Annotated in this window: 60 protein-coding genes and 2 pseudogenes (1 of these 62 running past the window's edge); 4 read left to right on the top strand and 58 right to left on the bottom strand. The window is 69.5% G+C overall.

What is annotated here, in order from left to right; all coding sequences use genetic code 11:
• A pseudogene (locus tag Aru02nite_RS36585) lies at positions 1-326 on the bottom strand (DMT family transporter); its annotated part reaches 472 nt to the left of the window's first position; the annotation flags it as partial.
• 101 nt (positions 327-427) lie between these two features.
• Here Aru02nite_RS36585 and Aru02nite_RS12475 point away from each other — a divergent pair.
• Entirely contained in the window at positions 428-1,345 is a 918-nt protein-coding gene (locus Aru02nite_RS12475; RefSeq protein ID WP_203657633.1) for a LysR family transcriptional regulator, read from the top strand.
• A gap of 112 nt (positions 1,346-1,457) precedes the next feature.
• Here the strand turns inward: Aru02nite_RS12475 and glmM are convergent, their stop codons facing one another.
• The 3 genes from glmM to rplM form a co-directional block, all read right to left on the bottom strand.
• On the bottom strand, positions 1,458-2,804 hold the full coding sequence (gene glmM, locus Aru02nite_RS12470) for a phosphoglucosamine mutase (protein ID WP_203657632.1): 1,347 nt from the start codon (positions 2,802-2,804) through the stop codon (positions 1,458-1,460).
• Positions 2,805-2,936: 132 nt separating this feature from the next.
• The gene (gene rpsI / locus Aru02nite_RS12465; RefSeq protein WP_203657631.1) at positions 2,937-3,389 is read right to left on the bottom strand and encodes a 30S ribosomal protein S9; all 453 of its coding nucleotides are present in this window, start codon (positions 3,387-3,389) and stop codon (positions 2,937-2,939) included.
• A 13-nt stretch (positions 3,390-3,402) separates the two neighbouring features.
• Positions 3,403-3,846 carry a 50S ribosomal protein L13 gene (rplM, locus tag Aru02nite_RS12460; protein WP_203657630.1) on the bottom strand — a complete coding sequence of 148 codons (444 nt, stop codon included), beginning with the start codon at positions 3,844-3,846 and terminating at the stop codon, positions 3,403-3,405.
• Between the two features lie 432 nt (positions 3,847-4,278).
• Between rplM and Aru02nite_RS12455 the strand changes: the two genes are divergently transcribed.
• Positions 4,279-5,565, top strand: a complete 1,287-nt coding sequence (locus Aru02nite_RS12455; RefSeq protein ID WP_203657629.1) for an MFS transporter — start codon at positions 4,279-4,281, stop codon at positions 5,563-5,565.
• 326 nt (positions 5,566-5,891) lie between these two features.
• Here Aru02nite_RS12455 and Aru02nite_RS12450 read toward each other — a convergent pair whose 3' ends face one another.
• The 4 genes and pseudogenes from Aru02nite_RS12450 to Aru02nite_RS12435 form a co-directional block, all read right to left on the bottom strand.
• Positions 5,892-7,022, bottom strand: coding sequence for a DUF5925 domain-containing protein (locus tag Aru02nite_RS12450; RefSeq protein ID WP_239076635.1), 1,131 nt, complete (start codon positions 7,020-7,022; stop codon positions 5,892-5,894).
• 28 nt (positions 7,023-7,050) lie between these two features.
• Entirely contained in the window at positions 7,051-8,340 is a 1,290-nt protein-coding gene (locus Aru02nite_RS12445) for a DUF5925 domain-containing protein (RefSeq protein ID WP_239076634.1), read from the bottom strand.
• A gap of 42 nt (positions 8,341-8,382) precedes the next feature.
• Complete coding sequence (locus Aru02nite_RS12440) at positions 8,383-10,098, bottom strand: ABC-F family ATP-binding cassette domain-containing protein (RefSeq protein ID WP_203657628.1); 1,716 nt, start codon at positions 10,096-10,098, stop codon at positions 8,383-8,385.
• A 42-nt stretch (positions 10,099-10,140) separates the two neighbouring features.
• A pseudogene (locus Aru02nite_RS12435) lies at positions 10,141-10,740 on the bottom strand (class I SAM-dependent methyltransferase); the annotation flags it as partial.
• 380 nt (positions 10,741-11,120) lie between these two features.
• Here Aru02nite_RS12435 and Aru02nite_RS12430 point away from each other — a divergent pair.
• Positions 11,121-12,239, top strand: coding sequence for a hypothetical protein (locus Aru02nite_RS12430; protein WP_203657627.1), 1,119 nt, complete (start codon positions 11,121-11,123; stop codon positions 12,237-12,239).
• Between the two features lie 311 nt (positions 12,240-12,550).
• On the opposite strand, the gene Aru02nite_RS12425 is transcribed toward Aru02nite_RS12430, so the two are convergent.
• Positions 12,551-13,306 (bottom strand): hypothetical protein, encoded by a 756-nt coding sequence (locus tag Aru02nite_RS12425; protein ID WP_203657626.1) that lies wholly within the window; start codon positions 13,304-13,306, stop codon positions 12,551-12,553.
• A gap of 296 nt (positions 13,307-13,602) precedes the next feature.
• Here Aru02nite_RS12425 and Aru02nite_RS12420 point away from each other — a divergent pair, with 296 nt between their 5' ends.
• Positions 13,603-14,334 carry a DUF7873 family protein gene (locus Aru02nite_RS12420; protein ID WP_203657625.1) on the top strand — a complete coding sequence of 244 codons (732 nt, stop codon included), beginning with the start codon at positions 13,603-13,605 and terminating at the stop codon, positions 14,332-14,334.
• Between the two features lie 892 nt (positions 14,335-15,226).
• Here Aru02nite_RS12420 and truA read toward each other — a convergent pair.
• The 49 genes from truA to Aru02nite_RS12175 form a co-directional block, all read right to left on the bottom strand.
• Positions 15,227-16,045, bottom strand: coding sequence for a tRNA pseudouridine(38-40) synthase TruA (gene truA, locus Aru02nite_RS12415; protein WP_203657685.1), 819 nt, complete (start codon positions 16,043-16,045; stop codon positions 15,227-15,229).
• A gap of 91 nt (positions 16,046-16,136) precedes the next feature.
• Positions 16,137-16,631 (bottom strand): 50S ribosomal protein L17, encoded by a 495-nt coding sequence (gene rplQ / locus Aru02nite_RS12410; RefSeq protein WP_203657624.1) that lies wholly within the window; start codon positions 16,629-16,631, stop codon positions 16,137-16,139.
• Between the two features lie 61 nt (positions 16,632-16,692).
• Positions 16,693-17,715 carry a DNA-directed RNA polymerase subunit alpha gene (locus Aru02nite_RS12405; RefSeq protein WP_203657623.1) on the bottom strand — a complete coding sequence of 341 codons (1,023 nt, stop codon included), beginning with the start codon at positions 17,713-17,715 and terminating at the stop codon, positions 16,693-16,695.
• A 90-nt stretch (positions 17,716-17,805) separates the two neighbouring features.
• Entirely contained in the window at positions 17,806-18,432 is a 627-nt protein-coding gene (gene rpsD / locus Aru02nite_RS12400; protein ID WP_203657622.1) for a 30S ribosomal protein S4, read from the bottom strand.
• 17 nt (positions 18,433-18,449) lie between these two features.
• Entirely contained in the window at positions 18,450-18,851 is a 402-nt protein-coding gene (gene rpsK, locus Aru02nite_RS12395) for a 30S ribosomal protein S11 (protein ID WP_203657621.1), read from the bottom strand.
• A 37-nt stretch (positions 18,852-18,888) separates the two neighbouring features.
• A complete protein-coding gene (gene rpsM, locus Aru02nite_RS12390) occupies positions 18,889-19,269 on the bottom strand; it encodes a 30S ribosomal protein S13 (RefSeq protein WP_203657620.1) in 381 nt (126 codons plus the stop codon).
• A gap of 152 nt (positions 19,270-19,421) precedes the next feature.
• Positions 19,422-19,535, bottom strand: a complete 114-nt coding sequence (gene rpmJ, locus Aru02nite_RS12385) for a 50S ribosomal protein L36 (protein ID WP_203657619.1) — start codon at positions 19,533-19,535, stop codon at positions 19,422-19,424.
• 156 nt (positions 19,536-19,691) lie between these two features.
• A complete protein-coding gene (gene infA, locus Aru02nite_RS12380; protein WP_203657618.1) occupies positions 19,692-19,913 on the bottom strand; it encodes a translation initiation factor IF-1 in 222 nt (73 codons plus the stop codon).
• Between the two features lie 199 nt (positions 19,914-20,112).
• Positions 20,113-20,514, bottom strand: coding sequence for a DUF1707 SHOCT-like domain-containing protein (locus Aru02nite_RS12375; protein WP_239076633.1), 402 nt, complete (start codon positions 20,512-20,514; stop codon positions 20,113-20,115).
• 84 nt (positions 20,515-20,598) lie between these two features.
• Complete coding sequence (map, locus tag Aru02nite_RS12370; RefSeq protein WP_275408621.1) at positions 20,599-21,423, bottom strand: type I methionyl aminopeptidase; 825 nt, start codon at positions 21,421-21,423, stop codon at positions 20,599-20,601.
• 7 nt (positions 21,424-21,430) lie between these two features.
• Positions 21,431-22,084, bottom strand: coding sequence for an adenylate kinase (locus Aru02nite_RS12365; protein WP_203657617.1), 654 nt, complete (start codon positions 22,082-22,084; stop codon positions 21,431-21,433).
• A gap of 136 nt (positions 22,085-22,220) precedes the next feature.
• The gene (secY, locus tag Aru02nite_RS12360) at positions 22,221-23,546 is read right to left on the bottom strand and encodes a preprotein translocase subunit SecY (RefSeq protein ID WP_203657616.1); all 1,326 of its coding nucleotides are present in this window, start codon (positions 23,544-23,546) and stop codon (positions 22,221-22,223) included.
• 201 nt (positions 23,547-23,747) lie between these two features.
• The gene (gene rplO, locus Aru02nite_RS12355; RefSeq protein WP_203657615.1) at positions 23,748-24,191 is read right to left on the bottom strand and encodes a 50S ribosomal protein L15; all 444 of its coding nucleotides are present in this window, start codon (positions 24,189-24,191) and stop codon (positions 23,748-23,750) included.
• 2 nt (positions 24,192-24,193) lie between these two features.
• Positions 24,194-24,376, bottom strand: a complete 183-nt coding sequence (gene rpmD, locus Aru02nite_RS12350; protein WP_203657614.1) for a 50S ribosomal protein L30 — start codon at positions 24,374-24,376, stop codon at positions 24,194-24,196.
• A 14-nt stretch (positions 24,377-24,390) separates the two neighbouring features.
• Complete coding sequence (rpsE, locus tag Aru02nite_RS12345) at positions 24,391-24,990, bottom strand: 30S ribosomal protein S5 (RefSeq protein WP_203657613.1); 600 nt, start codon at positions 24,988-24,990, stop codon at positions 24,391-24,393.
• Between the two features lie 16 nt (positions 24,991-25,006).
• Complete coding sequence (gene rplR / locus Aru02nite_RS12340) at positions 25,007-25,402, bottom strand: 50S ribosomal protein L18 (protein WP_203657612.1); 396 nt, start codon at positions 25,400-25,402, stop codon at positions 25,007-25,009.
• Positions 25,402-25,938, bottom strand: coding sequence for a 50S ribosomal protein L6 (gene rplF / locus Aru02nite_RS12335; protein WP_203657611.1), 537 nt, complete (start codon positions 25,936-25,938; stop codon positions 25,402-25,404). The genes rplR and rplF overlap by 1 nt, the downstream gene beginning before the upstream one ends.
• Before the next feature lie 15 nt (positions 25,939-25,953).
• Complete coding sequence (gene rpsH, locus Aru02nite_RS12330) at positions 25,954-26,361, bottom strand: 30S ribosomal protein S8 (protein ID WP_203657610.1); 408 nt, start codon at positions 26,359-26,361, stop codon at positions 25,954-25,956.
• A gap of 68 nt (positions 26,362-26,429) precedes the next feature.
• Positions 26,430-26,615, bottom strand: coding sequence for a type Z 30S ribosomal protein S14 (locus Aru02nite_RS12325; protein WP_203657609.1), 186 nt, complete (start codon positions 26,613-26,615; stop codon positions 26,430-26,432).
• Between the two features lie 4 nt (positions 26,616-26,619).
• On the bottom strand, positions 26,620-27,186 hold the full coding sequence (rplE, locus tag Aru02nite_RS12320; RefSeq protein WP_203657608.1) for a 50S ribosomal protein L5: 567 nt from the start codon (positions 27,184-27,186) through the stop codon (positions 26,620-26,622).
• The gene (rplX, locus tag Aru02nite_RS12315) at positions 27,186-27,506 is read right to left on the bottom strand and encodes a 50S ribosomal protein L24 (RefSeq protein ID WP_203657607.1); all 321 of its coding nucleotides are present in this window, start codon (positions 27,504-27,506) and stop codon (positions 27,186-27,188) included. Before rplX ends, rplE begins: the two co-directional genes overlap by 1 nt.
• Entirely contained in the window at positions 27,503-27,871 is a 369-nt protein-coding gene (gene rplN, locus Aru02nite_RS12310) for a 50S ribosomal protein L14 (protein WP_030446770.1), read from the bottom strand. Before rplN ends, rplX begins: the two co-directional genes overlap by 4 nt.
• An 87-nt stretch (positions 27,872-27,958) precedes the next feature.
• Positions 27,959-28,237, bottom strand: a complete 279-nt coding sequence (rpsQ, locus tag Aru02nite_RS12305; RefSeq protein WP_203657606.1) for a 30S ribosomal protein S17 — start codon at positions 28,235-28,237, stop codon at positions 27,959-27,961.
• Positions 28,237-28,467 carry a 50S ribosomal protein L29 gene (gene rpmC / locus Aru02nite_RS12300; protein WP_203657605.1) on the bottom strand — a complete coding sequence of 77 codons (231 nt, stop codon included), beginning with the start codon at positions 28,465-28,467 and terminating at the stop codon, positions 28,237-28,239. The genes rpsQ and rpmC overlap by 1 nt, the downstream gene beginning before the upstream one ends.
• Positions 28,467-28,892 carry a 50S ribosomal protein L16 gene (gene rplP, locus Aru02nite_RS12295; protein ID WP_203657604.1) on the bottom strand — a complete coding sequence of 142 codons (426 nt, stop codon included), beginning with the start codon at positions 28,890-28,892 and terminating at the stop codon, positions 28,467-28,469. The genes rpmC and rplP overlap by 1 nt, the downstream gene beginning before the upstream one ends.
• Before the next feature lie 3 nt (positions 28,893-28,895).
• Positions 28,896-29,732 carry a 30S ribosomal protein S3 gene (gene rpsC, locus Aru02nite_RS12290; protein WP_203657603.1) on the bottom strand — a complete coding sequence of 279 codons (837 nt, stop codon included), beginning with the start codon at positions 29,730-29,732 and terminating at the stop codon, positions 28,896-28,898.
• Positions 29,732-30,205 (bottom strand): 50S ribosomal protein L22, encoded by a 474-nt coding sequence (rplV, locus tag Aru02nite_RS12285; RefSeq protein WP_203657602.1) that lies wholly within the window; start codon positions 30,203-30,205, stop codon positions 29,732-29,734. The genes rpsC and rplV overlap by 1 nt, the downstream gene beginning before the upstream one ends.
• A gap of 58 nt (positions 30,206-30,263) precedes the next feature.
• Positions 30,264-30,545, bottom strand: coding sequence for a 30S ribosomal protein S19 (gene rpsS / locus Aru02nite_RS12280; RefSeq protein WP_203657601.1), 282 nt, complete (start codon positions 30,543-30,545; stop codon positions 30,264-30,266).
• Between the two features lie 9 nt (positions 30,546-30,554).
• Entirely contained in the window at positions 30,555-31,391 is an 837-nt protein-coding gene (rplB, locus tag Aru02nite_RS12275) for a 50S ribosomal protein L2 (RefSeq protein ID WP_203657600.1), read from the bottom strand.
• 60 nt (positions 31,392-31,451) lie between these two features.
• Positions 31,452-31,760, bottom strand: a complete 309-nt coding sequence (gene rplW, locus Aru02nite_RS12270) for a 50S ribosomal protein L23 (RefSeq protein WP_203657599.1) — start codon at positions 31,758-31,760, stop codon at positions 31,452-31,454.
• Entirely contained in the window at positions 31,757-32,401 is a 645-nt protein-coding gene (gene rplD, locus Aru02nite_RS12265; protein WP_203657598.1) for a 50S ribosomal protein L4, read from the bottom strand. Before rplD ends, rplW begins: the two co-directional genes overlap by 4 nt.
• Entirely contained in the window at positions 32,398-33,063 is a 666-nt protein-coding gene (gene rplC / locus Aru02nite_RS12260) for a 50S ribosomal protein L3 (protein WP_203657597.1), read from the bottom strand. The genes rplD and rplC overlap by 4 nt, the downstream gene beginning before the upstream one ends.
• Positions 33,064-33,075: 12 nt before the next feature.
• A complete protein-coding gene (gene rpsJ / locus Aru02nite_RS12255) occupies positions 33,076-33,384 on the bottom strand; it encodes a 30S ribosomal protein S10 (protein WP_007073037.1) in 309 nt (102 codons plus the stop codon).
• Positions 33,385-33,866: 482 nt separating this feature from the next.
• On the bottom strand, positions 33,867-35,060 hold the full coding sequence (tuf, locus tag Aru02nite_RS12250) for an elongation factor Tu (protein WP_203657596.1): 1,194 nt from the start codon (positions 35,058-35,060) through the stop codon (positions 33,867-33,869).
• A gap of 149 nt (positions 35,061-35,209) precedes the next feature.
• Positions 35,210-37,309 carry an elongation factor G gene (fusA, locus tag Aru02nite_RS12245; protein ID WP_203657595.1) on the bottom strand — a complete coding sequence of 700 codons (2,100 nt, stop codon included), beginning with the start codon at positions 37,307-37,309 and terminating at the stop codon, positions 35,210-35,212.
• A 72-nt stretch (positions 37,310-37,381) separates the two neighbouring features.
• Positions 37,382-37,852 carry a 30S ribosomal protein S7 gene (gene rpsG, locus Aru02nite_RS12240; RefSeq protein WP_203657594.1) on the bottom strand — a complete coding sequence of 157 codons (471 nt, stop codon included), beginning with the start codon at positions 37,850-37,852 and terminating at the stop codon, positions 37,382-37,384.
• 1 nt (position 37,853) lies between these two features.
• Positions 37,854-38,228, bottom strand: coding sequence for a 30S ribosomal protein S12 (gene rpsL / locus Aru02nite_RS12235; protein ID WP_203657593.1), 375 nt, complete (start codon positions 38,226-38,228; stop codon positions 37,854-37,856).
• A gap of 527 nt (positions 38,229-38,755) precedes the next feature.
• Positions 38,756-39,682 carry a hypothetical protein gene (locus tag Aru02nite_RS12230; RefSeq protein ID WP_203657592.1) on the bottom strand — a complete coding sequence of 309 codons (927 nt, stop codon included), beginning with the start codon at positions 39,680-39,682 and terminating at the stop codon, positions 38,756-38,758.
• 46 nt (positions 39,683-39,728) lie between these two features.
• A complete protein-coding gene (locus Aru02nite_RS12225; RefSeq protein WP_239076631.1) occupies positions 39,729-40,031 on the bottom strand; it encodes a hypothetical protein in 303 nt (100 codons plus the stop codon).
• A gap of 230 nt (positions 40,032-40,261) precedes the next feature.
• On the bottom strand, positions 40,262-44,149 hold the full coding sequence (locus Aru02nite_RS12220) for a DNA-directed RNA polymerase subunit beta' (protein WP_203657590.1): 3,888 nt from the start codon (positions 44,147-44,149) through the stop codon (positions 40,262-40,264).
• A 114-nt stretch (positions 44,150-44,263) separates the two neighbouring features.
• Positions 44,264-47,692, bottom strand: coding sequence for a DNA-directed RNA polymerase subunit beta (rpoB, locus tag Aru02nite_RS12215; protein ID WP_203657589.1), 3,429 nt, complete (start codon positions 47,690-47,692; stop codon positions 44,264-44,266).
• A gap of 409 nt (positions 47,693-48,101) precedes the next feature.
• On the bottom strand, positions 48,102-49,289 hold the full coding sequence (locus tag Aru02nite_RS12210) for a hypothetical protein (RefSeq protein WP_203657588.1): 1,188 nt from the start codon (positions 49,287-49,289) through the stop codon (positions 48,102-48,104).
• A 33-nt stretch (positions 49,290-49,322) separates the two neighbouring features.
• Positions 49,323-49,946 carry an Rv1363c family protein gene (locus Aru02nite_RS12205; RefSeq protein WP_203657587.1) on the bottom strand — a complete coding sequence of 208 codons (624 nt, stop codon included), beginning with the start codon at positions 49,944-49,946 and terminating at the stop codon, positions 49,323-49,325.
• A 34-nt stretch (positions 49,947-49,980) separates the two neighbouring features.
• Entirely contained in the window at positions 49,981-51,282 is a 1,302-nt protein-coding gene (locus Aru02nite_RS12200) for an MCE family protein (protein WP_203657586.1), read from the bottom strand.
• Complete coding sequence (locus Aru02nite_RS12195) at positions 51,279-52,469, bottom strand: MCE family protein (RefSeq protein WP_203657585.1); 1,191 nt, start codon at positions 52,467-52,469, stop codon at positions 51,279-51,281. The genes Aru02nite_RS12200 and Aru02nite_RS12195 overlap by 4 nt, the downstream gene beginning before the upstream one ends.
• Entirely contained in the window at positions 52,466-53,773 is a 1,308-nt protein-coding gene (locus tag Aru02nite_RS12190; RefSeq protein WP_203657584.1) for an MCE family protein, read from the bottom strand. The genes Aru02nite_RS12195 and Aru02nite_RS12190 overlap by 4 nt, the downstream gene beginning before the upstream one ends.
• Before the next feature lie 5 nt (positions 53,774-53,778).
• A complete protein-coding gene (locus Aru02nite_RS12185) occupies positions 53,779-54,930 on the bottom strand; it encodes an MCE family protein (RefSeq protein WP_203657583.1) in 1,152 nt (383 codons plus the stop codon).
• A complete protein-coding gene (locus Aru02nite_RS12180; protein ID WP_203657582.1) occupies positions 54,927-56,027 on the bottom strand; it encodes an MCE family protein in 1,101 nt (366 codons plus the stop codon). The genes Aru02nite_RS12185 and Aru02nite_RS12180 overlap by 4 nt, the downstream gene beginning before the upstream one ends.
• Positions 56,024-56,453, bottom strand: a 430-nt coding sequence (locus tag Aru02nite_RS12175; protein ID WP_203657581.1) for a hypothetical protein, incomplete at its 5' end; no start/stop codon positions are given. The genes Aru02nite_RS12175 and Aru02nite_RS12180, both read right to left, overlap by 4 nt.

The raw sequence follows: 56,453 nt of genomic DNA, 5'->3' as shown, positions 1-56,453 counted from the left end.
GGGCGTACCCGGGAGCCCGGGGCGAGCAGCGGCGTCAGCAGCACCACCCACGTCATCTGCGTCGACACCAGCATCGACGCCAGCCCCGACGGCACCCGGCCCTCCCCGTACGCGATCAGCAGGTACGGCAGGACCATCTCGAACAGCGCGAACACCGCCAGCCGCAGCCACCGCCCGCGCAGCGCCCGGAACGTACCGGGGCGGGCCACCACCGCCAGCGTCGCCGCACCGACCAGCAGCCGCCCGAACACCACCACCGGCGCGCCCAACCCGTCCAACGACCAGTCGATGAACAGGAACGAGGCGCCCCACGTGGCGGACAACACCAGCAGCAGAAACCAGGAACGTCGAGTCACGGCAGCAACTCTCCGTCGAATCCGTCGCCAGGAGTAGAGCCGAATCCGGTGAGGGGTGTTAAGCAGGACTGATGATCGACGTACCCCGGCTCATGGTGCTGCGCGCCGCCGCCGCACGCGGCAGCATGGCCGCCGCCGCCCGCCAGCTCCGAATCACCCCGTCCGCGGTGTCACAGCAGGTCGCGGCGCTCGAACGGCAGGTCGGAGCGCCCCTCGTCGAGCGCCGTACGACGGGGATCACACTCACCGCGCCCGGCCGCCGGCTCGTCGCCGCTGCCGACACCATCGCCGCCGAACTCGCCAAAGCGGAGCGTCACGTCGCCGACATCGCCGCCGGCGACCGCGGCAGCCTCGCCGTCGCCACGTTCGCCTCCGCCGGCCAACGGCTCCTCCCCGAAGCCGTCAGCGGACTCGCCACCGACCGCCCGAACGCCGAGGTCAAGGTGATGGAAGCCGAACCGCACGCCGCCGTACCGATGGTCCGGCGCGGCGAAGCCGACCTCGCCGTCGTCTACCACTTCTCCACGCCCCGGCCGCCCGACGACTGGGGCATCGGCGACACCCTCCGGTACGTGCCGCTCCGCCGCGACCCCGTCCGCGTCGTACTCCCCGCCGACCACCGGCTCGCGCACCACGGCACCGTACGGCTCGCCGACCTCGCCACCGAGCCCTGGGTACAAGGCTGGGCGGACGTCGGCGAGATGCTCGACCACTACGCCGCCGTCGCCGGCTTCCGCCCCCGCGTCGCCTGCTACGCCAGTGACTACCTGTTCATGCAGTCCGTCGTCGCCGCCGGCATGGGCGTCGCCCTCGTCCCCACCGTGGCCCTCGCCACCGACAGCACCACCGGGCCGCTGAGCGGACTCGTCGCCCGCCCCGTCGACCCCACCCCCATCCGGTACGTCGGCGCCGTGCACCCCACCGACCGCTGGCGCTCGCCCCTCACCGAGGAACTCCTCACCCGCCTCCGCGCCACCGTCGCCGACTGACACCGGTTGCACAGCACCGGAACCTCTCGCCGCTCGGGTACCGGGGCCGACTGACACCGGCACCGGTTGCACAGCACCGGAAACCGCTTGCCGCTCGGGTACCGGGGCCGGGTCAGGCGGGGCTGACGGCGCGGACCGTCGCCGCGATGGACTCGGCGGTCTCGACCGCCTGCCGCTGCGTCTCCGCCTCCACCATCACCCGGATCAGCGGCTCCGTACCGGAGGGGCGCAGCAACACGCGGCCCGTCGTACCGAGGGCCTGCTCGGCGGCGCTCACGGCCTCGACGACCTTCGTCGCCGTGGCGGCGGTCTTGTCCGCGACCCGGACGTTCGTCAGCACCTGCGGCAGCGGCCGTACGACGGCGGCCAGGTCGGCCAGGCTGCGACCGGTCCCGGCCATCCGCGCGAGCAGGTGCAGCGCGGTCAGCGTGCCGTCACCGGTCGTCGCGTACCCGGGCATGACGACGTGGCCGGACTGCTCGCCACCGAGCGCGAGGCCACGCGACCGCAGCTCCTCCAGCACGTACCGGTCGCCGACGGCGGTGGTGGCCACCTCGATGCCGTGCTCGTGCATGGCCAGGTGCAGGCCCAGGTTGCTCATCACGGTGACGACGAGCGTGTCGGCGGTGAGCGTGCCGGCGTCCTTCATGCCCAGCGCGAGGATGCCCATGATCTGGTCGCCGTCGACGGTCTCGCCGTCGGCGGTCACGGCCAGGCAGCGGTCCGCGTCACCGTCGTGCGCGATGCCCACGTCCGCCCGGTGCTCGCGTACCGCGGCGCGGAGGTCGTCGAGGTGGGTGGAACCACACTTGTCGTTGATGTTGAGCCCGTCGGGCTCGGCGTGGATCGCGATGACCGTCGCCCCGGCCCGCTCGTACACCAGCGGGCTGACCGCGGACGCCGCCCCGTTGGCGCAGTCCACCACGACCGTGAGGCCGTCCAGCCGGTGCGGCAGCGTCGCCAGCAGATGCCCGACGTACGTCTCCGCGCCCGCCTCGTACTCCCGGATCCGGCCGATGCCCGCGCCGGTCGGGCGGGTCCACGAGTCGGGTGCCTCGACCAGCTTCTCGATCTGCTCCTCGACCTCGTCGGGCAGCTTGTGCCCACCGGCCCCGAACAGCTTGATCCCGTTGTCCGGCATCGGGTTGTGGCTCGCGGACAGCACCACACCGAAGTGTGCGCCGGTCGACGCGACCAGGTCGGCGACCGCGGGGGTGGGCAGTACACCGACGCGCAGCACGTCGGTGCCGGCGCTGGTGAGACCCGCCACCACGGCGGCCTCCAGCATGTCGCCGCTGGCCCGCGGATCCCGGCCGACCACGGCCAGCGGTCGCGCCCCGTCCTCCGACCCGACGCCCAGTACGTGCGCGGCGGACACCGCGACGCCGACCGCCAGCTCGGGCGTCAGCTCGGTGTTGGCGAGCCCACGCACCCCGTCGGTACCGAACAACCGAGCCATGCACACCCCTCGCTATCGAAGTCGTCAGCGCCCGTTCAACCGCAGGCTACTTTCCCCGAACAGCAGTTCGGCCGGACACGATGCAGACGTGTCCGGCCGAGACAGGATCCGGCGGAAAGGCCGGACCACAAACTACCGCTTGGAGTACTGAGGCGCCTTGCGCGCCTTCTTCAGGCCGTACTTCTTCGACTCGACGGCGCGGTCGTCACGCGTCAGGAAGCCGGCCTTCTTCAGCGCCGGGCGGTGGTCGGGGTCGACCTCGCACAGGGCGCGGGCGATCGCCAGGCGCAGCGCGCCGGCCTGCCCGGTGATGCCGCCGCCCTTGAGGTTGGCGTGCACGTCGTACGCCTCGACCCGCTCGGAGGTCACCAGCGGCTCCTTGACGAGCTGCTGGCTGACCTTGCTCGGGAAGTACTCCTCCAGGGTGCGGCCGTTGAGCTTGAACTGGCCGGTGCCGGGAACCAGGCGGACCCGGACGATGGCCTCCTTGCGGCGGCCCACGGTCTGCACCGGGCGGTCGGCGGCGCGCGGCGTCGGGACGGGCTCGACGACCTCGGCGACTGTCTCTTCGATGGCGCTGGTCACGCTTACTCCTGCCCTACTGCGCGATCTGGGTGATCTCGAACGGGGTCGGCTGCTGCGCCGAGTGCGGGTGCTCCGGGCCGGCGTAGATCTTCAGCTTCTTGAGGATCTGACGGCTGAGCCGGTTGTGCGGGAGCATGCCCTTGACGGCGAGCTCGACGGCCCGCTCCGGGCGCTTCTCCAGCAGCTCGGTGTAGCCGACCTGCTTGAGGCCGCCCGGGTAGCCGGAGTGGCGGTAGGCCACCTTCTGCTCGCGCTTGTTGCCGGTCAGGGCCACCTTGCTCGCGTTCACGATGATCACGAAGTCGCCGGTGTCCATGTGCGGCGCGAAGGTCGGCTTGTGCTTGCCGCGCAGGAGCTGAGCGGTCTGGCTGGCGAGGCGGCCGAGCACGACGTCCGTGGCGTCGATGACGTGCCACTGGCGCGCAATCTCGCCCGGCTTGGGGCTGTACGTACGCACAGGTTTACCTTGTCTCGTCGTCGGTGTCTCGGGGTGCGGCCGCCTGAAGGTATCGACGCCCTGAGTCGGGCGTGCGGACGGTACACGCAACAGCCCACAACGATACCTGGCGGCTTCCGGCACGGTCAAAGTGACCCCGCTCCGGCGTCCCAGGGTACCTGAGCGCCCGACGGCGCCGCCCCCGGCAGTCACCGTACCGCCGCGACGTGGGTCACCGTGGCGCCGGATCAGCGGAACGGGCGGGGTCGCGGGCGGCCGGGAGCGGGCACGTAGCAGGAGAAAAGTTAACCAAGATCGACATAATGCGAAAGATCGTTTCGGGGAGCAGGATGCATCCTGGACCGTGCGAAATCCGACGCACCCGCGGTCGTGGAACGAAGCGGAGGTGAGCTCGATGGGCAGAGCCGTGGCACGTCGTTCCGGGGAGGCACCGTGAGCACGGCGGCGACGCCGGCCGGGCGGCAACGACTGACCCGGGACCAACGCAGCTCGTTCATCGCCGCACTGCTCGGCTGGACGATGGACGCGTTCGACTACTTCATCATCGTGCTGGTGTACGCGGAGATCGCCAAGGACTTCACGATGTCCCTGGAGGCGGTCGCCGTGCTCACCACGGTGACGCTCGTCATGCGGCCCGTCGGCGCCGCGCTGTTCGGGCTGTGGGCCGACCGGGTCGGCCGCCGGGTGCCGCTCATCACCTGCGTCTGCTTCTACGCGGTGGTCGGCTTCGTCTGCGCCTTCGCGCCGAACTTCACCGTCCTGCTCGTCCTCCGCCTCCTGTACGGGATCGGCATGGGTGGCGAGTGGGGGCTCGGCGCCGCGCTCGCCATGGAGAAGATCCCGGCCGGTCGCCGCGGCTTCTTCTCCGGCGTCCTCCAGGAGGGGTACGCCTTCGGCTACCTGCTCGCGTCGCTGGCGTTCCTGCTGATCCACTCGACGCTGGGGCTGTCCTGGCGGTGGATGTTCGCGCTGTCCATCCTGCCGGCGCTGATCAGCCTCATCGTCCGCATGTCCGTACGCGAGTCGGAGGTGTGGGAGACCGCCGTCGAGCGGCGCCGCGCCACGAGGACCACCATCGCGCAGGTCTTCTTCAACTGGAAGACGCTGCGCCGGTTCATCTACCTGGTCCTGCTGATGACCGCGTTCAACTGGATGAGCCACGGCACGCAGGACGTCTACCCGACGTTCCTGAAGGAGAGCGGGAACGGCGGGATCGGACTCAGCGCGACCACCGCCACCTGGATCGCCGTCATCTACAACGTCGGCGCGATCCTCGGCGGCACCCTCGTCGGCACGCTGTCGCAGAAGTTCGGCCGGCGCGTCTCGATCATCTTCTGTGCCGTACTCGGCCTGCCCATCGTCCCCCTCTTCGCGTACTCCCGGACCGCGGCGCTGCTGTGCCTCGGCTCGTTCCTGATGCAGGTGATGGTGCAGGGCGCGTGGGGCGTCATCCCCGCACACCTGACCGAACTGTCGCCGGACGAGATCCGCGGCTTCTACCCGGGCGTGACGTACCAGCTCGGGAACCTGCTCGCGGCGCTCAACCTGCCGATCCAGCAGCACCTCGCCGCCACGCACGGGTATCCGTTCGCCCTGGCGGCCACGATCGTCCCGGTGTTCGTGGCGGTGATCGTGCTGACCGCCATCGGCAAGGAGGCCCGCGGCATCGCCTTCGGTACCAGGGCGGCGTCCGCGGTCGCCGAGAAGGCGGTGACCTGACCGGTACGGGGCGCGGTGCGCATCGCCGCGCCCCGTACCGTCCGGTCGCCGGCGCGGCGCGGCCGGCACCCGCGGGCCGGTGACGGCCGACCGCGCTGCTCCCGGTGGCCGGCGCGCCGCACTGTTGGGCGTCGCTGGATCGCTTGCGGGGCAGGGTTTCCGGCGCCGACGCGGCAGTCGTCGGGACGTTTCCCGGACCGATCCTTCGTACCCGGTTCGGGCGGCGGACCACGCCGGCGACCGTACTGCCGCGACCTCGCACACGAGGACACGGCGATGACGGCCAGCGTCCGCTTTCCCTTGTAGTACAAGGGAAAGCGGCGCGGTCAGAGGTAGAAGCCGCCGGCCGGGCGGGCGGCGCGGGTCACGCCGACCGGGTCGGCACCGTCGCGCAGCGCGAACAGTTCGGCCAGGGTCGCGCCGTCCGGGCCGACCTCGCCGGCGCCGCCGAGCCAGCGGGTGGCCTCCTCGCGCGGCAGCGCACCGATCTCCACCCGGGCCAGGCAGCGGCCCGGCCGGGTGACCGCCGGGTGCAGGCGGGACAGGTCCTCGTTCGTGGTGATCGCGACGAGTACCCGGCGGGACTGGCCCAGCAGCCCGTCCGTCAGGTTCAGCAGCCGGGCGAGCGCCTGACCGCTGGTGCGCTTGGCGTCGCCGCGGATCAGCTCGTCGCAGTCCTCCAGCAGCAGCAGCCGCCAGCGGCCGTCGTCCTCCTCCTCGCCGTCCCCGAGTACGACGTCCATCAGGTACCCGGGGTCGGCGAACAGGTGCTCCGGGTCGAGTACGCAGTCGACCTGGCACCAGTCGTGCCACTGCCGGGCCAGCGACCGCAGCGCCGTCGTCTTGCCCGTACCGGGCTCGCCGTGCATCAGCATCAGCCGGCCCGTCGTCGGCCCCGGCCGGAACGCCATCACCCGGTCGAGCGCGGCCGCGACCGTACCGGCGTAGTTGGCGCGGATGTCCAGCCAGCTCGGCGCGTCCACGGACCGTACGGTGCGGTACCCGCCGCGCCGCGCCGAGTGGTACCAGAAGCCCAGGTCGACCGCGCCGTCCTCGGCGTCCACCGGTGTCGACGCGGCGTCGCTGGTGGCGGAGGCGAGCACGGACCGGGCCAGCTCGTCGCTGATCGCGGTGACGGTCACCTCGCCGCCACCCCCACGCCACCGTACGGCGCGCAGCGTCCAGCCCTCGCCGGTCGCGAGCAGCGCCTCCCGACGGTCACCGGCCGCCTGGCGTACCGGGACCGCGCCGGGCGGCAGCAGCGACGCGTCCGGCCGGATGTGGTCCAGCCGGGCGGTCCTGGCCCACGGCTGCGCCCCGTCCGCGAACGGCGTCAGCGACAGCGCGTCGACCACGTCGTACGTGGTGTCGGCGTCGTCCATGTGGACCACGATCGGCAGCGTCCGTACGGGATCGACGCTGGCGGAGGGCACGGTCAACTCACGGGGGGTGCTCACCTCTCCGATGGTGTCAGCACCTCGGCCATCACGAACAGTGACGTCCCGCACGCTGAAACGGCTCAACCACGCCGTTCCCGACCGTCCCGACCACAGACCGCAACCAGTCGATCTTGGACGGGTACCCCCAGAACCGGCGATCACGCCGCGTCAGAGGTAGAAGCCGCCGGCCGGCTCGGGGCGGACGGCGCAGCTCCACCGGCGGACGCCCGGCGCGCAGCGCGAACAGCTCGGCCAGCGTGGCGCCGGTCGCCGGTGCCTTCGCCGCGTCGCCGAGCCACGCCTGCGCCTCGTCCGCGGTCAGCGGGCCGACCTCGATCTGCGCCAGGCACCGACCCGGGCGTACGACGGCGGGGTGGAGCTGTTGCAGGTCCTCGTTGGTGGTGATGCCGACGAGCACGTTGCGGCCCTGGCCGAGCAGCCCGTCGGTCAGGTTGAGCAGCCGCGACAGCGCCTGACCCGTCGCGTACTTCGCCTCGCCGCGGATCAGCTCGTCGCAGTCCTCCAGCAACAGCAGCCGGAACTTGCCGTCCTCGTCGTTGTCGTCCCCGATGACCAGGTCCATCAGGTAACTCGGCTCCGCGAACAGCTTCTCCGGGTCGAGTACGCAGTCGACCTGGCACCACGAACGCCACGACCGGGCCAGCGCCCGCAACGCCGTCGTCTTGCCCGTACCGGGCGGGCCGTGCAGGAGCAGCAGCCGGCCGTTGACCGAGTCCGGGGTGACCGTCATCAGCTTCGCCAGCGCCTCGGACACCGGGCGCGAGTAGTTCCGCGTGATGTCCGCCCACTCGCTCGTACCGATCCCGCGCGCCGTCCGGTACGCCCCGTGCCGCGACGAGTGGTACCAGAAACCGATCTCGACGGTGTCCGGCTCGGGCGACGGCTCCGCGGCCACCCCGTCCACCGCCCGCTCCAGTACGGAGACGGCCAGGTCCTCGGTGGTCGCGGTGACGGTCACCTCGCCGCCGCCGCTACGCCAGCGCACCGCCCGCAGCGTCCAGCCGTCGCCGACTGCGAGCCGGGACTGCCGCGAGTCCTCGTGCACCGTACGCAGCAGGCGGGCGCCCTCGGGCAGCAGCGACGCCTCCGGCTTGATCCGCTCCAGCCGCTTCGTGCGCGCGTGCGGCTGCTCCCCGCTGATGAAGCGCATCAGGCTCAGCGCGTCGACCACGTCGTACGGCTCGTCGGCGTCGTCGGCGGTCATCCGTACCGGCAGCACCTCGGACACGTCGTCGGGGCGTGGGCGCTGCTGGTCCGGCGGGGTGAGACGGGTGCCCGACTCGTCCGGCTCGACGGCCTGTTGGGGGATGGACATGTCCCTATCGTCACTCACTCGTCCCGGACCGGCACACGCCGGTCACCGTACGTCCCAGACGGGCTCGGCCGTCTCCGTCACCGCACCGTCGTTCCCGAACACCAGGTACCGGTCGAAGCCGCGGGTGAACCACCGGTCGTGCGTCACCGCGAGCACCGTGCCCTGGAACGACCGGAGGCCCTCCTCCAGCGCCTCCGCGCTGACCAGGTCGAGGTTGTCGGTCGGCTCGTCGAGCAGCAGCAACGTCGCCCCGGACAGTTCCAGCAGCAGCACCATGAAGCGCGCCTGCTGACCGCCGGACAGGGTGCCGAAGTCCTGCTCCGACTGCCCCGTCAGCTCGTACCGGCTGAGCGCCTTCATCGCCGCCGACCGGTCCATGCCGTCGCGCCTCTCGTCCCCGCGCCACAGGATGTCCCGCAACGTCCGCCCGACCAGTTCCGGCCGGTCGTGCGTCTGCGAGAAGTGCCCCGGGCGCACCCGGGCGCCGAGCCGCGCCACGCCGGTGTGCGGCACCGGCGCCAGATGCGTACCGGGGAGCACGGTGCCCGGCTCCGGATCCGTGCCGCCGAGCGCGAGCAGCCGCAGGAAGTGCGACTTGCCCGTACCGTTCGCGCCGAGCACCGCGACCCGGTCGCCGTACCAGATCTCGGTGTCGAAACCGCTGGTCAGCGTCTCGCCGGACGGGTTCGACAGAGCCAGGTCCGTGCAGATCACCGCCCGCTTGCCGGTACGGCCGCCGCGCAGGTTCATCCGGATGTCCTGGTCCTTCGGCGGCGCCGGCGGCGGCCCCGCCTCCTCGAACTTCGCCAGCCGCGTCTTCGCCGCCTGCAACCGGCTCGCCATGTCCGAGTTGTACTTCGCCTTCTCCCGGTACATCAGCACCAGCTGCTTGATCTTGGCGTGCTCCTCGTCCCAGCGGCGGCGCAGCTCCTCCAGCCGCTCGTACCGGTCGGCGCGGGCCTCGTGCCAGCTCGCGAACCCGCCGCCGTGCGTCCACGAACTGCCCGACTCCAGGGCCACCACCCGGTCCGCGGTGTTCGCCAGCAGCTCCCGGTCGTGGCTCACGTACAGGACGGCCTTGTCGGAGGCGTTCAGCTGCTCCTCCAACCGCCGCTTCGCCGGTACGTCGAGGAAGTTGTCCGGCTCGTCCAGCAGCAGCACCTCGTCCGGCCCGGACAGCAGCAGCTCCAGCGCGAACCGCTTCTGCTCGCCGCCGGACAGCGTGCCCAGCAGCCGGTCCTTCGCGTCGACCCACTCCGCGTCCAGCACCTCGATGGAGGCCGTGTCGAACGCCACCTCCGCCTCGTACCCGCCGGCGTCGCCCCACGCACCAAGCGCCTCCGCGTACCGCACCTGGGCCGCGCGCGCCGCGTTCGAGAACTTGCCGCGCAGCTCCGCAGTACGCATCGCCTGCTCCGCGGCGGCCAGTGCCGCGCCGGCCGCGCGTACCCGGGGCGGGGCCAGGGACAGCGCCAGATCCTGCACCGTGCCGCCACCCGGCCGCGGCGCCACACCCGGCACCTCGTCCGTCATCCCGATGAACTGGCGCATCACGCCCAACCCACCCGCGCGGGCGATCGCGCCCGTGGACACCGGCAGGTCACCGGCCACCATCCGGACCAGCGTCGTCTTGCCCGTCCCGTTGGCGCCCACCAGCGCCACCTTGGCGCCCTCGCCCACCCGGAACGACACGTCCGCGAAGAGTTCCCGCCCGTCGGCGAGCACATGGCTCAACCCGGCGACGTCGACATAGCCCACGAGTACCCGATTGTGCAGGTGACCGGCCGCCCTGTCGCGGGGTTATCCGGCCGCGGCGACGGACAGCACCCGGTAGCCCTTCTGGCTCGCGTGCCGGTCCACCGCGTACCCCTGGGTGGTCAGCCAGCCGGCCAGCGAGTCGGCGCCCAGGTTACGGGCCACGACCAGCCACGCCACCCCGCCCGGCGCCAGCCGCGGCAGCCACGTCGTCAGCAGCCCGTGCAGCGCCGGCTTCCCGATCCGGATCGGCGGATTCGACCAGATCTCGTCGAACACCACGTCCGCCGGCACCGCGTCCGGCGTCGCCGGGACGATCCGGTCGGCGGCACCCAGCGCGGCCGCGTTCTCCCGCACCAGGTCCAGCGCGCGGGCGTTCACATCCACCGCGTACACCGTGGCGGCCGGCGCGCTCACCGCCAGCGCTGCCGCGATCGGCCCGTACCCGCAGCCCAGGTCCAGCAGCGTCCCGGCCCGCCGCGGCAACGGCGCCTTACGCAGCAGTACGGCCGTGCCCGGGTCCAGCCGCGACGCCGAGAACACCCCGCCCGCCGCGGTCAACCGCACCTCCCGCGTACCGACCGCGAACCGTACCGTCGACCGGGTCGCGGGCGCGCTCGGATCCGCCGTGAAGTAGTGCTCCCCGGCCGCTGCCCCGTCACCGGGCCCCGCCGTACCGTCCCCGGCAGCGTCGGAAACCGCGCCGTCGTCCCCGGCAGCGTCGGGAACCGTGGCGTCGAAGCCAGGCGTCGCGCCGGTGCCACGTTCCGCGGAGCCGGGCGTCGGGGCGGCGGCGGGCGTCGGGGCGGGGTCGGGGCCGGCGGCGCCGCTGTCCGCGGTCGCCGCTGCCTCGCCTGGCTCCGTGGACTCGCCGGCGGCGTCGCGGGGCGTGGGGGCGGAGTCCTGAGCGGGGGTGCCGGGGTGCGTCGGGTCGCCGGGCGCCGGTCGGACCGCTCGCCCCGGGTCGTCGGCAGGCTCGTTCGGCACGCGGTGGCCCCTTCGGCTCGTTGGGTACTCTGGCGCGCATGACGCACCCGGACCCACGGTATCCGGGCGGCTTCCCGCCCCCGCACACCGACCGGGAGCAGGTCGGATCCCAGGATCAGCCCACCTCGATGCAGCCCTTCCCGGACCAGGCGACCCCGCCGTACTCCGGACAGTCGTCGCCCCCCGGCTCCCAGCCGTACCCCGGGGCGCAGCAGTACCCGGGGCAGGCGTCGGGCCAGGCGTACCAGGGACAGCAGCAGCATCCGGGGCAGGGGTTCGCGGGGCCGTCGTTGGGGGCGCCGCCGCCGAGTCCGTTCGCGCCCCAACCGGGCTCCGGTGCGCCGTTCGGCACGGGACTGCCCGCCCAGCCCTTCGGCGACCCGGTACGCCCGTTCGCGCCCGCCGCGACGCCCGAGCCCGTGCCCACGCCGCCGCGTCGGGACCGGCCGCACCGCTGGCCGAAGGTACTCGCCGGGATCGCCGCGGTGGTGCTCCTCGGCGGTCTGCTCGCCGGGTCGTACGCGCTGGTCAAGGGCAATCCGCAGGACACGCCGACGGCCGGGCCGAAGCACTCGGCGACGACCCCGCCGAGTCCGTCGCCGACCCGGTCGCCGATCGACGTCAGCGCGCGCGGTACGGATCCGAAGCCGCTGACCGTCGACGAGGTGTGGGGGCAGGACGACCTGCACCCGGACCCGGGCCGGGACGCCACGTACCGGATCCTGGCGCGGGACAAGCCGCGCACGGTGTGCGGGCAGGCGGCCACGGGCAAGGTCGGCGGCGTGCTCACCAAGTACCACTGCACGCAGGTGATCCGGGCGACGCTCGCCGCACCCGCCGACGGGTACGTGCTGACCGCCGGGATCTGCAACCTCGCCGACTCGGCCGGCGCGCAGTCCGCGGCCGACGCGATCAAGCAGCTCGGCCGGCAGACCCGCGGCAACTTCGCCGGCCTGTCCGCGCCCGGCGCACCGAAGCTGGCGAAGTCGCCGACCGTCTTCACCCTCCAGTCGTACGGCCACTACGTGCTCTACGTCGTGGTCGGCCGTACCGACGGCAAGGCGCCGGCCGGCAACGCCACCACGCAGCAGATCGTCACCGACATGGTCCAGACGTACCTGACGGGTGTGGTCGACGCCCGCCGCAACGCCGACTGACCGTCCCGCCGCAACGCCCGGCGAACACGTTGTCGGCCAACGGTTCCGCCGGCGGACGCGGCTAGCCGCCCACGGCGAGGGCCGCCCACCCCGGCCGGAACCCTTTCCTGTCAACGGTTTCCGGCTCGGTGGTCGCGCGGGCGGCAGCGCTGCGACGGCGCCCGACGCGATGCGCGACGGGCGCCGTCCACAGCGCCGACCCGTTTCCCGCCAACGGTTCCGCGGCGGCCCCTCACAGCTGACCCGTTGTCTGCCAACGGTTCTGTGTTCAAGGGCCAGCGGAGGCGTTGCCTGCCGCCGGATCCCGGGGGTCAGCCGACGGTACGGCGTCGGGCGAGGAGCAGGGCGACAGTACCGGTGCCGAGCAGTACGGCGGCGACACCGCCGACGAGCAGCAGCGAGGTACCGGTCACGGGCAGGCCGCCGGCCGCGGGCGTACTCGGGGATGCGGTGGCCGTGGGGCTGCCGCTGGGCGACGCGCTCGACGACACGAGCGTCACCGGTACCCGCGCGGAGACGGTGCCCTCGTCGTTGTGCGCGGTCAGCGTCACCCACCGCCTGGTCGGCGAGTGCGTCAGGTGCCGGACGACGAGCGTCGTGGTGTAGACGGCGGCATCCTCGTCGGTGGGTACCTGGCAGGTCATCCGGGACGACGTCGTCATCCCGCACGCGTACTCCTCCGGCGTGTACCGGACGGACAGCGGGCCGCCGAGGCCGTCGACGGTCAGCTGCCCACCGGCGCTGGTGTACCGGACGGTCACGGTGAGCGTCACCCGGTCGCCCTCCGCCGCCGGGTCGGGCGAGAACGTGCCCTCCACCGAGAACGGCGTCCCCGGCTCGGTGGACGTACTCGGGCTGGGGCTCGGGCTGTCGTCGGGCGTGCTGGCGCTCGGACTCGCACTGCTGCTGGGACTCGCGCTGGGGCTTGCGCTGTCGCTCGGACTCGCGCTGTCGCTCGGGCTCGGGCTGGGGCTCGGGCTCTCCGGCGTCGCGAGCGCGGGCGCACCCGCGGCGAGGGCGAGCGCGGCCGCGACGACCGGCACGGCGAGCATTCGGGGGATGCGCATGGGGACTCCTCGGGGTACGGTGCCCGTCCGGGCACCCACTCCACGCCTTGCCCGACGTCCCGGTTTCACGGCGGACACCGCGAAGATGCGGCCCCGGCGCGACGACCCGAAGGCGGCACACACCACGCCGCAGCCCCGCGTACGGTTTCACCCTCCACACCGGAACGTCTTGTACCGCAACGGTTTCCTGCCGTACCGGCGGAAAAGCGGTGCCGTCCGCTTGCCCGCGGCCGGTAGCCTCCGGTGCCGACACCACATTCCCTTCGCCGTACCGGCGAATGTCGAAGGCAGAAACGATGGCCAAGCTGAACCAGATCATCGCCGTGGAGAAGGGCGTCAAGAGCCGCTCGTTCGCCGAGCTCACCGCGAGCCACCACGCCCTGCAGAAGCAGGCCGCGCTGTCCGGCATCTCCCGGACGTACCAGCCGAAGGACGAGGAGGGTGAGCGGCTGCCGCCCGAGTCGACCCGCGTGCAGGTCAAGGCCGACGACGTCATCCGGGAGACGGTCCGCATCCTCACCCGGCTGTTCGACGTCACCGCCACCAAGGACTGGGCGAACTGCACGGCCCGCGCCGACGTGACCGTCGACGGCCGGACGATCCTGTCCGACGTGCCCGTCACGTACCTGCTGTTCCTGGAGAAGCAGCTCGTCGACCTGCACACGTTCGTGCGCAAGCTGCCGGTGCTCGACGCCGCCGAGTCCTGGACCTACGACGCGTCCGCCGACTCGTTCGCCACCGAGCCCGTGCAGACCCTGCGTACCCGGAAGGTGCCGCGCAACCACGTCAAGGCAGAGGCGACCGAGAAGCACCCGGCGCAGGTCGAGGTCTACCACGAGGACGTCACCGTCGGATACTGGCGCACCGTGAAGTTCTCCGGTGCGCTGCCCGCCAGCCGCATCAACGAACTCGTCGACCGCGTCGAGAAGCTCCAGGCCGCCGTGAAGTTCGCCCGCGAGGACGCGAACGGCACCGAGGTCGAGGACCGCAAGGTCGGCGAGCGGGTCCTCGGGTACCTGTTCGGCTGACCGCACGCCGCGCCGCCCCGCACGCTCGGGACGGCGCGGCTTTCCCTTGCGTACCAACCGACCGAGCCTCCGCGCCGCCCATCCCCCGGTACTTGTGGGCCCCGGTACTCGTGGCCCCGGTACTCGCGGCCCCGGGTTCTTGTGCGGCACCGGTTCCTGGTCACACGGGTTGCTCGCGCCGCATCGGTTACGTGGCACGTCGCTCCGGCTCCGCGTGACGCCGGATCCGCGTGGCGCCAGTCGTGCGTGGCCACGTCGCACAGGTACCGTGTCGCGACGGTGGTCCGGAGTGCGGCGGCGGGAAAGCGCTCGATCCCCTTGCCCGCAACGGTTATGCTGACCCCGCGCCAAGGAGCGCAGACTGAGACTGATGCTCAGCCTGAACCAGGGTCGCGCGGACAGGGATGACCCGCGCGTTCCAGGCGCCGGGTCCACAGTGGAGGTTCGAGTCCTCCTCCCGTCACTCGTGACGGGATAGCCCAACTGGCAGAGGCAGTCCCGGACACCGAGTCACGTTCACGCTATCGCTCCAGGATCAGCATTCTCGCCGAGTGTCGAATCGAGGGAGTACGGACGACAGGCCCAGGTTGCCGGTTCGAATCCGGCCCGCCCGGCTCACGGGAACCGTTGCGCCGCAACGGTTCTCCCGACGGGCGGTAGGCTCAATGGCAGAGTCGTGGGCCCACAGGATGATCCCGCTCTTAAACGTGTCGGCGCTACCAAATCGGCGACGGGTCGTTGATCGACCGGTTGGAGGTTCGAGTCCTCCCCCGCGCTTCGCGCGGTTAGCTCAATCGGTAGAGCAGTCGAATATCCCACGGGCCCGGCGGAAGGCTACTCCGCCGGGCCCACCTATCCCGGATCGCCTGCCGCGCAAGGGAACCGGCGCGGGTCAGGTCTCGTCGCGGCGGCGGCGGGTGGCGGCGTCCCGGGCGGCCCATTCCGCCGGGTCGGTCGGGTAGTCCACGCCGACCAGGCTCAGCCCGTGCGCGGGCGCCACGGTCACCTCGCTGGCCCGTTCCGTACGCGTCAGCAACCCACCCGGCCACGGTACGGTGCGCCGTCCCTCACCGACGGCGAGCAGCGCGCCGACGAGGCTGCGCACCATCGCCTGGCAGAACGCGTCGGCCGCCACCGACACGGTGATGACGTCACCGCGGACCACGTCGAGCCGCTGGAGTTCGCGGATGGTGGTGGCGTTGTCCTTGCGCCGGCAGTACGCGGCGAAGTCGTGCTCGCCGAGCAGTCCGCGCGCGGCGTCCGCCATCGCCGCGGTGTCGAGGGTCCGCGGCCACCCGAGCGTGTCGTACCGGCGCAGCGGCGTGGGCCCGGCCGGGTCGTCCGTGATCCGGTACTCGTACCTCCGGCGGAACGCCGAGAAGCGCGCGTCGAAGCGCGGGTCGACCGGGGTCACGGCATGCACGCGTACGTCGGGCGGCAGCACCCCGGCGAGCCGCCGCACCGCGACGGTCGGGTCCGGGGCCGCGGCACCGCGCGCCGACGCCACGCGTACCCAGGCGTCGTCGGGAACGTCGACGTGGCACACCTGACCGGTGGCGTGCACCCCCGCATCGGTACGCCCCGCCACCGTCAACCCGTCGTACTCCCGGAACAGCCGCCCGAGCGCCTCCCCGAGTACTCCCGCGACGCTGCGGCGGTCCGGCTGCACCGCCCAACCCGAGAACCCCGTGCCGTCGTACGCCACGCCCATCCGCAACCGCAACGCCCGAAACCCTTCCGTACCAATGGATCGAGCCCGCCACCGCGCGAGGCGGTGACGGGCTCGGCCAGGAACTGCGAACCTACTCGGACTTGCTCTCGTCCGCGTCGGTGTCCTCGACGGCGGCCTCGGCCGCGGGCTCCTCCGGGGCCAGCGCGGCGGCGGTCTCCGTCTTGGCGGCGGCCGGACGGGCCGACCGCTTCGGCGCCGGCGCCTCGGCCAGCTCCTCGACCAGCTCGATGACGGCCATCGGCGCGTTGTCGCCCTTGCGCGGGCCGACCTTCACGATCCGGGTGTAGCCGCCGGGCCGGTTGGTGAACCGCGGCGCGATCTCTGCGAACAGCTGGTACGCCACGTCCTTGTCCCGGACCACGGTGGCCACCTGACGGCGGGCGTGCAGGTCACCGCGCTTGGCGAAGGTGACCATACGCTCGGCCAGCGGGCGGACCCGCTTCGCCTTCGCCTCGGTGGTCGTGATCTTGCCGTGCTTGAACAGCGACGTCGCCAGGTTCGCCAGCATCAACCGCTCGTGGGCCGGGCTGCCACCCAGACGGGCACCCCTGGTCGGCTTGGGCATTTTCGAAGGCTCCTCTATTCCAGTGCGGCTCGGGGGCGCCCCTCACCTGCGGTACTACAGCTTAGAGCTGCTCGGTCTCGCGGAAGTCGTTGCCGTCGTAGTCGGGCTCGGCGAAGCTCTCCGCGACACTGGCAGGGTCGAACCCGGGAGCCTGGTCCTTCAGGCCCAGCCCCATACCGGCCAGCTTCATCTTGACCTCGTCGATGGACTTCTGACCGAAGTTCCGGATGTCGAGCAGGTCCGCCTCGGTACGCGACAGCAGCTCACCAACGCTGTTGATGCCCTCGCGCTTGAGGCAGTTGTACGACCGGACGGTCAGGTCCAGCTCCTCGATCGGCAGCGCCAGGTCGGCGGCGAGCTGCGCGTCCTGCGGCGACGGGCCGATGTCGATGCCCTCGGCCGCCTCGTCCAGCTCGCGGGCCAGCCCGAACAGCTCGACCAGGGTCGAACCGGCGGACGCCAGCGCGGTACGCGGCGAGATCGAGTTCTTCGTCTCGACGTCGAGTACCAGCTTGTCGAAGTCGGTGCGCTGCTCGACACGGGTCGCCTCGACGCGGTAGCTGACCTTCAGCACCGGCGAGTAGATCGAGTCGACCGGGATCCGGCCGATCTCCTGGCCCTGCTGCTTGTTCTGCGCGGCCGTGACGTAGCCACGTCCACGCTCGACGACCAGCTCCATGTCCAGCCGACCCTTGTCGTTCAGGGTGGCCAGGTGCAGGTCGGGGTTGTGCACCTCGACGCCCGCCGGCGGCTGGATGTCACCCGCGGTCACCGGGCCGGGGCCCTGCTTCCGCAGGTACATGGTGACCGGCTCGTCGTGCTCGGAGCTGACGGTCAGCTCCTTGATGTTCAGCACGAGGTCGACGACGTCCTCCTTGACACCGGGAATCGTCGTGAACTCGTGCAGCACGCCGTCGATCTTGATGCTCGTGACGGCCGCGCCGGGAATGGAGCTGAGCAGGGTACGCCGCAGCGAGTTGCCGAGCGTGTACCCGAAGCCCGGCTCCAGGGGCTCGATCGTGAACCGCGAACGGTTCTCGGCAATCGACTCCTCGGACAGCGACGGCCGCTGGGTGATGAGCACGGTGTTTCCTCCATCTGGTCGGGCGCCCGCCATATGACGCCACAACATGCTTCCGGTCCCCGGAGCGGGCTGCCCCGGGGACCGCAGGTGTTACTTCGAGTAGTACTCGACGATGAGCTGCTCCTGCACCGGCGTGTCGATGACCTGCCGGGCCGGGGCCGAGTGGATCAGGATCTTCATCGGGCCGGGGATGGCCTCAAGCCACGCCGGCACCGTCTTCTCGCCGGCCTCGGCCTTGGCGACCACGAACGGCGTGAGCTCGCGGGACTTCTCCCGGACCTCGACGATGTCGTGCTCGGTCACCTGGTACGACGGGATGTCGACCTTGCGGCCGTTCACCACGAAGTGGCCGTGCCGGATGAGCTGACGGGCCATGTCCCGGGACTTGGCGTACCCGGCGCGGTAGACCACGTTGTCGAGGCGCATCTCCAGCAGCTGGAGCAGGGCCTCACCGGTCTTGCCCTTCTGCCGGTTCGCTTCCTCGTAGTACCGCACGAACTGCTTCTCCAGCACGCCGTACACCCGGCGGGCCTTCTGCTTCTCACGAAGCTGCAGCAGGTACTCGGTCTCCTTGAGCCGACCGCGGCCGTGCTGGCCGGGCGGGTAGGGACGCGACTCCAGCGGGCACTTCGGGCCCTCGCACTTGCTGCCCTTGAGGTACAGCTTCATCTTCTCGCGCCGGCAGCGGCGGCAGTCAGGACCTGTGTAACGAGCCATGATTCTCCTGCTCCCCCTCAGACCCGACGGCGCTTCGGCGGCCGGCATCCGTTGTGCGGCTGCGGCGTGACGTCCTGGATCGACCCGACCTCGAGGCCGGCCGCCTGCAGCGACCGGATCGCGGTCTCCCGGCCGGAACCGGGGCCCTTGACGAACACGTCGACCTTGCGCATGCCGTGCTCCATCGCACGACGCGCCGCCGCCTCAGCGGCCAGCTGCGCCGCGAACGGCGTCGACTTGCGGGAGCCTTTGTAACCCACCTGGCCGGACGACGCCCACGAGATCACCGCACCGGTCGGGTCGGTGATCGACACGATCGTGTTGTTGAACGTGCTCTTGATGTGGGCGTGGCCGTGGGCCACGTTCTTCTTTTCCTTACGCCGGACCTTCTTGGCACCGGCACGCGCCTTGGGCGGCATACCTGTATGTCTCTCCTGTCGAGATCGTCAGCGGTTACTACTTCTTGCCCGGCTTCTTCTTGCCGGCAACGGTGCGCTTCGGGCCCTTGCGGGAACGCGCGTTGGTACGGGTCCGCTGCCCGCGTACGGGCAGGCCGCGACGGTGCCGGATGCCCTGGTAGCAACCGATCTCGATCTTGCGCCGGATGTCCGAGGCGACCTCGCGGCGAAGGTCACCCTCTACCTGGTAGCTGGCCTCGATCCAGTCGCGGAGCTGAACCAGCTCCTCGTCGGTGAGGTCACGGACGCGCTTGTCGGGGCTGATGCCGGTCTTGTCGAGCGTTTCGATCGCCCGGGTCCGACCGACCCCGTAGATGTACGTGAGCGCGATCTCCAGCCGCTTTTCGCGGGGAAGATCGACGCCGACCAGACGTGCCATTACTGGGCGTACTCCTCGTGTCCATCCGGAGGTCTGCGCCCGTCCGTCCCCGCGCGCCCAATGAGCGGGGCCCCAGCCTCCGGGCCGAGGGTACGACCGTGGACGGGCCTTCCTGGTGGTGAAGCGTCAGTGCGATCCGCGCAGCGCTGGGCTCAGCCCTGGCGCTGCTTGTGCCGCGGGTCAGAGCAGATGATCATGACCCGGCCGTGACGGCGGATCACCCGGCACTTGTTGCAGATCTTCTTAACGCTCGGCTTTACCTTCACGGTTCTAAGCGTCCTTCAATGGGGAGCACCCCCGCGCACGACGGAAGTACTCTTTCGATCACGGACACGGCGGGCCCGTGTCAGGCGAGCGGCAAAGGACCGGACCGCCGTACGGCAGCCCGGTGGTCCCACCACCCGAAGAGAGTCCCGAGGGACTCACTTGTAGCGGTAGACGATGCGTCCCCGGGTCAGGTCGTAGGGAGAGAGCTCCACGACTACCCGGTCCTCCGGCAAAATACGGATGTAGTGCTGCCGCATCTTGCCGCTGATGTGTGCCAACACTCGATGGCCATTGGAGAGCTCCACGCGGAACATCGCGTTCGGCAGGGGCTCCACAACACGGCCCTCGATCTCGATGGCGCCGTCCTTCTTCGGCATGTCCTCCGCTTACCCTGACGAGTCGGGTCCTATGGTCGACGTACAGTGCCTCAGCCGCGGTCCCGCGCGCTCACGGACGCCGGAGGGCCACCTCAGCAGAGGGTGTCCGCGGCAGGTCCGATTGAAGACACGACAGGACGGGCGCTGTGCGCCAAGGATGTATCTTACGCGGCCCGATCACGCTTGCCAAACCGGGCCGTCAGCGGCGCCCGTACCGTCCGGAACGGGCCAGGCCCCAGAAGCCGAAGATGAACAGCGGCCAGAACGGGATCAACACGCCACCGGTGGCGACCGACATCAGGACACTCAGCCCGATGAACACGAAGACCACCGAAAGCACCGCGATCGCACGGCTCGGCGGCTCGCCCCCGCGCGCACGGGCGAGTGCGGCGCGTTTCTCACCCAGCGGCGCCGGCACCGGCAGCCCCGGCAGATCCGCCGTCAACGGCACCAGATCCCGGTACGTCTTCGCCTGGTACGCGGACTGCACGCGCTCGTCGTACTCCTCCACGTCGAGGCGGCCTTCGCCAAGCGCCGTGCCCAGTTGGTCGACGACCTCCTGGCGCTCGGCGTCCGACACCCGCATGTCCTGCCGGTCCACGGCCGCCCCCCTCCCCGTGCAGCAGAGGTACCCGACTCCATGGTACGGCGGGATGCGCGGGAAAGCGGTTGCCGCGGAAATGGCTCAGAGGGCGGGGGTGGCGAGCGCCGACGCGAGGTCGCCGAGACGGGAGCGGCCGCCGTCCGGCGCCGTGAGTACCCAGAGGCCGTCGGAGCACAGCGCGACCGAATGTTCGACGTGCGCGGCGAGCGAATGGTCGGCCGTGACGACCGTCCACTGGTCGTCCAGCTCCACGACGTCGGCGCGGCCCATCGTGATCATCGGCTCGATCGCCAGCGCCATGCCGGTCACCAGCTTCGGGCCCTTGCCCGGACGTCCGTAGTTCAGGATGTGCGGGTCCTGGTGCATCTCCGTACCGATGCCGTGCCCGCCGTACCCCTCGACGATCCCGTACTGTCCGCCGGCGCGGACGACCTGCTCGATCGCGTACGAGATGTCGGTGAGGCGACGGCCGGTGCCCGCGGCGGCGATGCCCGCCCACATGGCGTCCTCGGCGACGTCGATCATCCGGGTCAGCGCCGGGTCGACCTCCCCGACCGGGACGGTGATCGCCGAATCGCCGTGCCAGCCCTCGATGATGGCGCCGCAGTCGATCGAGATGATGTCGCCCTCGGCAAGGACCTGGTCCGCGCTCGGGATCGCGTGCACGACCTGGTCGTTCACCGACGCGCAGATCGTCGCCGGATAGCCGTAGTACCCCTTGAAGTTGGGGGTGCCGCCGGCGGCCCGGATGTTCGACTCGGCCAGCTCGTCGAGATCCTTGGTCGAGACACCCGGCGCGACCGCGGCGCGCAGCTTCGCCAGGGTGTCGGCGACCAGGAGGCCGGCCTCGCGCATGAGCGCGAACTGCTCGGGCGTCTTGAGCTGGATGCGTTGCTTGGCGAACAAGTGGGTCCTAACCGCCGTACGACCGGAGCGCGTCGTACGCCCGCTGGGTCACGTCCTCGACCGGGCCGACCGCGTCCAAGCCGACCAGCTTGCCCTGGGCGGCGTAGTACGCCACGAGGGGCTGGGTGTCGCGCGCGTACACCCGGAGGCGCTCGGCGATGGTCTCCGGCTTGTCGTCGTCGCGCTGGAACAGCTCGCCGCCGCACCGGTCGCACGCCCCGGACCTGGCCGGCGGATCGAACTCGACGTGCCAGATCTTCCCGCAGCCCCGACAGGTACGCCGGCCGGACAGCCGCCGGATGACCTCCTCCTCCTCGACCACGAGTTCGAGAACGAGGTCGAGACCGGTGCCGAGGTCCGCGAGCATCTTGTCGAGCTCCTGCGCCTGCGGCACCGTACGCGGGAATCCGTCGAGCAGGAAGCCGTCCTCGGCGTCGGGCTCCGCCAGGCGGCCCCGCACCATGTTGATGACGACCTGGTCGGGGACCAGCTCGCCGGCGTCCATGTACCCCTTGGCCTCGCGGCCCAGCTCGGTGCCGTCCGCGACGTTGGCCCGGAGGATGTCGCCGGTGGAGATCTTCGGCGCAGACAGGTGCGCGGCGATGAACTCCGCCTGGGTTCCCTTGCCCGCCCCCGGCGGACCCACCAGCACCAGCCTCATGCCCGTTCCTCGCTTCGCGTCGGACGGGCGTGGCACACGAGGCCGCTGCGCTGACGACTCGCCCGTTGGCGCCCGCTCATGCCATCACCTCGATCCACCGGACTTCCTGTGCGCGAACCCCCGCTGCGCGGCGACACTACCGGAGGAACCCTTCGTAGTTGCGCTGCATCAGCTGCGATTCGATCTGCTTCACCGTCTCCAGGCCGACGCCGACCATGATCAGCACCGCCGTACCGCCGAACGGGAAGTTCTGCACGTTGCCGCCGGCGAGGCCGATGAACAGGTTCGGCAGCACCGCGATGATGCCCAGGTACAGCGAGCCCGGCAGGGTGATCCGGCTCAGGATGAAGTCCAGGTACTCCGCGGTCGGCCGCCCGGGCCGGATGCCCGGCACGAACCCGCCGTACTTCTTCATGTTGTCCGCGACCTCGGTCGGGTTGAACGTGATCGCGACGTAGAAGTACGTGAAGAAGACGATGAGCGCGAAGTACAGAAGGATGTGGACCCAGTTGTTCTGCTGGGTGATGTACCTGGTGATGAAGGTGACCACCGGGTTCGTGCTGTTCTGGCCGGCGAGCTGGGTGACCAGCTGCGGCAGGTAGAGCAGCGACGAGGCGAAGATGACCGGGATGACGCCGGCCTGGTTCACCTTCAACGGAATGTAGGTCGAGGTGCCGCCGAACATGCGGCGGCCGATCATACGTTTCGCGTACTGCACCGGGACGCGGCGCTGGGCCTGCTCGATGAACACGACCGCGGCGATCACGACGATGCCGATGCCGAGCACGATCGCGAACGTCAGCGTGCCCTTCTTCAGGATCGTCCAGCCCTCGGACGGCATCCGGGCCGCGATGTTCGTGAAGATCAGGACCGACATGCCGTTGCCGACACCGCGGTCGGTGACCAGCTCACCCAGCCACATGATGCAGCCGGTACCGGCGGTCATGGTGATCACGATGACGACGAGCGTGAGCCAGTGCGGCAGCGGGCCGACCGTCGGGATGATCGGGTCGGTGCACTGGTTGCCGAACAGCTGGCCGGACTCCGCGAGCGCGATGTACCCGGAGGCCTGCAGCACCGCCAGGCCGAGCGTCAGGTACCGCGTGTACTGCGTGATCTTCGCCTGGCCGGACTGACCTTCCTTGCGCAGCAGCTCCAGCCGGGGAATCACGACGGTCAGCAGCTGCAGGATGATGCTCGCGGTGATGTAGGGCATGATGCCCAGCGCGAACACACTCAACTGGAACAGCGCACCGCCGGAGAACAGGTTCAACAGTGTGAAGACGTCCGACGTCGCGTTGCTCTTGCTCGCGATGTCGATGCACTTCTGCACATTGGTGTACGAGACGCCGGGGCTCGGTATCGCCGCACCGAGTCGGAAGATGGCCAGGATGAAGATCGTGAACAGTATCTTCTTGCGCAGGTCAGGCGTACGGAACGCGCTGACAAAGGCGGAGAGCAACTGTTCCTCCTGCGCAGACTGACCGCCGACGCGGCGGTACGTGTCGATCCCAGTGCCCGGCGCACCCGCCGGGGCTCGGGGGCGACTCTAACAGTACGGGCGATTACGACGGTATCCATGGCGGCGACAACGGTGCCGACATGAGACCGCGCCGTTGCGGGGAACCGGATCGGCCCTCACAACGGCGCGGTTTCTGCATCGCTACAGCTCGGTGGTGGACCCACCGGCGGCGGCGATCTTCTCCTTGGCCGACGCGCTGAACGCGTGCGCCGAGACCTGGAGCTTGACGCCGCCGAGGTCGCCCGAGCCGAGCACCTTGACGGGCTCACCGGCGCGGACGGCGCCGGCCTCGGCCAGCTCGACCGGACCGATCTCGCCACCGTTCGGGAACAGGCTGGCCAGCCGGTCCAGGTTCACGACCTGGAAGACGACCTTGTTCCTGCTCTTGAAGCCCTTCAGCTTCGGCAGCCGCATGTGGATGGGCATCTGCCCACCCTCGAACGCAGCCGGCACGTTCTTCCGGGCCTTCGTACCCTTCGTACCGCGACCGGCGGTCTTGCCCTTCGAGCCCTCACCGCGGCCGACCCGGATCTTGCTGGTCTTGGCGCCCGGCGCGGGACGCAGGTGATGAACCTTCAGTGCCATCGCTACTCCACCTCCTCAACCTGCACGAGGTGGGTCACGGTGCGGACCATGCCCCGGATCTCCGGACGGTCCTCCTTGACCACCACGTCGTGAATCCGCTTCAGGCCGAGGCTGCGCAGCGTCTCGCGCTGGTTCTGCTTCGTACCGATCACGGACCGGACCTGGGTGACCTTCAGGCGTGCCATGTCATGTCTCCCGTTCAGCTCGCCAGGCCCGCACGGGTCCGCAGCATCGCGGTCGGAGCCACGTCCTCCAGCGGCAGGCCACGACGGGCCGCCACCTGCTCCGGCGACTCAAGACCCTTCAGCGCGGCCACGGTGGCGTGCACGATGTTGATCGGGTTCGACGAGCCCAGGCTCTTGGAGAGCACGTCGTGGATCCCCGCGCACTCCAGTACGGCACGCACCGGGCCACCGGCGATCACACCGGTACCGGCGGAGGCCGGCTTGAGCATGACCACGCCCGCAGCGTCCTCGCCGATCACCGGATGGGTGATCGTCGCGCCGATGCGCGGCACCTTGAAGAAGTGCTTCTTGGCCTCCTCGACACCCTTGGCGATCGCCGCGGGCACCTCCTTGGCCTTCCCATATCCGACACCAACGGTGCCGTCACCATCGCCCACCACGACCAGCGCGGTGAAGCTGAACCGGCGACCACCCTTGACTACCTTGGCGACGCGGTTGATCTTGACGAGCCGCTCGAGGTGCGGTGTCTTCTCCGCGGCCGCGCCGCCACGGCCGCCATCCCGGCGATCCCGGCGGTTGTCGCCGGATCCGCCACGGCGCTGCGGACCTGCCATCAGGCGCTACCTTTCCTCAGAATTCCAAGCCGCCAGAACGCGCGGCGTCGGCCAGCGCGGCGATACGCCCGTGGTAGGCGTTGCCGCCGCGGTCGAAGACCACCTGGGTCACGCCCGCGTCCTTCGCCCGCGCGGCGATGAGCTCGCCGACCTTGCGGGCCTGGTCCTTCTTGTCGCCCTCGGCGCTGCGCAGCGTCTCCTCCAGCGTCGACGCCGACACCAGGGTGTGCCCCTTGGTGTCGTCCACGACCTGGGCGAAGATGTTGCGCAGGGACCGGGTCACGACCAGCCGCGGACGGTCCGCGGTGCCGTTGATGTGCTTGCGCACCCGGTAGTGCCGCCGGCTCTTGGAGATCCGACGTGCCGCGGCACCGCCCTTCACCGCGTTGCGGTTGATGAGCTTGGCACCCATTACTTACCCGCCTTTCCGGCCTTGCGGCGGACGACCTCGCCCTGGTACCGCACACCCTTGCCCTTGTACGGCTCCGGCGGCCGGATCTTGCGAATGTTCGCCGCGACCTCGCCCACCAACTGCTTGTTGATGCCGGACACGGTGAGCTGGGTCGGCTTCTGCACGCTGAACGAGATCCCGTCCGGCGCGGTCACCACCACCGGGTGCGAGAACCCGAGCGCGAACTCAAGGTCCGAACCCTTCGCCTGCACGCGGTAACCGGTGCCCTGGATCTCCAGAACCTTGGAGTATCCGTCGGTCACACCGACCACGAGGTTGTTCACGAGGGTCCGAGACAGCCCGTGCAGGGCGCGCGAACGACGCTCGTCGTTCGGCCGCTCCACGTACAGCGTGCCGTCCTCGATCTTCGCGGTGATCGGCTCGGCGAGCGTGTGCGACAGCTCGCCCTTCGGCCCCTTGACCGACACGGTGGCGCCGTCGATGTTGACGTCCACACCGGCCGGGACCGGGATCGGCTTACGTCCAATCCGAGACATGGCTCCGCAACTCCCTTACCAGACGTAGGCGAGGACTTCCCCGCCCACGCCACGCTTGCGAGCCTGCCTGTCGGTCAGCAGCCCCTGCGACGTCGAGATGATCGCGACGCCCAGGCCACCGAGCACCCGGGGCAGCTCGTCTGCCTTCGCGTACACCCGCAGGCCCGGCTTCGAGACCCGGCGGATACCGGCGAGGCTGCGCTCCCGGTTCTGGCCGAACTTCAGCTCGACCTTCAGCTTCTTTCCGACGGTACCCTCGGCCGGTTCCTCGACTCCCCAGCCGGTGACGTACCCCTCCTGCTTCAGGACCTCGGCGATGTTCGCCTTGATCTTGGAGTACGGCATCGACACTTCGTCGTGGTACGCCTGGTTACCGTTGCGCAGACGGGTCAGCATGTCTGCGATCGGATCGGTCATCGTCATGTGATGTGGTGCCTTCCTCGCCCCGGTTCCCTGTGTGGGCCTGTGGCGTTGCTATCCAGCGTCGGCTTCTACCAGGACGCCTTGGACACACCGGGAAGCTCGCCGCGGTGCGCCATCTCACGGATGCACACCCGGCAGAGCCCGAACTTGCGGTAGACCGCGCGGGGCCGACCGCAGCGCTGGCAGCGAGTGTACGCACGCGCGGAGAACTTCGGCTTCCGCGCCGCCTTGATGATCAGCGCCTTCTTGGCCATTCGATCAGTTCTCCTTGAACGGGAAGCCCAGCAGCTTCAGCAGGTGCCGGCCCTCCGCGTCGTTGGTTGCGGACGTCACGACGGTGATGTCCATGCCTCGGACACGGTCGATCCTGTCCTGGTCGATCTCGTGGAAGACCGACTGCTCGGTGAGACCGAACGTGTAGTTGCCGTGGCCGTCGAACTGCTTCGGCGACAGACCACGGAAGTCGCGGATACGCGGGAGCGAGATCGACAGCAGCCGGTCCAGGAACTCCCACATCCGGTCGCCGCGCAGGGTCACCTTCGCGCCGATCGGCATACCCTCACGCAGCTTGAACTGCGCGATGGACTTCTTCGCCCGCCGTACCAGAGGCTTCTGACCGGTGATCGCGGCCAGGTCCTTCACCGCACCGTCGATCAGCTTCGCGTCCCGCGCAGCCTCGCCGACGCCCATGTTGACGACGATCTTCGTCACCGACGGAACGAGCATCACGTTCCGGTAGGCGAACTCCTTGGTCATCGCCGGGGCGATCTCCGCCTTGTACCGCTCCTTGAGGCGCGGGGCGATCTTCTCAGTTGCCGTCGTCATCACAGGTCCTTACCGGTGCGGCGGGAGATCCGCACGTTGCGGCCCTCCTCGTCCTTGCGCCGACCCACGCGCGTCGGGTTCCCGTCGCTGTCGACCACCATCACGTTGCTGACGTGGATCGACGCCTCCTGGGTGACGATGCCACCGGTCTTGGAGCCGCGCTGGGACGTCTGGATCTTGGTGTGCTTCTTGACCCGGTTCACGCCCTCGACGAGCACCCGGTCCTGGGTCGGGTAGGCCGCGATGACCTTGCCCTTCGCGCCCCGGTCCTTGCCCGCGATGACGAGGACCGTGTCGCCCTTCTTGACCTTCACGGTCACAACACCTCCGGGGCGAGCGAGATGATCTTCATGAACTTCTTGTCGCGCAGCTCGCGGCCGACCGGGCCGAAAATACGGGTACCGCGCGGGTCACCACCGTCCCGGATGAGGACGGCGGCGTTCTCGTCGAAGCGGATGTACGAGCCATCCGGCCGGCGCTTCTCCTTGGCGGTACGGACGACGACGGCCTTGACCACGTCGCCCTTCTTCACACCGGCGCCCGGGATCGCGTCCTTGACGGTGGCCACGATGACGTCGCCGATGCTCGCGTAGCGCCGACCGGAGCCGCCGAGCACCCGGATGCACAGAATCTGCCTGGCACCCGTGTTGTCGGCGACCCGCAGTCGCGACTCCTGCTGAATCACGTCAACTCCTGATGTCTGCCGGTCCTCCGCTGCGCGGAGCCTGGCGGAACGTCTCTTCCAAGCTCAGTGGTCGCCCACCGGGCCTGTCTACTTGGCCTTCTCCAGGATCTCGACGACCCGCCACCGCTTGGTCGCCGACAACGGACGCGTCTCCATCAGACGCACCCGGTCGCCGACGCCGCACTGGTTCTGCTCGTCGTGCGCCTTGAGCTTGTTGGTCCGCCGCATGACCTTGCCGTAGAGCGGGTGCTTGACCCGGTCCTCCACGGCGACCACGACGGTCTTGTCCATCTTGTCGCTGACCACCAGGCCCTCGCGTACCTTGCGACGGGCCCGCTGGTCGGTCTGCTCAGTCGTCTCGCTCATCACGCAACCTCGCTCGGCGCAGCGCTGAGGCCGAGCTCGCGCTCACGCATGATCGTGTAGATCCGGGCGATCTCCCGGCGTACCACCTGGAGCCGACGGTTGTTGTCGAGCTGCCCGGTAGCACCCTGCACGCGGAGGTTGAACAGCTCCGCCTTGGCCTCGCCGAGCTTGGTGGCGAGTTCCTCGTCGCCCAGCTCGCGCAGCTCACCGGCCTGCGTGCCAGCCGCCATCAGACCTCACCCACTTCGCGCTTCACGATCCGGCACTTCATGGGAAGCTTGTGGATCGCGCGGGTCAGCGCCTCACGCGCCACCGCTTCGTTCGGGAACGACAGCTCGAACATCACCCGACCCGGCTTGACGTTCGCCACCCACCACTCGGGCGAGCCCTTACCGGAACCCATCCGGGTCTCGGCCGGCTTCTTCGTCAGCGCCTGGTCCGGGAAGATCGTGATCCAGACCTTGCCACCACGCTTGATGTGACGGGTCATGGCGATACGAGCGGCCTCGATCTGCCGGTTGGTCACGTACGCCGGCTCCAGTGCCTGGATGCCGAACTCGCCGAAGACCACCCGCGTGCCGCCCTTGGCCTTACCAGCCCGCTTGGGGTGGTGCGGCTTCCGGAAGCCCTTCGGGGGCTTACGCGGCATCAGCATGGCTCAGCCCTCCTGACTCGTCTCGGCCGGCTGGCTCGCGGCCTGGCCGGTCTCGGCGGACTCGGTCGCCGGCTTCTTCCGCTCCGACGCCGCGGCGCGACCCGCCTCGGTGCCGGCGGACGTCGTGCCGGACGCACCCGAGCGGGTACGACGCGGGCGGTCCGTGCGCTCCCGACGCGGACGGCCGGACGGAACCTCCGGCTGCTCGCGACCCGGTACGGCCTCGCCCTTGTAGATCCAGACCTTCACGCCGATGCGGCCGAACGTGGTCCGGGCCTCGAAGAAGCCGTAGTCGATGTTGGCGCGCAGCGTGTGCAGCGGCACGCGACCCTCGCGGTAGAACTCCGAGCGCGACATCTCGGCGCCGCCGAGGCGGCCGCCGCACTGCACCCGGATGCCCTTGACCAGCGGGTTGCGCATCGCGGACTGGATCGCCTTGCGCATCGCCCGCCGGAACGCGACCCGGCTGGCGAGCTGCTCGGCGATGCCCTGCGCGACGAGCTGGGCGTCCGACTCGGGGTTCTTGACCTCAAGGATGTTGAGCTGGATCTGCTTCTTCGTCAGCTTCTCCAGCTCGCCGCGGATCCGGTCGGCCTCCGCGCCCTTACGGCCGATCACGATGCCCGGCCGGGCGGTGTGGATGTCGACGCGGACCCGGTCACGGGTGCGCTCGATGTCCACGCTGGAGATGCCGGCACGCTCCAGGCCGCCGGACATCATCCGCCGGATCTTCACGTCCTCGGCGACGTAGTCCTTGTACAGCTTGTCCGCGTACCAACGGGACCGCCACTCGGTACTGATACCGAGCCGGAACCCGTGCGGGTGGACCTTCTGACCCATTACTCCGCGCTCTCCTTCTCCGAGGCCTCGGTGCTCACCGTGTTTGCCTCGTCGGCCTGCTTCGCGGTGTTCTTCTTCGCTCCGCCACGCTTCCGACCGGTCGGGCCGGCCTGCACGCTCTCCACCACGACGGTGATGTGGCAGGTCCGCTTCCGGATCCGGTACGCCCGGCCCTGCGCCCGCGGCCGGAACCGACGCAGCGTCGGCCCCTCGTCGACGTACGCCTCGCTGATGAGCAACGAATCCGGGTCGAGCCGCTCGTTGTTCTCTGCGTTGGCGATCGCGGAGGCAACCACCTTGTAGACCGGCTCGCTGGCTGCCTGGGGGGCGAACTTGAGCACCGTGAGGGCCTCCTTCGCGGACATGCCGCGAACGAGGTTGACCACACGGCGCGCCTTCATCGGCGAGGTGCGCACGTACCGCGCAACCGCCCGCGCGCCGGGAGGCGCAATAGCGTCGCCCTTAGTTGGCATCGCTGTCCCCTTGCTCGTTTCCTCGTATCGATTCGTACGTCTGCCCGACCCGGTGGGGTCAGCGACGCCGGCTCTTCCTGTCGTCCTTCTCGTGACCCTTGAACGTGCGGGTCAGCGAGAACTCGCCGAGCTTGTGCCCGACCATCGCCTCGGTGATGAACACCGGGATGTGCTTCATCCCGTTGTGCACGGCGATCGTGTGCCCGAGCATCTCCGGCGTGATCGTGGAGCGACGGGACCAGGTCTTGATGACGTTCTTGGTGCCCTTCTCGTTCTGGACTTCCACCTTCTTCATCAGGTGGTCGTCCACGAAGGGCCCCTTCTTCAGGCTGCGAGGCATCGTGTACTCCTAGCGCTTCCGGTTGGCGTAACGGCGACGGATGATGAGCCGGTCGCTCTCCTTGCCCTTACGGCGGGTGCGCCCTTCGGGCTTACCGTTCGGGTTGACCGGGTTACGACCACCGGAGGTCTTGCCCTCACCACCACCGTGCGGGTGGTCGACCGGGTTCATCGCCACACCACGAACCGTCGGACGCTTGCCCTTCCAGCGCATCCGGCCGGCCTTGCCCCAGTTGATGTTGGACTGCTCGGCGTTGCCGACCTCACCGATCGTGGCCCGGCACCGGACGTCCACCAGCCGCGTCTCACCGGACGGGAGCCGCAGCGTGGCGTACATCCCCTCCTTGGCCTGGAGCTGGATGCTGGCGCCGGCGGACCGGCCCAGCTTCGCGCCACCGCCGGGTCGCAGCTCGACCGCGTGGATCGTGGTACCGACCGGGATGTTGCGCAGCGGCTTGTTGTTGCCGGGCTGGATGTCGGCGGCGGGGCCGGACTCGACCAGCGCGCCCTGCTTCAGGCCGCGCGGCGCGAGGATGTACCGCTTGGTGCCGTCGACGAAGTGCAGCAGCGCGATCCGAGCCGTACGGTTCGGGTCGTACTCGATGTGCGCGACCTTGGCCGGCACGCCGTCCTTGTCGTTGCGACGGAAGTCGACGAGGCGGTACTGCCGCTTGTGGCCGCCACCCTGGTGCCGCGTGGTGACCTTGCCCTGCGAGTTACGGCCACCCTTGTTGTGCAGCGGGCGCAGCAGCGACTTCTCCGGCGTACTCCGGGTGATCTCCACGAAGTCCGACACGGACGAGCCGCGACGACCTGGTGTGGTCGGCTTGTACTTGCGGATGCCCATCGTTCTCTCTCTACCTCTGGCCGGCGTCCATCAGAATTCGGTACCGGCGTGTCCGCCTGGTCAGCTGACCGGGCCGCCGAACGCCTCGATCCGGTCGCCCGGAGCGAGGGTCACGATCGCCCGCTTGGTGCTCTTCCGCTTCCCGAAACCGGTGCGGGTGCGCTTGCGCTTGCCCTCCCGGTTGATCGTGTTCACCGAGAGCACCTTGACGTTGAAGATCTGTGCGACGGCGATCTTGATCTGCGTCTTGTTCGCGTCCGGGTGGACCAGGAACGTGTACTTGTTCTGGTCCAGCAGGCCGTAGCTCTTCTCGGACACGACCGGACGGTCGATGACGTCCCGCGGGTCGTTGAAGCTGACCCCGCTCATGCTTCCTCCTCAGCCTTCGCGCGCTTGCCGAGGAACTCGTCCAGCGCGTCGGCGGTGAACACCACGTCGTCGTTGACCAGCACGTCGTACGTGTTGAGCTGGTCGGCGGCGATCAGGTGGACCTCCGGGGCGTTCCGCAGGCTGCGCCAGGTCAGCTCGTCCTCGCGGGCGACGACGACCAGGACCCGCGGGGCCTCGGTCACCTTGCGCAGCGCGGTCAGGGCCGACTTGGTGCTCGGGGTGTCACCCTCGACCAGCGAGGAGACCACGTGCACCTGCTCGGAGCGGGCCCGGTCGGACAGCGCACCGCGCAGCGCGGCGGCCTTCATCTTCTTCGGGGTCCGCTGCGCGTAGTCACGCGGCACGGGGCCGTGCACGACGCCACCACCGGCGAACTGCGGCGCCCGGGTCGAACCCTGACGGGCGCGGCCGGTGCCCTTCTGCCGGTACGGCTTCTTGCCACCGCCGGACACCTCGCCGCGGGTCTTCGCCTTGTGCGTGCCCTGGCGCGCGGCGGCCAGCTGGGCCACCACGACCTGGTGCATCAGCGGCACGTTGACCTGTACGTCGAAGATCTCGTCGGGCAGCTCGGCCGAACCGGCGTCACCGCCGTTGCGGTCCACTACCTTCACCTGGCTCACTTGACACCGCCCTTGCGCAGCGCCTGCTTGGCCGCGGTACGCAGCAGGACGACCCCGTTGCGGGGGCCCGGAAGCGCGCCCTTGATCAGCAGGAGGTTGTTCTCCGGGTCAACGTCGACCACGACCAGGTTCTGCACCGTGAAACGGTCCGAACCCATCCGGCCGGCCATCCGCACGCCCTTGAACACGCGGCCCGGGGTGGCGCAGCCACCGATCGAGCCCGGCGAGCGGTGCTTGCGCTCGACGCCGTGCGACGCCTTCAGGCCGTGGAAGCCGTGGCGCTTCATCACACCGGCGAAGCCCTTGCCCTTGGTACGCCCGGTCACGTCGACGAGCTGCCCGGTGGCGAAGTCCTCGACCGTCACCTCGGCGCCCAGCTCGTACTCGCTGGCGTCGGTGGTGCGGATCTCGACCACGTGCCGGCGCGGCGTGACGCCCGCCTTCGCGAAGTGACCAGCCTCGGGCTTGTTCACCTTGCGGGGGTCGATCGCGCCGTAGGCGAGCTGCACCGCCGAGTAGCCGTCCTTGTCCGCCGTACGCACCTGCGTGACGACGCACGGTCCGGCCTGTACGACGGTCACCGGAACGACGCGGTTGAACTCGTCCCAGACCTGGGTCATGCCGAGCTTGGCGCCCAGGATTCCCTTGACTTGCCTGTCCATCGTCTCCGGTCCCTACAGCTTGATCTCGATGTCGACGCCGGCCGGAAGGTCCAGCCGCATCAGCGAGTCGACCGTCTTCGGAGTGGGGTCGATGATGTCGATCAGCCGCTTGTGCGTACGCATCTCGAAGTGCTCGCGCGAGTCCTTGTACTTGTGCGGCGAGCGGATGACGCAGAAACGGTTGATCTCCGTGGGCAGCGGCACCGGGCCAGCGACCTGAGCCCCGGTGCGCGTCACCGTCTCGACGATCTTTCGCGCCGAGGAGTCGACGACCTCGTGGTCGTAGGCCTTCAGCCGGATGCGGATCTTCTGTCCCGCCATGGTGGCTTCTGATTCCTTCTCTCGTGCCGCTGCCCGTCGGGCTCACCGGGCGCAAACCCTGTGGTCCCTGCCGGGCTCCTGTGGTCCTTCATCAGCCGGTCAACCGGCTCTTACGCCGGCTTCTCCGACCCCCGCGGTCGGGCGTGTCGCCGACTCAGGGTCACAGCTCCGCCCGGGAATCCGGACCGGAGATCCGCCTGTATCTCGACGTCACTCCCCGCGGCCACCACCAACGCGGTGACACTGCGCGGGCCTCGACGCTCGGCTCCACACCGCCCGATCGGAAGACCGATCGGCCAGGCTCGCTGGCCTCGCATCGTGCGACGCGACTTCCGCTGCAGTGGCCCGAAAACCGAGCGCACGCATCCGAACGCGCCGCGGACGCAACCTGTCTAGTATGCCGTACCCAGTGCGGCGAACGGAAACCGGGGTGACCGGACCCACCAACATTGCCCGGTGGGTACCGGTCACCCCACAGATCGCTACTTGTTGATCTTGGTGACCTGGCCGGCGCCGACGGTGCGGCCGCCTTCCCGGATCGCCAGCTTCAGGCCCTCCTCCATGGCGATGGGCTGGATCAGCTCCACCGTCATCGAGGTGTTGTCGCCCGGCATGACCATCTCGGTGCCCTCGGGGAGGGTCACGACGCCGGTCACGTCGGTCGTACGGAAGTAGAACTGGGGCCGGTAGTTGTTGAAGAACGGCGTGTGCCGCCCGCCCTCGTCCTTCGACAGGATGTAGACCTGGCAGTCGAAGTTGGTGTGCGGGGTGATGCTGCCGGGCTTAACGACGACCTGGCCGCGCTCGACGTCCTCGCGCTTGATACCGCGCAGGAGCAGACCGCAGTTCTCACCGGCGCGCGCCTCGTCGAGGATCTTGCGGAACATCTCGACGCTGGTGACGGTGGTGGTGGTCGACTTCTCGTGGATGCCGACGATCTCGACGGTCTCGTTCACCTTGAGCGTGCCGCGCTCGGCGCGACCCGTGACCACGGTGCCGCGGCCGGTGATCGTGAAGACGTCCTCGATCGGCATCAGGAACGGCTTGTCGATGTCGCGCTCGGGCTCCGGGATGTAGCTGTCCACGGCGTCCATGAGCTCGCCAACCGACGCGGCCCACTTCTCGTCGCCCTCCAGCGCCTTCAGCGCGGAGACCTTCACGACCGGCAGGTCGTCGCCCGGGTACTCCTGGCTCGACAGCAGCTCGCGTACCTCGAGCTCGACGAGCTCCATGAGCTCCTCGTCCTCGACCATGTCCGCCTTGTTCAGGGCGACCACGATGTACGGAACGCCGACCTGGCGGGCCAGCAGCACGTGCTCGCGGGTCTGCGGCATCGGGCCGTCGGTCGCGGCGACCACCAGGATCGCGCCGTCCATCTGGGCGGCACCGGTGATCATGTTCTTGATGTAGTCCGCGTGACCGGGGCAGTCGACGTGCGCGTAGTGCCGCGACTCGGTCTGGTACTCGACGTGCGAGATCGAGATCGTGATACCGCGCTGCTTCTCCTCAGGCGCGTTGTCGATCTCGTCGAACGGCGTGTACGGGTTCAGGTCCGGGTACTTGTCGTGCAGGACCTTCGTGATGGCCGCCGTCAGCGTCGTCTTGCCGTGGTCGATGTGACCGATGGTGCCGATGTTGACGTGCGGCTTGGTCCGCTCGAACTTCGCCTTCGCCACTGGTGTCCTCCTGTGGACTTGCTGTTTTCTACGCCTTATCCGGAACTGGCGCTTGAGACCAAGCCGCCGGACGCTGGTGGTTTTCGGTTCGGTGGCGCGGTGATCCGCGCCCGCCGCGGCACCCCGTCAGGGGCACCGCGACGTTCGGATCACTCGCCGGTGGCCTTGGCGATGATGTCCTTGGCCACGTTCTGCGGGACCTCGGCGTACGAGTCGAACTGCATCGAGTAGCTCGCCCGACCCTGCGTCTTCGACCGGAGGTCGTTGACGTAGCCGAACATCTCGGACAGCGGCACCGCCGCGCGGACGACGCGGGCGCCGCCACGCTCCTCCATCGCCTGGATCGCACCGCGCCGCGAGTTCAGGTCGCCGATCACGTCGCCCATGTTCTCCTCGGGCGTGGTGACCTCGACCGCCATCATCGGTTCGAGCAGCACCGGGCTGGCCTTGCGGGCAGCCTCCTTCAGCACCATCGAACCGGCGATCTTGAACGCCATCTCGGACGAGTCGACCTCGTGGTACTGACCGTCGGTCAGCGTCAGCTTGACGCCGACCAGCGGGTACCCGGCCAGCACGCCGTACTGCATGGCGTCCTGCGCACCGGCGTCCACCGACGGGATGTACTCCCGCGGCACGCGGCCACCGGTGACCTTGTTCGAGAACTCGTACGTCGGGGCGTCCGGGCTCAGCGGCAGCGGCTCCAGGTTCACGACGACCTTCGCGAACTGGCCGGAGCCACCCGTCTGCTTCTTGTGCAGGTAGGTGACGTTCTCGACCAGCTTCTTGATGGTCTCGCGGTACGCGACCTGCGGCTTGCCGATGTTCGCCTCGACGTTGAACTCGCGCCGCATGCGGTCGACGAGGACGTCGAGGTGCAGCTCGCCCATGCCGCCGATGACGGTCTGGCCGCTCTCCTCGTCGGTACGGACCCGGAAGGTCGGGTCCTCCTCGGCGAGACGTTGGATCGCGGTCGACAGCTTCTCCTGGTCGGCCTTCGACTTGGGCTCGATCGCCACGTCGATGACCGGCTCCGGGAACGTCATCGACTCCAGGATCACCGGGTTGGCCGGGTCGCAGAGCGTGTCACCGGTGGTGGTCTGCTTCAGGCCCTGCACCGCGATGATGTCGCCAGCCTGCGCGGAGGTGCGCTCCTCCCGCTTGTTGGCGTGCATCTGGTAGATCTTGCCGATGCGCTCCTTGCGGTCCTTGGTGGAGTTCACCACCTGCGCACCGACCTCGACCGAGCCCGAGTAGATCCGGACGAAGGTCAGCTTGCCGAGGTGCTTGTCCGTCTGGATCTTGAACGCCAGGCCGGCGAACGGCTCCTTGACGTCCGAGTGCCGCTCGACCGGGGTCTCGCCGTCGGTGGCGACACCCTGGATCGCGGGCACGTCCAGCGGGCTCGGCAGGTAGTCGATCACGGCGTCGAGCATGGGCTGCACGCCCTTGTTCTTGAACGCCGAACCGCACACCACCGGGTTGGCCTTGTTGCCGATCGTGGCGCGCCGGATGGCGGCCTTGATCTCGGCCTCGGACAGCTCCTCGCCTTCGAGGTACTTCTCCATCACCGCGTCGTCGACGTCGGCCAGGGTCTCCAGGAGCTTCTCCCGGAACTCCGCGGCCTTCTCCTGCAGCTCGGCGGGGATGTCCTCGACGGCGTAGTCCTCACCCTTCTGGGTTTCGCCACGCCAGGTCAGCGCCTTCATGCGGATCAGGTCGACGACGCCGACGAAGTCGGCCTCGTTCCCGATCGGGATCTGCAGCACGAGCGGCGTCGAGTTCAGCCGCTCGACCATCATGTCGACGCAGCGGTAGAAGTCCGCGCCGGTGCGGTCGAGCTTGTTGACGAAGCACATCCGCGGGACGTGGTACTTGTCCGCCTGCCGCCACACGTTCTCGGTCTGCGGTTCTACCCCGGCAACCCCGTCGTACACGGCGATGGCGCCGTCCAGGACGCGCAGCGACCGCTCCACCTCGACGGTGAAGTCGACGTGGCCCGGCGTGTCGATGATCTGGATGGTGTGGTCTTTCCACTCACACTTCGTCGCAGCAGAAGTGATCGTGATGCCACGCTCCTGCTCCTGCTCCATCCAGTCCATGACGGCAGCGCCCTCGTGGACCTCACCGATCTTGTACGTGATGCCGGTGTAGAACAGGATCCGCTCGGTCGTCGTCGTCTTACCGGCATCGATGTGCGCCATGATGCCGATGTTCCGAAGCTGGGCCAGGGCGGCGTCAGCTTTAGCCACTGCTACCTCCGGATGAACCCCGCCGAGCGGGGACCACGGTCTTGTGGGTTGCCGGGTCGAACCTGCGTCGTACTACCAGCGGTAGTGCGCGAAGGCCTTGTTGGACTCGGCCATCTTGTGGGTGTCCTCGCGGCGCTTGACCGCGGCACCCAGCCCGTTGCTGGCGTCGAGCAGCTCGTTCATCAGCCGCTCGGTCATGGTCTTCTCGCGCCGCGCCCGCGAGTACTGGATCAGCCAGCGCAGGCCCAGGGTGGTCGCGCGCTGCGGCCGCACCTCGACCGGCACCTGGTACGTCGCGCCACCGACACGGCGGCTGCGGACCTCCAGGGTCGGCTTCACGTTGTCCAGGGCACGCTTCAGGGTGACGATCGGGTCGGTGCCCGTCTTCTCCCGAGCGCCCTCGAGCGCGTCGTACACGAGGCGCTCGGCCAGCTGGCGCTTACCCGAGATGAGCACCTTGTTGATCAGCTGGGTGACGAGCACCGAGCCGTACACCGGGTCCGCGGTCAGCGGACGACGCGGCGCGGGTCCCTTACGCGGCATGTCAGCTCTTCTCCCTCTTCGCTCCGTAGCGGCTGCGCGCCTGCTTACGGTTCCGCACGCCCTGGGTGTCCAGCGAGCCGCGGACGATCTTGTAACGCACACCCGGGAGGTCCTTCACCCGGCCACCACGCACGAGCACGATCGAGTGCTCCTGCAGGTTGTGGCCGACGCCCGGGATGTACGCGGTGACCTCGATGCCGCTGGACAGCTTCACGCGGGCCACCTTGCGCAGCGCCGAGTTCGGCTTCTTCGGGGTGGTCGTGTACACACGCGTGCACACGCCGCGCCGCTGCGGGCTCCCCTTCAGTGCCGGCGTCTTGGTCTTGCTGGTCTTCGCCTGGCGGCCCTTACGGACCAACTGCTGGATCGTGGGCACCGGGTCTTTCGCTCCCTTCGGCCATCACTGGCCGGGCCAATCTGAACGTGATCGGGTTCGTACGGGTCTTGCGGGTGCTGCCGGGGTGTCGTGCCGGGTGAGGCTGCGCCCTTGATCCGCCCCGACACGTGGCGCACGGCCTCGTACGTGGCGGCACGGCGCAGGCCGGCCGGCCGGTCTCCCGACCCCCGCGGTCGGGCGTGTCGCCCGCTCGCAGACCTCCGGAACTGCGCGATCACTCGACACAGTCTTTGTCTTGCACGTCGTCTTGTGGCTGACCTGGCCAGGGCCGGTCAGCCCATGCCGGCCAGTGCGAAGGCACCGGCCTAGGACGCACACGCGACGAGCCCAGGCAGTGCCCAGGCACGAAGACCAAGAGTACCCACCATCTGGACCGTGGTCAAAACGGGGGTGGTGGACCTCCCACCCGGGGTGGCCGACACCGACGTACCACCTGTTTTTTCTTGAGGATACCGAGCGGGACGCACCGTCCCGCACGGACCCGGCAGATCGTGACTCCGGTGACCTCAGTACGACGAGGAACTGGACATGAGCGCGCCGATCCACACCAGGCTGATGATCACACCGATCAGGCCGATGCCGGCACCGATCGCGCCGCAGATGATGCCCGCCAGGGCCATCCCCGCGCCGCCGGTCTGCTCGTTAGACGCCGCGATCTGCTTCCGCGACACGACACCCAGGATGATGCCGGCCGCGCCGGCCAGCATCGCCGGAATGCCGATCAGGATGCTGCACCAGCCGAAGACGCCCAGCACCGCGCCACCGATGCCGGCGATCATCGCGCCGATCGCGAGCCCGGAGTTCGGCGGCTTGTTGGGCGGCAGCATCACGCCGTACTGCTGCTGCGGCGGTGTGCCGTAACCACCCTGCGGGTACGCCGGCGCGCCGGCCGGCTGGCCGTACCCCGGGGCCTGGCCGTAGCCGGGCTGCTGCCCGTACCCGGGCTGGCCGTACTGCGGGGGCTGCTGGTTGTACGCCGGGGGCGCGCTCTGCTGGTTGTACGACGGCGGGGCGGAGGGCTGCCCGTACGGCGGGGCGGACGGCTGCTGCGGCTGCTGGCCGTAACTGCCCTGGTCGTACGGTCCGGAGCCGGCGGGCTGCCCGTACGACGCGCCGGGAGTGGCGGTCGGCGAACCCGCGCCGTACCCGGTGGCCGGGGTGTTCGGCTCGGCGTTGGCGGATCCGCCGTACTGCTGGGCCGGCGGCGGGCCGGACGGGCCGCTGACCGGCGAATCCGGCTCGGCCGACGGCAGGGTGAACGACGGGCCGCTCGGCGGCGCAGGTGGTGCTGGCGTGGGCGGCTGCGGCGGGAGCGGTGGCGGCGTCGAGTTCTCGTCGACGCCGCGTTCCGAGTCGGAGGGGATCAGGTAGCCGGGGGTCGGCTGCTGGCCGGCCTGACCGGAACCCTGTCCAGGCCCGGACTGGTCACTCATGCTGTTCCTTCCTCGCCGGCGCCGCTACGGGACGGCCGGGCAGAAATCAGTTCACGTCCGGACCGTACTGAACGCCGGTGGAACCGCCACCACCGGTACGGAACAGCGCGATCACCACGCCGACGACGACCACCGCGACGGCGACGAGCAGCGCCACCCGGGCCAACCGGACGCCGAGCCGGAGCGGAGCGGTACCGGTCAGGAAACCCTCGGAGGCGCGCATCTCGGTCTCGGTCCACCGACCCAGCGCCAGCGCGAACACCGCCGGCACGACACCGGCCACGACCGGCGAGAACACCAGGCCGACGACACCCAGCCAGAGCACCGCGAGCGCCTTGGTGGACCGCACCGGGTCCGGGTCGAGGGGGTGCCGGCGACCGGCAACCGTCGGCGCCGCCGCATGGTCAACTGCCGCTGACAACCGCTACCCCCCAGGTACCGCCGGGCTGTCGACGAGCCGGCGCGTATCGATCCGATCAGGTCCCAACGTACTCGCCCGCCGCCATGCCCGCGGTACGGCAAGGGCCGCCGGGGACCGTGTGGTCCCCGACGGCCCGTCGCCGTTGGGTCGGACTGAACTCAGCGGCCGAAGCCACCGAGGTCGTAGTCGTCCAGCGGAACCGCCTGGCCGCTGGCCGGGCCGAACCCGTAGTCGGTGTCGCCGTACCCGGTCATCGAGTACACCTGGGCCTTCGCCTCCTCGGTCGGCTCGACCCGGATGTTCCGGTACTTGGAGATACCGGTACCGGCCGGGATGAGCTTACCGATGATGACGTTCTCCTTGAGGCCGATGAGCGAGTCGCTGCGCGCCTCGATCGCCGCCTCGGTGAGGACCCGGGTGGTCTCCTGGAAGGAGGCCGCCGACAGCCACGACTCGGTCGCCAGCGACGCCTTCGTGATGCCCATGAGGACCGGACGACCGGAAGCCGGCTCCCCGCCCTCGGTCACCAGCCGGCGGTTCTCGGCCTGGAACATGGCGTTCTCGACCGGGGTGCCGGGCAGGAACTCCGAGCCGCCGGAGTCGATCACGATGACGCGCTTGAGCATCTGCCGGACGATGATCTCGATGTGCTTGTCGTGGATCAGCACACCCTGCGACCGGTAGACCTCCTGGACCTCGCGGACCAGGTGCAGCTGCACGGCACGCGGGCCGAGGATCAGCAGCTCGTGCGGGTCGATCGTGCCCTCGGTGAGCTTCTCACCGATCTCGATGTGGCCACCCTCCTGCACACGCAGACGGGTACGCCGCGGGATCTTGTCGTACACGATCTCGTCGGAGCCGTCGTCCGGGGTGAGGATGATCTTCCGGGACTTCTCGCCGTCCTCGATCCGGATGCGACCGGACGAGGTGGCGATCGGCGCCTTGCCCTTGGGTACGCGGGCCTCGAAGATCTCCTGCACACGCGGCAGACCCTGCGTGATGTCGTCACCGGCCACACCACCGGTGTGGAAGGTACGCATCGTGAGCTGGGTGCCGGGCTCACCGATCGACTGGGCGGCGATGATGCCGACCGCCTCGCCGATGTCGACGAGCTGGCCCGTCGGCAGCGAGCGACCGTAGCAGTGCGCGCAGACGCCGAGCCGCGACTCGCAGGTCAGGACCGACCGGACCTTGACCGACTTGACGCCGCCGGCGACCAGCTTGTCCACCAGCGGACCACCGACGTCGGTGTTCCGGGTGGCGATCAGGTTGCCGTCGGTGTCGTGCACGTCCTCGGCCAGCGACCGGGCGAACACGCTCGTCTCCACGTGCTCGTCCTTGACCAGCGTGCCGTCGACCAACGCCGCGACCGCCATCGGTACGGACCGCTCGGTGCCGCAGTCCTCCTCGCGGATGATCACGTCCTGCGAGACGTCCACCAGACGACGGGTCAGGTAACCCGAGTCGGCGGTACGCAGGGCGGTGTCGGCCAGACCCTTCCGGGCGCCGTGCGTGGCGATGAAGTACTCCAGCACGGAGAGACCCTCGCGGTAGCTCGACTTGATCGGCCGCGGGATGATCTCGCCCTTCGGGTTGGCCACCAGGCCGCGGATCGCCGCGATCTGGCGCAGCTGCAGCATGTTGCCGCGCGCCCCGGAGTTGATCATCTTCCAGAGGGCGTTCTCCTGCGGGAGCGCGTCCTCCATGTCCTTGGCCACCTCGGCGGTCGCCTTGGTCCAGATCTCGATCAGCTCGCCGCGACGCTCCTCGGCGGTCATCAGACCACGCTGGTACTGCTTGTCCACCTGCGCGGCGTCCGACTCGTGCCGCTCCAGGATCGCCTTCTTGTGCGGCGGGTCGACCACGTCGGCGATACCGATGGTCAGGCCCGACCAGGTGGCCCAGTGGTAACCGGCCTCCTTGAGGGCGTCCAGGGTCGCGGCGAGGAGCACCTTCGGGGTGCGCTCGGCCAGGTCGTTGACGATGGCCGAGAGCTGACCCTTACGGATCTCGTAGTTGATGAACGGGTACTCCTCGGGGAGCGCCTCGTTGAAGAGGACGCGCCCGAGCGTGGTCTCCAGGACCACCCGCTCACCCGGCTGCCAACCCTCCGGCGCCTGCCAGGGCTCGGCACCGGCACCGTTGGTCACCGAGGTGATCCCGCTCAGCCGGATCCGTACCGGAGCCTGGAGGTCCAGGTCACCGGCGTCGAACGCCATCTGCGCCTCGGCCGGCGACGAGAAGATCCGGCCCTCGCCCTGCGCACCCTCGCTGCGGTGGGTCAGGTGGTACAGGCCGATGATCATCTCGTGCGACGGCATGGTGACGGGCTTGCCGTCCGAGGGCTTCAGGATGTTGTTCGAGGACAGCATCAGGATGCGGGCCTCGGCCTGCGCCTCGGTCGACAGCGGTACGTGCACCGCCATCTGGTCGCCGTCGAAGTCGGCGTTGAACGCGGCACACACCAGCGGGTGCAGCTGGATCGCCTTGCCCTCGATGAGCTGCGGCTCGAACGCCTGGATGCCCAGCCGGTGCAGGGTCGGCGCACGGTTCAGCAGTACCGGGTGCTCGGAGATGACCTCTTCGAGGACGTCCCACACCGCGGTACGACCGCGCTCGACCATGCGCTTCGCCGACTTGATGTTCTGCGCGTGGTTCAGGTCCACCAGGCGCTTCATCACGAACGGCTTGAACAGCTCCAGCGCCATGTACCGCGGCAGGCCGCACTGGTGCAGCTTGAGCCGCGGGCCGACCACGATGACCGAACGGCCGGAGTAGTCGACGCGCTTGCCGAGCAGGTTCTGACGGAACCGGCCCTGCTTGCCCTTGAGCATGTCGGACAGCGACTTGAGCGGCCGGTTGCCCGGACCGGTCACCGGACGACCGCGGCGGCCGTTGTCGAACAGCGCGTCGACGGCCTCCTGGAGCATCCGCTTCTCGTTGTTGACGATGATCTCGGGCGCGCCGAGGTCGATCAGTCGCTTGAGGCGGTTGTTCCGGTTGATGACCCGGCGGTACAGGTCGTTCAGGTCGGAGGTGGCGAACCGGCCACCGTCGAGCTGCACCATCGGGCGCAGGTCCGGCGGGATCACCGGTACGCAGTCGAGCACCATGCCGAGCGGCGAGTTGCGGGTGTTCTGGAACGCCGCCACGACCTTCAGCCGCTTCAGCGCCCGGATCTTCCGCTGCCCCTTGCCGGAACGGATCGTCTCGCGCAGGTTCTCGGACTCGGTGTCGAGGTTCAGGTTCTCCAGGAGAGCCTTGATCGCCTCGGCGCCCATGCCGCCCTCGAAGTACTCCCCGAAGCGGTCGCGGAGCTCGCGGTACAGCAGCTCGTCCGGGACGAGCTGCTTCGGCTCCAGCTTCCGGAAGGTCTCCATGACCTCGTCGAGCCGGTCGATCTCGCGCTGCGCGCGGTCGCGGAGCTGGCGCATCTCGCGCTCGCCGGACTCCTTGACCTTCCGCCGTACGTCGCTCTTGGCGCCCTCGGCCTCCAGCTCGGCCAGGTCGGCTTCGAGCTTCTTGGCGCGGGCGTCGACGTCGGCGTCCCGGCGGTTCTCCAGCTGGCGCTTCTCCGCACCGATCTCCGACTCGATCGTCGGCAGGTCACGGTGCCGGGCCTCGGTGTCCACCTTCGTCACCACGTACGCGGCGAAGTAGATGATCTTTTCGAGGTCCTTCGGCGCGATGTCCAGCAGGTAGCCCAGCCGGCTCGGCACACCCTTGAAGTACCAGATGTGCGTGACGGACGCGGCCAGCTCGATGTGGCCCATCCGCTCACGACGCACCTTGGCACGGGTCACCTCGACGCCGCAGCGCTCACAGATGATGCCCTTGAACCGGACGCGCTTGTACTTGCCGCAGTAGCACTCCCAGTCCCGGGTGGGGCCGAAGATCTTCTCGCAGAAGAGCCCGTCCTTCTCCGGCTTCAGGGTGCGGTAGTTGATCGTCTCGGGCTTCTTGACCTCGCCATGCGACCACTGCCGAATGTCGTCGGCGCTGGCCAGGCCGATCCGCAGCTCGTCGAAGAAGTTCACGTCGAGCACTTGTGGTCAGTCCCCTTTGGGTTGTGGTCGGACGGTGTGCACGCCGCCCGGCCGGTGGTATCGGCCGCTGTCCTTCGGGGTACCGGGGCGCCCGAAGCGCCCCGGTACAACCACTTAGACCTCTTCGACGCTGCTCGGCTCGTGCCGGGACAGGTCGATACCCAGTTCCTCCGCAGCGCGGAACACCTCGTCGTCGCTGTCCTTCATCTCCAGGGTGACCCCGTCGCTGGACAGCACCTCGACGTTCAGGCACAGCGACTGGAGTTCCTTGAGCAGAACCTTGAACGACTCCGGGATGCCCGGCTCGGGGATGTTCTCGCCCTTGACGATCGCCTCGTACACCTTGACGCGGCCGACCACGTCGTCGGACTTGATCGTCAGCAGCTCCTGCAACGCGTACGCCGCGCCGTAGGCCTGCATGGCCCAGCACTCCATCTCGCCGAACCGCTGGCCACCGAACTGCGCCTTACCACCCAGCGGCTGCTGCGTGATCATCGAGTACGGGCCGGTGGAGCGGGCGTGGATCTTGTCGTCCACCAGGTGGTTCAGCTTGATGATGTACATGTAACCGACCGCGATCGGCGACGGGAACGGCTCGCCGGAACGACCGTCGAACAGCTTCGCCTTGCCGCTGGAACCGATCAGCTGGGTGCCGTCCCGGTTCGGGAGCGACGCCTCCAGCATCCCGGCGATCTCCTCCTCGTGCGCACCGTCGAACACCGGCGTCGCCAGGTTCGTGTCCGGTACGGACGAGTCGGCTCCGATCGACGCGAGCGACTGCTTCCACGGGGTGTCGTCGACGTCGAGCTTCCAGCCGTTCTTGGCCAGCCAGCCGAGGTGTGTCTCCAGCACCTGGCCGATGTTCATCCGGCTCGGCACACCGAGCGGGTTGAGCACGATGTCGACGGGCGTGCCGTCCTCCAGGAACGGCATGTCCTCCAGCGGCAGGATCTTGGAGATGACGCCCTTGTTGCCGTGCCGGCCCGCGAGCTTGTCACCGTCCTGGATCTTGCGCTTCTGCGCCACGTACACCCGGACCAGCTCGTTCACGCCCGGGGACAGCTCGTCGCCGTCCTCCCGGCTGAACGTGCGGACGCCGATGACCGTGCCGGACTCGCCGTGCGGCACCTTCAGCGAGGTGTCCCGGACCTCCCGGGCCTTCTCGCCGAAGATCGCGCGCAGCAGCCGCTCCTCCGGGGTCAGCTCCGTCTCGCCCTTGGGCGTGACCTTGCCGACCAGGATGTCGCCGTCCCGGACCTCGGCGCCGATGCGGATGATGCCCCGTTCGTCGAGGTCGGCCAGCATCTCCTCGGAGACGTTCGGGATGTCCCGGGTGATCTCCTCCGGACCCAGCTTGGTGTCGCGGGCGTCGACCTCGTGCTCCTCGATGTGGATCGAGGAGAGCACGTCCTCCTGCACGATGCGCTGCGAGAGGATGATCGCGTCCTCGTAGTTGTAGCCCTCCCACGGCATGAACGCGACGAGCAGGTTCTTGCCCAGCGCCATCTCGCCCTGGTCGGTGCACGGGCCGTCGGCGATGACCTGACCGGCCTCCACCCGCTGGCCCTCGTCCACGACCGGACGCTGGTTGACGCAGGTGCCGGAATTGGACCGACGGAACTTGTGCAGCAGGTACGTCCGGCGGTGGCCGTCGTCCTGGTGCACCGTCACGTAGTCGGCGCACAGGTCCTCGACGACACCCGGCTCCTCGGCCACGACGACGTCACCCGCGTCGACCGCGGCACGGTACTCCATGCCGGTGCCGACCAGCGGCGACTCCGCCTTGACCAGCGGCACGGACTGACGCTGCATGTTCGCGCCCATGAGCGCGCGGTTCGCGTCGTCGTGCTCCAGGAACGGGATCATCGCGGTACCGACCGAGGTCATCTGCCGCGGCGAGACGTCCATGTAGTCGACGAGCTGCGGACCCACGGCCTCGAACTCGCCGCCCTTACGACGGACGAGCACGGTGCCCTCGGCGAACGACCCGTCCGAGTTCAGCGGGGCGTTGGCCTGCGCGATGACGTACCGGTCCTCCTCGTCGGCGGTCAGGTACTGCACATCGTCGGAGACCTTGCCGTCGACGACCTTCCGGTACGGCGTCTCGATGAACCCGAACGGGTTGACCCGCGCGAACGCGGACAGCGCGCCGATCAGGCCGATGTTCGGGCCTTCCGGCGTCTCGATCGGGCACATCCGGCCGTAGTGCGACGGGTGGACGTCACGGACCTCCATGCCGGCGCGGTCCCGGGAGAGACCGCCCGGCCCCAGCGCGGACAGACGCCGCCGGTGGGTCAGACCCGAGAGCGGGTTGGTCTGGTCCATGAACTGCGACGACTGGCTGGTGCCGAAGAACTCCTTGATCGCGGCCACGACGGGCCGGATGTTGATCAGGGTCTGCGGCGTGATCGCCTCGACGTCCTGCGTGGTCATCCGCTCGCGGACGACCCGCTCCATCCGGGACAGGCCGACGCGCACCTGGTTCTGGATGAGTTCACCGACGGTACGCACGCGGCGGTTGCCGAAGTGGTCGATGTCGTCGGCGTCGTACCCGTCCTCACCGGTGTGCAACCGGCACAGGTACTCGATGACGGAGACGACGTCGTCCTCGGTCAGCACGCCGGTGGTGACGGGGACGTCCAGCTCAAGCTTCTTGTTCACCTTGTAGCGACCGACCTTGGCCAGGTCGTACCGCTTCGGGTTGAAGAAGAGGTTGTCGAGCAGGGTCTGGGCGTTCTCCCGCGTCGGCGGCTCGCCCGGCCGCAGCTTGCGGTAGATGTCCAGCAGCGCCTCGTCCTGGCTGCCGATGTGGTCCTTCTCCAGGGTCGCGAGCATGATCTCGGACCACGCGAAGCGCTCCCGGATCTGCTCGTTCGACCAGCCGATGGCCTTGAGCAGGACGGTGACGGCCTGACGGCGCTTGCGGTCGATGCGGACACCGGCCGTGTCGCGCTTGTCGATGTCGAACTCCAGCCAGGCACCCCGGCTCGGAATGACCTTCACGCTGGAGACATCGCGGTCGGACGTCTTGTCGGGCTGCTTGTCGAAGTAGACACCCGGCGAACGGACCAGCTGCGACACGACGACACGCTCGGTGCCGTTGATGATGAACGTGCCCTTGCTCGTCATCATCGGGAAGTCACCCATGAACACCGTCTGGCTCTTGATCTCGCCAGTCTGGTGGTTGATGAACTCCGCGGTGACGAACAGCGGCGCGCAGTAGGTGAGGTCCTTCTCCTTACATTCTTCGATCGACGCCTTCACCTCGTCGAACCGTGGGTTCGAGAAGGAAAGCGACATAGTGCCGGAGAAGTCCTCGATGGGACTGATCTCCTCCAGGATCTCCGCGAGTCCACTCCGAGCGGCGGAGTCATCGGCACTGCGGGCGCGCCACGCCTCGTTGCCCACCAGCCAGTCGAAAGACTCGGTCTGGATGGCAAGGAGGTTGGGCACCTCAAGGTGTTCGGTGATCCTGCCGAAGGAGACTCGGCGGGGAGCGTATGCACTCGTGGTCAGGGTCTTCGCAGGGCGGGAAGCTGCCAAGATGCGTCCTTCCGAGGACCTGTCAGCGACGGCCGTTTCGCGCGCACCTTGAACGACTCGCCGAAAACCGCCCAAATAGGATCGCCAAACCGGCGACAATCAGACAATTTCAGCGAGCACAATGTTGGAAGGCAGCGCAAACTAGCAGTGTAGCCGAAGGGCACACCGCTGTCCAGGCCAGGCCGCACGGAGCCACGGAGACGGCCTCCAGAGCGAGTCTGGGCACCCGACACCAACTTCCGTACGGCCGGCTTCCGCGCAACGCGGAGGCAGCTAGAGATCAGCGTGCCCGCCTACCGCTGGGTCGTCAAGGGTTGGCACGCGGTCAACATGCCCGGAAGGCCGAATCGACGAACCAGACACCCGCCCGGCAACGGTGCAAAAACCGACAAGCACCTACCGGTAGGGGTCAGATCGCCGTGACCTTGGTGACCTTCCACGAGCCATTCTGCCTGGTCATCGTCAACAGCACGCGGTTCTGGTCGACCTTCTGCCCGTCGATGTTGACGTTCTTCCGGTACTGGTCGACGTACATGAGGAGGACGACCTGGTCGGAGCTGCTGGAGACGACGCTCGTGGCGGCGACCCGGGCGGTCACGATCGCCCGCACCTTCGTCGCGCTGGCCTTCAACCCGCTCGTACTCTTCGCGTACTGCTTGGCGAAGTCGCCGCCCGTGTACCGCTTGCCCCGGCTGACGCTGGCGTCGAACGTGCGGTAGTCGTACGAGAGGATCGCGGGGGCGGCGGCCTGGGCGACCGACGTGGCGTCGCTCTCCGCCTGCTTCGTCTGGTCGGCCCGATAGCTGGCGACCAGGGCGTACACCGCGGCCGGGACGGTCAGGACCGCGAGTACGGCGAGGACCACGACGAGGACGTGCAGGCCGGCGAGCCGACGCGCCAGCCGCCGACGCTGCGCCGCCGCACGCTTTCCACCCCGCCGCGCGGGCTTCTTCGTACCGTCCGGTTTGTTGCCGGTGGCCGGGCGGCGGGTACCGGTGGGGCGCGCCGGGGCCTTCACCTTGGGCCGCGACGACGCGACCGGGGTCGCCGCCTCCTCGGTACGCCGGGGGCGCGGGGACGGCTTGCGCCCGCCCGACGCCCCGTCCGTCTCGACCGTGGACCGCTCCCCCGCGGCCTTCCTCGTACGACGGGGGCGGGGGCTCGGGCGGCGCGTCTTCGTACCGGATGCTTCGGTGCGGTCCGATGCGGTGTCGGTGTCGTCGGCCTTGACCGCCTTGGAATCGTCGTCGGCCGGAACCTGCTCGTCCCTGTCCGGAGCGTCATCCGTGCCCTGACCGGCATCGATGTCCCCGGCGTCGTCGGTTTCCCGAACCTCGTCCGCGTCGGGAGTGGTCCCGGGGTCCTCCGCAGGCTCGGCGTCCTTCGCAGGCTCGGTGTTCTGGGCGGGCTCGGTGTCCTGGGCGGGGGTGCCGGTATTGACGGGCTGAGCTGCGGTTACGGGGACCTGGGTGTCGGTGTCCGGGTTGTCGGCGGGCGGGGCGGGACGGGTGCGCTTGGTGGTACCGGCGGGGCGGCGGGCCGCACCCGGCTTCGACGGCGACTGGGTGCGCAGCCCCCGGGGCTTGTAACGGGCCATCGCGGGATTTCCTCCGTACCTGCTCGCGACCGGTCAGACGAAGTCGAGCTTCGAGACCAGCCAGCGGCCGTCCTGCTCGGCCATGGTCACCTGTACCCGGTAGTGCGCGCGGCGGCCGTCCGGTGCGTTCGTGTTCTTGACCGTCGCGTCCATGGCCACGAGTACCGTCGCCGATTTGTCCTTGCTCGTGACGACGCCGGCCCAGAGTACGCGGGCCTTGGAGTCGACCTTGTTCTCCACCACGGCGGCCTTCGTCTGGGCCATGCCGTTCTGGTACTCGCGCTTGAAGTCGCCGGTCGCGCCGGACAGGGTCCGTTTCAGGTCGCGGTCGACGCTGCTGGCGCTGACGCTCATGAAGTTGCTGACCGTCGTCTTCGCGGCGGACAGCGCGCCGTTGCGTGCGATGTCGTCCTGGCGCTTGTGGTACGCGTCGAGGCCGAAGACGGCGCCCAGCGCGAGGCCGCCCACCAGCAGGACGGCGAGTACGCCGGCGGTGACGACCAGGCCGAGCGTGGACGACCAGTACCGGCGGAGGATGTTCGGCCGCGGTGCGGCGGGCCGGTCGTCGGTGGCCGCCGGGCCGGACCGTCGGTCACGGTCGGAGCCGGACGCCTCGTCGGCGGGCGGCTCGGACCGGCGCCTGCGGTCTGCGCTCATCGGTGGTTCTCCTGTTCGTACTTCGGGTGGCGCGTCACGGCTCAAGGCCGGCGAGCAGCAACTGCTTCCAGGACTGGTCGCCGGCCAGCTGGTACTGGCCGCCGGTGCCGCCGAACTGGAGCGGTTCGCCGTCCGGGCCGAGTACGAGACCGGTGGTCGGGTCGTACCCGGCGAGGTTGGCGCCGGCCTTCTGCTGCGTGGAGCCGGAGCCGGCGGACGAACCGGCGGCGGGCAGCGAGCCACCGCCCTCCGGTACGGGGGTGATCTCGGGGCCGCTGGGGCGCGGGGCGTTGTTCGTCCCGCGGACGCTGGAGCCCTGGCTCTGCTCCGCGGCCGTGCACTTCCGCGTTTCGCCGGTCCGGATGTACTGGCACGGCGGTGGGTCGTCGACGTCGAGCACCAGCCCGAAGTGCGCCGTACCGTCCCCCGGCGTCACGGTGAAGCCGCCGGCCGTGACCAGCGGGTACACGACGAGGATCTGCTTGATGCCGGGGAGCCGGCGGGTGGCGACGCCGCCGACGGTGATCAGGTTGCCCAGCAGGGTGCCGACGCTCGGGTCGACGCCGCGGATCAGGTCGGCGACCTGGCGGGCGGCGGGCGGCGCGTTCGCCAGGACCTTGCGCAGGTCGGCGTCGGACGTACGCACGGTCGTGGTGAGTTGCGCGAGGCCGCGCGCCCACCGGCGGATCTCGGCCGACGACGCCTGCTGCGTGGTGAGGACGGTCTGGCCGTCCTGGAGCAGCCGTACGGTCTGGGGCAGGTTGGCGTTCGCGCTGAGCAGCAGCTTGTCGCTGGAGTCGATGATCCGCTGGAGCGAGTCCTCGCTGCCCTCGAACGCCTGGCCCAGCTCGTCGATGACCACCTGCAGGTCCTTGGTGTCCACCGACGCGATCAGCTTGTCCAGGTTGACCAGCAGCGTCTCGGTCGGCAGCGGCGTGCCGGTGCGGCTCTGCGGGATCGTGTCCCCGGCCGCCAGGTACGGGCCGGCGGCGGTGTTCGGCCGCAGGTCCAGGTACTGCTCGCCGACGGCGGAGCGGTCCGCGACGACGGCGCGCAGGTCGCGCGGGATCTTGACGCCGCGGTCGATGCGCATCCCGACCCGTACGCCGTGGGCGGTGAGGTCGACGGCGGTGACCTTGCCGACCGGACTACCCCGGTACGTGACGGAGGCGTTGGTGAAGATGCCGCCGGCGCTCGCGAAGTCCGCCGACAGCTGGTACGTGCTGCCGACCAGGGACGCGCCGACCCCGACGTACCGGACCGCCACGTACGCCACGCCGAGGACGCTGACCAGGACGAACGCCAGGCACTTGAGCTTCACGCCGCGGGGAATCATCCGGTCAGCCCTCCCACGAGCATGCTCAGCAGGTCACCCTGCCGCGGATTGGCCTCGCCCGGCGGCAGTGACTTGCCGTGCGCGTCGGTGGGCCCGGTGGCCGGCCCGTTCGGGTCGCGGACCGGACCGTTCTGGTTCTTGACCTTGCCGTTCTGGTCGCCCGTCGGCGTACTGGTCAGCAGGTTCGTGAGCAGGTCGCCGACGTTCAGGTCGAGCGTGAGGCGCAGGTTGACGTAGTCGCCGACGATCGCGCCCGTCACGTTCGGCGGGAACGGGTACGTCAGGAGCTGGTCCAGCGACTTCGGCAGGTTGTCGCCCGAGCGTACGAGCTGGGTCAGGATCGGTTGCAGGGAGCGCAGGTTGGCCAGCAGGTCGGCCCGGCTCTCCTGCACCACCCGGGTACCGACGCGGCCGAGCTTGCCCAGCGCGGCGAGCATGTCGACGAGCTGCTGGCGCTGGCCGTTGAGTACCTTGAGCCCCGGGTCGAGCGCGTCGACCGCCTTCGCCACGGTGACCCGCTGCCGCGCCACCTCCGCGGAGAACTTGTCCAGCGCGTCGATCGCCCGGACGATGTCCTTCTTCTGGTCGTCCAGCCCGCCGATGAACGTGTCCAGCTGGTGCAGCGTGTCGCGGACGTCGCTCTCCTTGCCGGCGAAGATCTTGCCGACCTCGTCGTTGATGGTCCGCAGCTTCTCCAGGCTGCCACCGTTGAGCAGCAACGACATCGCGCCGAGCACCTCCTCGGCCTCGGCGTTGCGACTCGTACGCGACAGGGGGATGGTGGCGCCGTCGGCGAGCCGGCCGGTCGCCGGGCGGTCCGTCGGCGCGCTCAGGTCCACGAACTTCTCGCCGAGCAGGCTCGTCTGCCGGATCGAGGCCACCGCGTTCGCCGGCAGCGCGACGTCCCGGTCCACCTGTACGACGACCGCGGCGTGCCACCCCTTCAACGTGATCGTGCGTACGCTGCCGACGGTCACGTCGTTCACCTTCACCGCCGACTGCGGTACGAGGTCGAGGACGTCGGCGAACTGGATCGTCACCCGGTATCCGCCGCCGCCGGAGCCGCCCGGCAGGGACACCCCGTACAGGCCCTGGGAACTGCAGCCGGCGAGGAGCAGCAGGCTGGCGAACACCAGGCCGATCCGCCGCACCGCCCGCGCGACCCGCCGCCTCCGGTCCGTACTCATGACGCACCGCCTCCGAGGATGCCGCCGAGGGTCGGGTCGGACGTGACGCCGCCGGACGTGTCGCCCGCCCCGTCCTCGGGCTTCGACCCGGTACGCCCGGTGCCGCCGGTCGTCCCGTCGGGGTCCGGGTCGACGATCGCGCCGAGGTCCACGCCGGGCAGCGGCAGCAGGCTGAGCAGCTTCTTGAGTTCCTTGGTGAGCGGCTGGCCGGCCTTGGCCAGCAGCGTCGCCAGCTTGAAGCACGCCAGCGGCACCTGCTTCGCCGGCACCAGGTGCGTGACCACCGAGCACACGTACGAGGCGGCGTCGTACGGCCCGAGCACGTCGTCGCGGACGTCCAAGGTGCCGGAACGCGCGTTGTATGCCAGGTTCAGGTTGGACAGCGCGGTCGGCGCCACGTCGAGGATGTCCATGATGGACTTCTGCTGCTTCACCAGTACGCCGGTGATGTCGGTCAGCGCGTCGACGTTGTTCACCAGCTCCTGCCGGTTGTTCTTGACGAACCGGCTGACCTGCCCCAGCGCCACACCCAGGTCCCGCAACGCCGCGGCCAGGTCGTCCCGCTCCCCGGCCAGCTGCTCGGACACGTCGGCGAGCTGCGAGTTGAACTGTCGTACCGCGTCGTCGGACTCGGCCAGCGCGGTCGTGAACTTCTGCAGGTTGACCACGGTGCCGAACAGGTCCTGCCGGCCGTCCGACAGCGTGTCGAGCGCGTCGGCCAGATCGTTCAGCGTCTGGTGCAGGTCCTTTCCGTTGCCCTGCAGGTTCTTCCGGGCGTTGCCGACGAGGTTCGACAGCGAACCGTTCTTGTTGGCGCCGTCCGGGCCGAGCGCGGTGTTCAGGTTGTCGAGCGCCTTGTACACGTCGTCCAGCTCCAGCGGGACGACCGCCCGCGCGCCGCGCAGCTGGGCGTGGTCGGCGAGCAGCGCCCCGTGCCCGGAGTATCCGGGGGTGAGCTGCACGTACCGGTCGGAGACGACGCTCGGCGGCACGATGACCGCCTTCGCCGTCGCCGGCACCTTGTACTTCGCGTCGTACGTCATGGTGACGGCGACGGTGCTGCCCTCCGGGTGCACCCGCGTGATCGTGCCGACCTTGACGCCCATGATGCGCACGTCGGAGTTCGGGTAGATGCCGACGGCGGCGGCGAAGTGCGCGGTCAGCGTCCGCTGCGGCGGCCCGGAACGCCAGGCGGCGAGCCCGATCGCGGTGCCGAGTACGACGACGACGGCTGCGGCGAGGACGATGCCGAGCGGGCTGCGGAACAGCGCGAGCGGCCGGGATCCGTTGGTGTGCCTGGACATCCGCCTCACCTACCCGGGCTCGTGGTCGGGCCGGCCGTCGCCTTGCCGCTCGGCGTGCTCCGGGGCGTCGCCGTGCTGCCGGGCGTCGCCTTGGTGCCGGGTGTCGCCTTCGAACCGGCCGCGGGGGCCTTCTCGTTGGCGGCGGCACCGGCGCGGTCACCGCCCGCCGGGGTCGCCGGCGGCGCACCCGGCAGGTACGGCTGGAGCAGCGCGTCGATGTACGAGTCGAACCAGCGCCCGTTGCCCAGTACGTTGTTGAACGCGTCGAGGAACGGCGACATGCTCTGGATGCTCTTCGTCAGGTTGTCGCGGTTGCGTTGCAGGATGCCGACCACGGCACGCAGTTCGCGCAGCGCCGGGTCGAGCTGCTTCTGGTTGTCCGTGACCAGGCCGGACAGCTGGTTGGCCAGCTTGTCGGTGTTGACGAGGAGCTCGTGGATCGCGTCGCGGCGCTGCTTCACCTCGGCCAGCAGCTTGTTGCCGTCCGAGATGAGCTGCTGGAACTCCTTGTCCCGGTCGGCCAGCACCTTCGTGACGCCGCGCGCCCGGCGCAGCAGTTCGCGCAGCGCGGCGTCCCGGCTCGCGACCGTACGGGAGAGGCGGGACAGGCCGGTGATGGAACCCTTGACGTTCGGCGCGGTGTCCTTGAGCGCGGTGGCGAGCACGTCGAACGCCTTCGCCAGCTGCTTGGTGTCGATCTTGTCGACCGTGTCGGCCAGCCCGTTCACCGCCTGGACGACGTCGAACGGTGAGCTGGTCCGCGACCGCGGGATCTCGTCGCCCGGGTTCATCCGGCCCGACCCGGCCGGATCCAGCCCCAGGAACTTCTGCCCGAGTACGGTCTTGATCCGGATCATCGCCTCGGTCCGCGACCCGAACGACACGCCGCGGTCCACCTCGAACTCGACCCGTACCTCCGGCCTGCCGCCGTGCTGGGTCAGGTCGACCGCGGTGACCTTGCCGACCTTCACGCCCGCGATGCGTACCTCGTTGTCGGGGGCCAGGCCGCTCGCGTCGGAGAACGCCGCCGAGTAGGTGTCGCCGCCACCGATGAACGGCAGGCTGTCGGTGTTGAACGCGGCCAGTACGCCGGCCAGGATCACGGCCAGCCCGGCCGCGCCGATGACGACCGGGTTACGCTCGCGGAACGGTTTCACCGGCCACCTCCCCCGCCGGAACCGCCGGACTTCTTCGGGTTCGGCGTCGCCGGCGTGCCGCCCTTCTCGCAGCGCGCCGCCGCGGCAGAGAACGTCGTCGGGTTGACCGTCCCGACCCCCGGTACGTTCAGCGAGCCGTCGAAGTTGCACATGTAGAAGTTCAGCCACGACCCGTACGACGCGGTGCGGGCGAGGGCGTTGAACCGCACCGGGAGCCGCGCCAGGGTGCCCTCGATGACCGTCGAGTTCGCGTTGAGCGTGCCGGCCAGCGTACGCAGCTGGCGGATGTCCTCGCGCAGCGCCGGCCGCCCCTGCTGTACCAGGTCGGCGGTGGAGCCGGTGAGGTCGCCGAGGCTCTGGATCGAGTCGCCGATGATGCGCCGGTCCGCGGCCAGCCCGGACACGAAGTCCTGCAACGACCCGATCGTGTCGGACAGCTTCGTACCGCGTGCGTTGAGCGTGGCGAGCACCTGGTTCAGGTTGTCGATCACGCGGCCGATCACCTTGTCCCGGTCCGCCAGCGTGTTCGTCAACGACGCGGTACGCGCCAGCAGGTCGTTCACGGTGCCGCCCTCGCCCTGCAACACCTGGATGATCTCGTACGCGAACTTGTTGACGTCCTTGGGCGACAGCCCGGCGAACAGCGGCTGGAAGCCGTTGAACAGTACGGTCAGGTCGAGCGCCGGTTCGGTGTGCGACACCGGGATCACGTCACCCGGGCGCATCTCGCCGCCGTCACCCGAGCCCTCCGTCAGCTCGACGTACCGCTGGCCGATGAGGTTGCGGTAGCGGATCTTCGCTCGGACCGACTTCGGCACCGTGATCGTGTCGTCGAGGGTGAACGACACCTGCGCCGTCTTCCCGTGTACCAGCTCGATGTCCTTGACCTGGCCCACCTTCACGCCGGCGATGCGGATGTCGTCACCCTGCAACAGGCCGGTCACGTCGGTGAACTGGGCCTTGTACCGGGTGCCCCCGAGCCAGCCCAGCGAGCCGAGGGTCTGCGCCAGCAACGCCGTCAACGCGATCGTCACGACCGCGAACACCGCCAGCTTCACCAGCGACGGCAGGACGCTGCGGCTGCTGCTCCGTGTCACTTGGCACTCACCACCGATCCACGCATCAGCGGTCCCCACAGCAGGTCGTCGATGCCGCCGACCTGCGTCACGTTCCGGTCCGTGGCCGCGGCGACCAGCGGATCCACCACGGCGCGCTCCTCCGCCGTCCCGGCGTACCCCATGTCGACGGAGCCGGTGCCGCCGCCGACACCGCCGAGCGTGTCGTTGTTGAGCAGGCCACCGGAGTGCGGCGCACCGTACCGGTAGCCGTCGTTGATGTCGGGCCCGGCGAACGGCACCGTCGGCTGCGGCAGCCCGCGGCAGTTCGGGCCGGTGTCCGCGCCGTACACGGGTTCGTCGCCGGCGGCGTACTTCCCGTTGTCCTTGGTGATCTCCAGCGTGATGTGCAACCGGCCGCCGTCGAACGCGCCCTCGATGTTCTTCTGCAACGCCAACATCCCCGAC

It is taken from the genome of Actinocatenispora rupis, from assembly GCF_016861975.1.
In the GTDB taxonomy this organism is placed as follows: domain Bacteria; phylum Actinomycetota; class Actinomycetes; order Mycobacteriales; family Micromonosporaceae; genus Actinocatenispora; species Actinocatenispora rupis.
This window is presented reverse-complemented; position numbering and strand designations above follow the sequence as displayed.

Coding starts and splice junctions, on each gene's coding strand:
- glmM (WP_203657632.1), bottom strand. CDS start 2,804: ATGGCTCGGTTGTTCGGTACCGACGGGGTGCGTGGGCTCGCCAACACC.
- Aru02nite_RS12425 (WP_203657626.1), bottom strand. CDS start 13,306: ATGCGCATCCCCCGAATGCTCGCCGTGCCGGTCGTCGCGGCCGCGCTC.
- Aru02nite_RS12205 (WP_203657587.1), bottom strand. CDS start 49,946: ATGAGCGCAGACCGCAGGCGCCGGTCCGAGCCGCCCGCCGACGAGGCG.
- Aru02nite_RS12475 (WP_203657633.1), top strand. CDS start 428: ATGATCGACGTACCCCGGCTCATGGTGCTGCGCGCCGCCGCCGCACGC.
- rpsG (WP_203657594.1), bottom strand. CDS start 37,852: ATGCCGCGTAAGGGACCCGCGCCGCGTCGTCCGCTGACCGCGGACCCG.
- Aru02nite_RS12200 (WP_203657586.1), bottom strand. CDS start 51,282: ATGATTCCCCGCGGCGTGAAGCTCAAGTGCCTGGCGTTCGTCCTGGTC.
- rpsS (WP_203657601.1), bottom strand. CDS start 30,545: ATGCCTCGCAGCCTGAAGAAGGGGCCCTTCGTGGACGACCACCTGATG.
- Aru02nite_RS12230 (WP_203657592.1), bottom strand. CDS start 39,682: ATGAGTGACCAGTCCGGGCCTGGACAGGGTTCCGGTCAGGCCGGCCAG.
- rpsC (WP_203657603.1), bottom strand. CDS start 29,732: ATGGGTCAGAAGGTCCACCCGCACGGGTTCCGGCTCGGTATCAGTACC.
- rplR (WP_203657612.1), bottom strand. CDS start 25,402: ATGGGTGCCAAGCTCATCAACCGCAACGCGGTGAAGGGCGGTGCCGCG.
- rpmD (WP_203657614.1), bottom strand. CDS start 24,376: ATGGCACGCCTGAAGGTCACCCAGGTCCGGTCCGTGATCGGTACGAAG.
- rpsD (WP_203657622.1), bottom strand. CDS start 18,432: ATGGCTCGTTACACAGGTCCTGACTGCCGCCGCTGCCGGCGCGAGAAG.
- Aru02nite_RS12420 (WP_203657625.1), top strand. CDS start 13,603: ATGGCCAAGCTGAACCAGATCATCGCCGTGGAGAAGGGCGTCAAGAGC.
- rplC (WP_203657597.1), bottom strand. CDS start 33,063: ATGGACAGGCAAGTCAAGGGAATCCTGGGCGCCAAGCTCGGCATGACC.
- rplV (WP_203657602.1), bottom strand. CDS start 30,205: ATGCCAACTAAGGGCGACGCTATTGCGCCTCCCGGCGCGCGGGCGGTT.
- rpsH (WP_203657610.1), bottom strand. CDS start 26,361: ATGACGATGACCGATCCGATCGCAGACATGCTGACCCGTCTGCGCAAC.
- rpsE (WP_203657613.1), bottom strand. CDS start 24,990: ATGGCAGGTCCGCAGCGCCGTGGCGGATCCGGCGACAACCGCCGGGAT.
- rplB (WP_203657600.1), bottom strand. CDS start 31,391: ATGGGCATCCGCAAGTACAAGCCGACCACACCAGGTCGTCGCGGCTCG.
- rplF (WP_203657611.1), bottom strand. CDS start 25,938: ATGTCTCGGATTGGACGTAAGCCGATCCCGGTCCCGGCCGGTGTGGAC.
- rplW (WP_203657599.1), bottom strand. CDS start 31,760: ATGAGCGGGGTCAGCTTCAACGACCCGCGGGACGTCATCGACCGTCCG.
- rplO (WP_203657615.1), bottom strand. CDS start 24,191: ATGGCACTGAAGGTTCATCACCTGCGTCCCGCGCCGGGCGCCAAGACC.
- rplP (WP_203657604.1), bottom strand. CDS start 28,892: ATGCTGATGCCGCGTAAGCCCCCGAAGGGCTTCCGGAAGCCGCACCAC.
- Aru02nite_RS12365 (WP_203657617.1), bottom strand. CDS start 22,084: ATGAGGCTGGTGCTGGTGGGTCCGCCGGGGGCGGGCAAGGGAACCCAG.
- rpsK (WP_203657621.1), bottom strand. CDS start 18,851: ATGCCGCCCAAGGCGCGTGCCGGTGCCAAGAAGGTCCGGCGTAAGGAA.
- rplE (WP_203657608.1), bottom strand. CDS start 27,186: ATGACGACGGCAACTGAGAAGATCGCCCCGCGCCTCAAGGAGCGGTAC.
- rpmC (WP_203657605.1), bottom strand. CDS start 28,467: ATGGCGGCTGGCACGCAGGCCGGTGAGCTGCGCGAGCTGGGCGACGAG.
- Aru02nite_RS12210 (WP_203657588.1), bottom strand. CDS start 49,289: ATGGCCCGTTACAAGCCCCGGGGGCTGCGCACCCAGTCGCCGTCGAAG.
- Aru02nite_RS12430 (WP_203657627.1), top strand. CDS start 11,121: ATGACGCACCCGGACCCACGGTATCCGGGCGGCTTCCCGCCCCCGCAC.
- truA (WP_203657685.1), bottom strand. CDS start 16,045: ATGGGCGTGGCGTACGACGGCACGGGGTTCTCGGGTTGGGCGGTGCAG.
- Aru02nite_RS12195 (WP_203657585.1), bottom strand. CDS start 52,469: ATGAGTACGGACCGGAGGCGGCGGGTCGCGCGGGCGGTGCGGCGGATC.
- rpsJ (WP_007073037.1), bottom strand. CDS start 33,384: ATGGCGGGACAGAAGATCCGCATCCGGCTGAAGGCCTACGACCACGAG.
- Aru02nite_RS12325 (WP_203657609.1), bottom strand. CDS start 26,615: ATGGCCAAGAAGGCGCTGATCATCAAGGCGGCGCGGAAGCCGAAGTTC.
- rpsM (WP_203657620.1), bottom strand. CDS start 19,269: ATGGCACGTCTGGTCGGCGTCGATCTTCCCCGCGAAAAGCGGCTGGAG.
- rpsQ (WP_203657606.1), bottom strand. CDS start 28,237: ATGAGCGAGACGACTGAGCAGACCGACCAGCGGGCCCGTCGCAAGGTA.
- infA (WP_203657618.1), bottom strand. CDS start 19,913: ATGCCGAAGAAGGACGGCGCCATCGAGATCGAGGGCCGTGTTGTGGAG.
- Aru02nite_RS12190 (WP_203657584.1), bottom strand. CDS start 53,773: ATGTCCAGGCACACCAACGGATCCCGGCCGCTCGCGCTGTTCCGCAGC.
- rplQ (WP_203657624.1), bottom strand. CDS start 16,631: ATGCCCAAGCCGACCAGGGGTGCCCGTCTGGGTGGCAGCCCGGCCCAC.
- Aru02nite_RS12445 (WP_239076634.1), bottom strand. CDS start 8,340: ATGTCCATCCCCCAACAGGCCGTCGAGCCGGACGAGTCGGGCACCCGT.